Genomic DNA, 54,562 nt, shown 5'->3' with positions numbered 1-54,562 from the left:
GTGTCCGACGGCCTGCTTCATCAACCGTTCGCTTCGCAGTGTCGAGCTGTCGACCGAGCTTTTCCCAAACCTGGCCATATTTCATAAACTCGGCTTTAGCCGCACCCAGAACCTGCCAGACCTCGCTCGATCGCTTCTCAATGGCGAGAGTGCGGAATCCCATCTGGAGGCTGGTCAACAGAGCCGCGAGCGTGGTCGGCCCCTGTACCATGACGCGATGCTTCGTTTGAAGCTCGTTGGCGAGACCAGGCCGACGAATTACCTCAGCAAACAGACCTTCCGTCGGAAGGTACATAATAGCGAAGTCCGTTGAATAAGGCGGATGTACGTATTTCTCGCAGATGGTCTTTGCCTGAAGCCTGATGGCTCGCTCGAGCGCCAATGCCGCCTTCTCCACCTCCTCCGCGACCGCGCCATCTTGAGCCTGCAGTAGCCGATCATAATCCTCGTGCGGGAACTTGGCATCGATCGGCAGCCATAAGGGTTTGTCATCCTCGCCTCGGCCAGGAAGCCTAACAGCATATTCGACCACCTCTCCGGAATCAGGCCGTATCCGAACGTTGGTCGCAAATTGATCCTTGGTGAGCATGTCTTCGAGCAGCATCCCAAGCTGAACCTCGCCCCATCCACCGCGCGACTTAACATTGCTGAGCACGCGCTTGAGATCCCCAACACCGGTTGCGAGGTTCTGCATTTCGCCGAGACCCTTGTGGACTTGCTCGAGGCGGTCGCTGACGAGTTGGAAGGATTCGCCGAGCCGCTTTTCAAGTGTCCCCTGGAGCTTCTCCTCGACAGTCGCCCGCATCTTCTCGAGCTTATCGGCATTGTCGTTACGTAGGGTTTCCAGTCCGCCTGCGACGGTCTCCCGAAGCGCTTCCTGCCTTTTCTCGTTGCTATCGATGAGCTGGCCGACCCTACCGGCTACGGCTTCGAGCGCCAAACGCTGCTCGTCCCGGCCTTCCCGTTGCGACGCCAGCAGCCGATCGGAGAGGCTGCGGACCGCGTCGATCGTTTCTGCGAGCCGCTCCGATTGGGTCTTGGCAAAGCCGTCGGCGTTGCGTTGCACGGCGTCTTCAAGCTTGGACCGGCCGTCCGATGCTTCGGAGCGCATCGCGGTCAGCTGCTCGGTCTGCGCCTTGCCGAATTCACCGAGCCTCGTCTCGAACGCGACGAACCGCGTTTCGAGGGTTTCGGTCTGCGCTCCGACCGCGCCGCGCAGTTCCTCGCGGCCGGCCCGCGCTTCCTCTCGTACGGTGCCGGGAAGCCCGGTTACGAGCTGCTCGAGCACCGCAATCCTTGTCTTCAATTCCTCGGGCAAAGCGGTGGGCCGGCCGACTTTGAGGAGGATGAGGACGCATAGCACGACGGCGATGAGCGCGAGCGCCAGGGTTGCAACGACAATCAGGTCCATCGGAAGCTTTCCTCTTCAGGTACAACGGTTGGGCGATCAGGCGGCGCGCCGCGCCCCTCCGCATTCGGGACAATCGGGCAGCGGCAAGATCGGCGAATAGGCATAGGCCCAGCTTTCCGGCCGAAGCGCTGAGAGGAAGGCGGCCTGCTCGTTCATCGGCCGGGCCACCCCAGCACGGCATCGAAGGAATGCCGCGGCCAATAGCAGGCCCGCCCAGTATGACACGAAGGCGGTGGTCGGGATGTCACCGCTGCGCTCGATGTCGGACGGGTGGACGCAGCGCGCGCAGGCCAGTCCCGGTTCGTGCCACGAGCATTGGACGGACGTGCCCTCGGTCCCGCCGATGCCGAGCCAGGACGGGTTTTCGCGCTGCACCGCCCAGCGGGACGGGATATGGTCGACGCCGACCAAGACGACATCGCCAAGCGCGATGGGCGGCTCGCCTTCGCCCTTATAGCGATGCGGCACCGGCTCGATCGCAAGCCCGTTGGCGTAGGACGCCAGATCCTCAACCTTGGGATCGTTGAGCCTCGAACGGCGCAGCAAGGCGTTGCGGTTGAGGTTGGTGATCGCGCTCGTGTCATGGTCGATCACCCGGCAGATCCCGCAGATGCCTGGAAGTCGCATCAGCACGTGGAGCGCGGCATTACCAATCGCGCCCGCGCTGACGAGGTCGAACGAGCCAAGGTCTGACACCTTGGGCGTGTCCGGCGGGGCAAGCGCAATTCCGGCCTTGCTGACCGGCGCATGAAGATCGTCGAACAGCGGCGGCGAGAGCGCATGCTCACGAAGCTTGCGCATCGCGGTCTTGAACGCCTCGCCGGCAACGATGGCCGCTACGGCAAGGCCGCCCATCGGCCAGTCTCCGCCCTGCCAACCGCCGTCCGGGGACACCCCCACCTCACAGGCCCAGTCGGTGGCATTGGCATGAAGCGTGAGACCGGCTTCGACCGTCACTTGCGGAGCGCCGAACAGGATCGCGATATCCGCCGTTTTGGGGTCGCCTTCCTCAAACGACCAGTCCGGAAGCAGGTCGCGGCCGGTCTCACGCAGAGCCTCGAGCATCGTGGCGCCCTGCAGCGGCGGCTGCTCTCCGAGCAAAGGCACGTCGTCCGCTTGAAGCCAAACCGAGTGCGCCGAACGCGCCATGGTCGTCGCCGCGGCAATGAAGGCCGACTGGCCTGAGTGGGTTGCGAGAACCGTCTGATCAGCTGCCAGGAGCACGCGGGTTGAGCAGAGCGCTTCGAGCAGCTGTTCGTCGGACACGCCCTCGTTCAGGTCGGAGCGCATCAGGAGAAAGGTCCGGTTGAGGGCGTTGATCTTGGTCATACAAGCTCCAGATGGTCGGTGATGGGGACTTCCCGGAACCGGCCCGCGTCATCCACGCGGGCCAGGAAAGCGCCGTCGAAGCCGATCGCGCCGGTCGCGAAGCGCGGGACGACGAAGCTCAGGAAGCCCGGTGTCTTCAGGATCGGCACCGCATCGTCGGTCGCGCTATGGTAGGCCGCGCCCGGATGGGTGTGGCACTGGACCCGGATTCCGAGCTCTTCCTTGGCCAAGCGGGTCCAGAATTCGCTCAGCCAGTCACTGTCCACGTCGAAGCCGACGGGGGACGCACTGTGGAGCGGATGGACGACCTCGGTGATCCGCTGTGGGTCGGACCAGGGCCCGACCCACAGTGTCTGGCACTCGCACCGCCCCCGCCCGCACGTCCTGAACAGGTCGAACGTCTGGGCGAGGATGTCCCGCGGCAGCCGGTAGCGCATCAGCGGCCGCCGCCGACGTTGCGCGGGCGCAGCAGGAGTAGACTGCCGGCGACGATCCCGGCGTCGCCGACGCTCTGGTGCAGCGGCACCTCGTTGGCGCCGTTGAACAAGGCAAGCTCACCGCCCGGCTGGTGGAACAGCTCCATCGCCCGCGCGAAGACGGCTTGGACCTGTTGGTTGCGATTGATCTCGAGCGGCTTGTTGATGCCACCATAGGAAATGGTGACCTCGAACTTATTGTCCTGGCCGCCGCCTTTTTCTGGATGCTCAGTCATGGTTTTTCAAAACTCCGTTAGGTTGTCGTCGAAGCGAAGTTGTCGCTCGCAACCGGTCAATCGCGGCCGCCAGGAGCGACCGGAAACGGAGGTTTCAAAATTTCTTGGAGAGCGCGCCTTCGGGCAGCGCGTCGCAGACGAACAACGCGGAGCAGCCCGGGCAGGTGAAGGCGCTTGGCTTCGCTTCGAATGCGCCGGCACGTATGGACGCCAGCATCGAGCTCATCTTCGCCCGGTCCTTCGCCTCTTGGCCGCTCTTGCAAGGAATGTCGGTCGCGAGGCCGTCGGCGAGATGAAGCACCTGCACTTTCGAGCCGGGAAAGGCCTGCTGAGCGGCGATTACCAGCGCCCGGGCGGTAAACTTCTTTTCGACATGGCTTTTCTTGAAGTGCCCGGTCCTAATGTTGCGGACAACATGGCCGTCGACACCGCGCAGGATGTCGTCCGGCTTCACCAGGACACGATCGCCGCCGAACTCGATCGACAGCGACTGTGGTTCGACCGGTTCGAGATCCCTCCGCGAGTCACCGAAGAACTGCACCATCGCCGTCGCAAAGCGTTTGAAGTCGTCGAAATAGCCGTGTTCCGCGAGAGCCGGGATATCGCACGCTTCGTGGGCAAGCCGCTCGAGCTCGGCATCGTCGGGAACGCCGTCCGCTTCGGCGATGCTTTGGCAGAGCTTGCGTACGGCGTCGTGCACGCGCCGGTAGGGCGTCCGCTCGGTCGCTCCGCGCACGCCGAGGATATGCTCATAGAGCAGCCGCCGCGGGCACCCATCGTAGGTGTCGAAGTGCCAAGCCTCCCACGAGCAGCCCGGTTCGAACGTGATCGGAACCCGCCGCGCGCTCGGCGCTTCGGGAAGCTCGCGCGTCGGGTTCACCTCCAGCCGCACGACGTCGGACCCCAGCCTGGGGATGAAGCTCGATTCCTTGCGCGTGCCCCGCGCCGTGTGACTGCAGGAGTAGAGGCGCAAGCGGTCGCGGGCGCGCGACAGAGCGACGTAGAACAGGCAATCCTGCTCCTCATCGTGGCTCACCAGAAATTCGTCTTCGGCCGAACCGGAAGCGCCGGCTATCATGCCGTCGGGCGGCGGGCACTTCGGCCGGCTCATGTGCGGATATTTGGGCATAGTGTCGGCATTCAATCCGGGCAGGTGCACGACCGGAAACTCGAGGCCTTTCGAGCCGTGAATCGTCATCAGGCGAACCGCGTCAATCCCCGAGGCGGCCGCCGGCAAATGCCTCAGACCCCGTTCGTCGGCGAGCCGCAACAGGCGGCGAATTCTCGCAAGCAGCTTGGGCACCGCAGGCCATGACGGCGGCTGCGCGCGGAGGAAGTTCATGAACTGCCAGATGGCAAGGCCCGACGAGACGTCCCGCGGCTCTTTCGAGTCCGCGATGCGGGCCGCGATCCGCGTCCGGTCGAGCAGCACGACCGAGAGGATGTGCCACGGGCTCGCGGCAGGGTCAAAGCCGTTGAGCGCATCGCGCAAGAGGCGGATCGTTGCCCGTCCGACCTCGCTTAGCGCTCCCTGGTCCTCGCCAAGGTCGCGCCAGGTGCGGCCGTCTGTGCCCGCGTTCGCCGTTGCCGACAACGCTGCGTCGACCTCGGCCAGTGTCATCTTAAATTCCGGCATGCATGCCGTGCCGACAAGGCCGACGCCCCGCGGATCGCTGACGAGCCATAACAGGCTCAGCAGCTCCTTGATCTCGGGCCGCTCGAACAGGCTTCCGAGGTAGAGCACCGGAATCCCGAGCGCCTCGAGGCCGGCCCCGATGTCGGCCAGCCGGTCGTTGCCCGACACGAGCACACAATGATCGCGGTAGCTGCGGCCCAATCCCCGCAGCTCCGCAATCGCATCAGCGATCGCGGGCGGGATGCAGTGCTTGTCGTGAACGACGCGCAGCTCGGGAAGCTCCCCCGAAAGGCCGCGATCGGCAACCAGCTCCTTGAGCTTGCCGCCGGCGCCCGACATCGATTTGGCGAAGCCCGAGTAAAGCTGAACGATCTCCTCGTTGGAGCGATAATTTAGCACGAGGTCGGCGGTGATTGCCCCTGGGAAATCCGCTTCGAACATCGTGATGTTGTGCGACGAGGCGCCGCGGAAGCGGTAGATTGACTGGCGGGCGTCGCCGACCACCCAGAGGCCCTCGCCCGTCGGGCGGAGCGCCTTCAAGAGCCGGACGCTGCTGCGATTGACGTCCTGATATTCGTCGACGAGGACATGGGTGTACTTGTCGCGATAATGTTTCGCGACGTCGTCATGGGCTTCGAGCAGCTTCACCGGCAGCATGACGAGGTCGCCGAAGTCGACGAGGTTACGCCCACGCTTCAGCTCTTCATAGCGGGCATAGACGATGGCGACCTCGCGGGCCTCCTCGGCGCGGATGATCGCAGCGTCGCGCTCGTCACCGCTAAGCGCCTGCGCCTTGCCCAGCATGGCCTCGGCGAGCGCCCTATAGGTCTCGGCATCACAGACTTCGTCCTTGGCCCGCGAAATGGCGGCGAGGATGTCGGAGATGATTGCGGTGGGATCGTAGATGTCGCGGTAATGGGTTAGGCCTAGGCCCGGCAGTTCGTCCTCGAGCATGGCGACCGCGTCGGTTCGGTCGAGGAGGCCTGGATTCTGACTCAGCCCGAGGCGATCGCCGAACGCGCGCAGCAGGTCGAGCCCGAACGCATGAAAGGTCCCGATCCACATCGCCGCGAATGCGTCGCTGTTTGCGCCGGAAATGCGCTCGGACATCTCGGCGGCAGCCTTGTTGGAAAAGGTGAGAACGAGGATGTTCCGGGGATCGACCGCGCTTGCCAGCAAGTCTGCCACCCTCGCAGTCAACGTCTGGGTCTTGCCAGTGCCCGGTCCCGCCTCGAGCAGATAGGCGACGCCGCGGTGCCGCGCCGCATCGCGCTGCTCGTCGTTGAGCGGCTTGGTCTGCTTGGCGCCTTCTTTCGGCGGCGCGATTTCGGGAAGCATCATCGCGTCGAACAACTGCTGCACAACCGCGGAGCGCGGTGCTCCGAGCTTGTTGGTGATATCTTCGGCCGTCATCCTCTCGTCGAGGTGAAGCGCCTTCACCCATCGCCTTGGCAGCAGCAGTTCGCGAGCGAACAGATCCATCTGCATTTCCCGGCGAAGCTTCGGGCCATGCTCGATGATTCGTTCTTCGCCGATCGGTGCCGCTTCCGCGCTTCGTTCAAAATCGATGGCGCAGCTTCCTGCGGCATCGCCGAGCAGTGCATGCCCAAGCTCGTGCGCAATCAAGAATGCCTTGTCGAAGGTGCTCCCGTCATCGCGATAGAGGATCAGCCTGAAATCGGGGAGGAAGCAGGCCAGCGCGCCGTCAAGCTGGCTCGCCTCAGCGTCCGTCGGTTCCGCGACAAGCCCGGCCTGATCGACCTGCCACAGGACATGCTCGAGCGGGTTCCACACATCGACCGCGTAGGCCAATGCCGATTCTTGGAGCGCGGACGCGTGCCGCCGCGCGGCTTCGATGGAATCGATCATTGGTCATCGGCGAGCAGGCGTTCACGCTCGACCTCGGGGACGCGCGCCGCGATGAGGAGCTGCTCGAAACTAACCGGGGCCGAGGTCTCTGGCCGCTGTTCCGACTTGTAACTCCGCGCCGCGGCAAGCTCGCCTCCAAAGCTGGCTCTAAGCTGCTCCAGGCTGCCGTTCAGGCTCGCGGCGAGCCTGCGCATGAAGGCGGCCGGAATGCTCTCCAGTAGGACGCGGCCGTCGCGGATCGCTGCCAGCACCTGCAGTGGAATGCTGAGTTCCTTGGCCACCCGCCCATAGTCGGCCGGCGACAGGCTCACGAAGAGATTGCGCTCGATACCGGGCCAGGCCGCGCTCAGTGTTTCCCAGCCTTTGCGGATCACCGCCTGACATGGATCTCCCATTGGCGGAAGCTCGTCGGGCTCGGTGCTTCCCATCTGATGGGCAAGGTCGATAAGCTCGGCCTTGTATTGGGGATAGTCGCCGAGATAGCGCGCAAGCGCGCCCGTCTCATCGGCATCGAGCATGAACGCCTCGAGCACATCCTCGAGTTCCGGCCGTACGCCCGGGCTCATGCTTCACCTCCTTCCATTGCCTGGCGCAGCGTCTCGAAGGCGCGGCGCTTGTGATTATTGATCGTTCGCGGTTGGAGGCCAAGCAGGGTCGCAATCGACTCCTCACCCGGCGCACCCGTTCCGATGGGTATGCCCTCTGCCATCATCGTCAGAATCCTGTTTTGTTCTCTCGGCAGCGCGTCAATCGCGTCCCACAGCCGGGATCGGAAATCTTCCTCGTTTAGCCGTCCTGGGTCGAACGGGTCGAATGCGCCCTGGGCGCCCTCGACTTCCCGGGCGAGGACGAGATCGTCGCCGATCTCGACGGTCTCTGGCTCATCCTTGGCGGGAAGCAGCTTCCTCAGCGCATCCCGCCGCAAGTTTTTCAGCGCGAGATCAAAGCGAGCTTCCCAGATGTCGAGGCGATCGTCATAAACATTGCTATCCACGCTCAGCATCTCGATGAAGCGGTGAAATCCGGTCTCGCCAATCTCCAGCTCGCGGGCGGCCGGCCGATCCTTGTTCGATGGCCGCGGGAGGGCGGCCAGCACTCGTTCGGCGAGGATTTCATACCAACGCTCGTAAGAACGGCGGTCACGCAGGCGTGCGGCTCGGCGGGTCATGTGGAGGACGCATTCGCCCGGAAGCCAGCCTGGAGACTTGCGGTTGCGGATTCGGGCTCTAGCGAGGGCTTCCTCGACGGGGAGAGCGATGAGCATCTTGAGCATCTGCTCGATCTGGCTCGGCCGGGTATAGAGCTCGCCACTGCCAGCCTTGCGCTTGCGCAGTGGTTCTATCACGTCCGATCCTGGCTTATCGTCGTTCGTCCAAGACTCTTGCACCGTCTGAGTGTCCTCTTGCCAGGAGGCCGCCCGTCGCACGCGCGATGCGCCCGGCAGCGAATCCTATCGCCTCAATCCGAGCCAGCTGTGCTTAGCACGGTCGCCTCAATGGACAATCGCGGGAGTTTGATCGCATCGGAACGCTGCATGATTCCGCGATCGGGACGAAGACAGGGGTCGGGGTTCAATTTGAACCTCCGCGGCCAAAACCGACCATATTGTGCGGGGTCCGGTGCTATTACGTTCTCTCTCGCGAATACCGCTTGCTCTCTTATGCGCCGAGGAGATACGCCTTCGGGAGGCAGGGGCCGGAGGTTCGAATCCTCTCTCCCCGACCATCTTCTTCCCTCCTCCTGCGGTGCGCTGTTTCAGCGCTCCCGCAGGCGGCGGAGAAGCTTCCGGAGCGCGCGGTCGAAGCGCTTCAGCTCGAAATTCTGCGGATCGTCGTGCGCCTGTTCGAGGCCATGATCCATCGTGCCGTGCTGTGCCGGGATCAGCCAGCCACCCGCCCGTGCGCTCGCCGCGACGTAGAGCAGCGCAAGCCGCTCATACTGGCGCTGGCTGAAGCCGGGCCTGGGCGCGATGGCGTCGTTCCAGCCGGCGATGGACGGGTCGCGGCGGCGCGGAGCGACCGTCTCGACATGGAGGAACAGGCCCTTGGCGGGCAGGCCGATCACCCGCGTCTCTAGCTTGGTCGCCCGCCACGGCCGCGACAGCGGCTGGCCGACCTTCACCACCCCCTGCCGGTTGAGGAACAGGTGCGCGACTGGATATTTCTCGGGATCGGCCCCGACAGGAAAATAGGGCGCGAAGTCGTTGACTCGGGCGTCCCCGTCCACGTCAGCCGGGAAGGGCTCGTCGCCATAATAAGGCGTGCTCGTGTCGTGAATGACGAAGTAGCGCGCGAGCGGCGCCGTCGCCTCGCCGTCGTTGGCCCGCGACACGGGTCCATCGAGCCCGCCGATGTCCACGCCCTCACTGGCCAGCACGCGCTCGACAACTTCGCGCGTCGGCAGCGCCGTGCCCCGCTTGAGCACCACCGAAAGACCGCGCGGCAAGCGTGCCAATTCCTTGCCGAGCACCCCGCGCTTGCCAAGTGGCCGCATCAGGCACTGCGCCTGCTCGGCCGGCGAGCCGGCGAAGCTCAGCGCCACAGTGTCGAAGCGGCAGCGACCGACGAGCCCGGCCGGCACGGCAGATGGCATGGCAACGGGCTGGACCAGGGCCGCGAGCAACAGCCCGGCCGCGCTCATCGCCGCGCCCGCTTGTTCATCCGCATCTGCTGCTGCTTGCCGTAGCGCGTCTTGCGCGTGCCGGGCTTGCCCTCGGTCGAGTGGCCGACCCGCGGCGCGGCGCGCTGGTGGTCGGGGATGCCGAGCTCGTCCTCCTCGAGTTTGCGGATCTCGTCGCGCAGGCGACCGGCTTCCTCGAACTCGAGATCGGCGGCGGCCTTGCGCATCCGCGCCTCGAGATCGGAGATGTAGGCGCGAAGATTGTGCCCGACGAGGTGCGGCGTGTCGGGATCGCCGGTGTCGACCACCACCCCGTCGCGGGTCGAGACGTGGGCGATGATGTCGCTGATGTCGCGCTTGATCGTCGCCGGGGTGATCCCGTGAAGGCGGTTATATTCCTCCTGCTTCTCGCGCCGCCGGTTGGTCTCGTTGAGCGCGCGCTCCATCGAGCCGGTTACCCGGTCGGCATAGAGGATGACCCGGCCCTCGACGTTGCGCGCTGCGCGGCCGATGGTCTGGATGAGGCTCGTCTCCGAGCGCAGGAAGCCTTCCTTGTCGGCGTCGAGGATCGCGACCAGGCCGCATTCGGGAATGTCGAGGCCCTCGCGCAGCAGGTTGATCCCGACCAGTACGTCATAGACCCCGAGGCGGAGGTCGCGGATCAGCTCGATGCGCTCCAGCGTCTCGACGTCCGAGTGCATGTAGCGGACCTTCATCCCCGCCTCGTGAAGATATTCGGTAAGGTCCTCGGCCATCCGCTTGGTCAGCGTGGTGACGAGCGTCCGGTAACCCGCCCGGGCGGTCTTCTTGGCCTCGTTGACGAGGTCGTCGACCTGGTCCTCGACCGGCTTGATCTCGACCGGCGGGTCGATGAGGCCGGTGGGCCGGATGACCTGCTCGGAGAAGACGCCGCCGGTCGCCTCCATCTCCCACGGGCCCGGAGTCGCCGAGACGAAGGTCGTCTGCGGGCGCATCGCGTCCCACTCGTTGAAGCGCAGCGGGCGATTGTCGATGCAGCTCGGAAGGCGGAAGCCATATTCCGCGAGCGTGATCTTCCGCCGATGGTCGCCCCGCGCCATTGCGCCGATCTGCGGCACCGTCTGGTGGCTCTCGTCGACGAACAGCAGTGCATTGTCGGGGAGATATTCGAACAGGGTCGGCGGCGGCTCACCGGGCAGTCGGCCGGTCAGGAAGCGCGAGTAATTCTCGATCCCCGCGCACGAGCCTGTCGCGGCGATCATTTCGAGGTCGAAATTGGTGCGCTGCTCGAGCCGCTGATGCTCGATCAGCTTGCCCTCCGCCTCCAGCTCCTTGAGCCGTTCCTCAAGCTCGTGGCGGATCGCGTGGCTCGCCTGCTTGAGCGTCGGTCCGGGAGTCACATAGTGCGAGTTGGCGTAGACCTTCACCGACGGCAGGCTCGCGACCTTCTTGCCGGTCAGCGGATCGAACTCGACGATGTCCTCGATCTCGTCGCCGAAGAAGGAGATACGCCAGGCGCTGTCCTCATAGTGCGACGGGAACACCTCGAGGCTGTCGCCGCGAACCCGGAAGTTGCCCCGCGCGAAGGCCTGGTCGTTGCGCTTGTACTGGAGCGCGACGAGCTTGCGGACGATCTCGCGCTGGTCGACGGTCTCGCCCTTCTTCATTGAAAAGGTCATCGCCGAATAGGTCTCGACCGAGCCGATGCCGTAGAGGCAGCTGACCGAGGCGACGATGATCACGTCGTCGCGCTCTAGCAGCGAGCGCGTCGCCGAGTGGCGCATCCGGTCGATCGCCTCGTTCACCGAGCTTTCCTTCTCGATGTAGGTGTCCGACCGCGGCACGTAGGCCTCGGGCTGGTAGTAGTCGTAGTAGCTGACGAAATATTCGACCGCATTGTCGGGGAAGAAGCTGCGGAATTCGCCGTAAAGCTGCGCCGCGAGGATCTTGTTGGGCGCGAGGATCAGTGCCGGGCGCTGGGTCGCCTGGATGATCTGCGCCATGGTGAAGGTCTTGCCCGAGCCGGTGACCCCGAGCAGCACCTGGTTCTTCTCGCCCTCGTCGCGGATCCCCGCGACCAGTTCCTTGATCGCGGTCGGCTGGTCGCCCGCGGGCGAATAGTCGCTCTTGAGCACGAAGGGGCGCCCGCCCTCGGCCTTTTCGGGCCGGGCCGGGCGGTGCGGCACGAACTCGGTCGAGGTTTCGGGCTCGGCAAGATTCGTGCGGATCTGGATTTCCATCAGCGGAATATGGGCATTGCCGCCGCCCGCGACAATTCTTGCGTTGCAGCGTTGGAGGTTCGGCAAGGAGCAGGCGAATGGCAGACCGACAAGACAGAGGAATCCGGACAACCAACCCGGCGACGGGTGAACCCGGCAAGAGCTATCCGCCCTGCTCGCCCGGCGAGGCTGGAGCCGCGGCCAAGGCAGCCCATGCCGCCTTCCGCGAGTGGCGGAAGACCGACTTCGACCATCGCGCCTCCGTGGTCCGCAAGGCTGCCGAGCTCCTTCGCCGCGATGCCGATCGGTTCGCCGCGCTGATGACCAGCGAAATGGGCAAGACCCTCGACGAAGGTCGCGCCGAGATCGAGAAATGCGCCTTCCATTGTGACTGGTTCGCCGGGAACGCTGCCGATTATCTCGCCGAACAGCCGGTCGACCTTGGTGACGAGAGTGGCGCCGAGGCCTTCGTCACCTTCAATCCGCTCGGCGTGGTGCTGGCGGTGATGCCGTGGAATTTCCCCTTCTGGCAGGTGATCCGCTTCGCCGCGCCGGCGCTGATGGCGGGCAATGGCGCATTGCTCAAGCATGCCAGCAACGTGCCCGGCTGCGCGCTGGCGATCGAGGCGCTGTTCCACGAAGCCGGCGTGCCTCACGACCTCTTCCGAAGCCTGATCCTGTCGAGCAGCCATATCGAGGCGCTGATCAGGGACGAACATATTGCCGCGGTGACCCTGACCGGAAGCGTTCCGGCCGGGCGCAGCGTTGCATCGATCGCGGGATCGGTGCTCAAGAAATGCGTGCTCGAGCTTGGCGGTTCGGACGCCTATCTCGTCCTAGAGGATGCCGATATTCCCGCCGCCGCCAAGGTCGCCGCGACGGCGCGCATGGTGAACGGCGGGCAGAGCTGCATCGCGGGCAAGCGCTTCATCGTGGTCGAGGCCGTCAAGACCGAGTTCGAGACAGCCTTGGTCGAAGCGATGAAGGCCTTCACCATGGGCGATCCGACCAGCGAGGGGACCAAGCTTGGCCCGATGCAGAGTGTCGAGGCGCGCGACGAGATCCACGAGCAGGTCGAGAAGAGCATCGCGGGCGGCGCAAGGTTGCTGCTCGGCGGCGAGAAGCCCGCACGGGCCGGGGCCTGGTATCCTGCGACCGTCCTCACCGACGTGGCCGAGGGCCAGCCGGCGCATGACGAGGAGGTTTTCGGTCCGGTCGCCGCGATCATCGCTGCCCGCGACGAGGCGCATGCCATCGCCATCGCCAATGCCAGCGAGTTCGGGCTCGGATCGGGCGTGCTGACCGGCGACCTCGCTCGCGGCCGGCGGATCGCGGCGGAGGAGCTTGAGGCGGGGATGAGCTTCGTGAACGAGAATGTCCGCTCCGACCCGCGCCTGCCGTTCGGCGGGGTGAAGCATTCGGGCTACGGCCGCGAATGCGCCGCCTTCGGCATCCGCGAGTTCGTCAACATCAAGACCGTGCAGGTGAAGGCGCTGGTCGCGGCGGGTGGCAGCCGGGTCGAGTGACCAGGCGCCTCCTGCCGGACGACGGGGAGGGCGACAGCCAGCCCTGCTGGCTTTGCGCGCGCCCGCTCGGGAGGCGGATCGAACAGCATCATCCGGTGCCCAAGTCGCGCGGAGGGCGCGAGACGAGGCCGGTGCATCCGATCTGCCACCGGACGCTGCACAATCTCTTCACGAACAAGGAGCTGGAGCGAAGCGGAGACGATCCGTCGGCGCTGGCAAAGAATCCCGATCTTTCGCGTTTCCTCGCCTGGATTGCGGGCAAGGAGCCCGACTTTCATGCAGTGACGCGCCGCAAGCGTGCCCGCTAGGCCTCGGCCGAGCCGTAATCCGACGGGATGCGCCGCGCCTCGCTGAGGTGGGCACGGTTGTTGAGCGCCTGACGGACACGATCGAGCAGCTCTGATCGGCGGTAAGGCTTGCCGAGCACGTCCTTGTGCGGCCGGTCAGGACCCGCGATCACCAGCTCCTCATTGTATCCGGTCGTCAGGAGGATGCCGATCTCGGGGTCCTGCTCCCGGACCTTGTCCGCCAGCATCAATCCATTGATCCCGCCGGGCATGACGAGGTCGGTGAAAAGAAGATCGAAGGTGCCAGGCTGCGCCTTCTCGAAGATGCGAAGCGCGATCTCGCCGCTTTCCGCGGTGGTGACTCGATAGCCCGCCGCCTCGAGGATCTCGATCGCCAGCTCCAGCACCTCGGCGCTGTCCTCGACCACCAGCAGGTGTTCGGCGTCGCGGCTTCGGTTTTCGATCACGGCGACCTGCCGCTCGGGCGCTCGCTCGTCGCCGTCCTCGTCCTGGTCGCGTGCAACAGGGAAGAGGAACCGAAGCGTCGCGCCGGCGCCCGGCGCGCTCTCGATCTCGAGCCGCCCGCGCGACTGCTGGACGAAGCCCGAGGCCATGGCGAGGCCGAGGCCGGTGCCCTTGCCCTGGGTCTTGGTGGTGAAGAAGGGCTCGGTCGCGCGCTCGATGACGTCGCTGGTCATGCCCTCGCCCTCGTCGCGCACCTCGAGCGCGACATAGTCGCCCTCGGGCAGCTGCCGTGCCGCCGAATCGCCGTTGAGGTGGACGTGGCTGGTGGCGACGGTGACGAGACCGCCTCCGGGCATCGCGTCGCGGGCGTTCATCAGCACGTTGAGCAGCGCCATCTCCAGCTGCTCGCCGTCGACCATCACCCGCGGCAGTCGCCGGCGCAGGTTGAGCTGGAGCTGGACCTGGCTTCCGAGCGAGCTCTCGATCACGTCGACGAAGTCGGAGACGAGGTGGCTGAGGTCGGTCGGCTTGGGGCTCAGCCTGGTCTTGCGGGCGAAGGCCAGCAGCTGGCGGGTCAGCTTGGCGCCGCGGTCGGCGGCGGTCCGGGCATTGTCGATGTAGCGCTTGGCGCGCTCGCCATCGACGCAGGAGGAGAGCAGTTCGAGATTGCCGTTCACGACCTGCAGCAGGTTGTTGAAGTCGTGGGCGAGGCCCGCGGTGAGCTGGCCGATCGACTCCATCTTCTGCGCCTGGCGGAAGCTCTGTTCGCTGTTGCGGCGACGGGTGACGTCGAGCTGGCTGGCGAACTGGTAGGCGAGCTTGCCCTGCTGGTCGAACACCGGCCCGATGAACACCGCGTTCCAGAAGGGCGTGCCATCGCGTTTGTAGTTGAGGATTTCGAGCGCGATCGAGCCGCCTGCATTGACCGTCTCACGCAGCGCCGCGACCGCCTCGCGGTCGGTGTTGGCGCCCTGCAGGAAGCGGCAGTTGCGCCCGAGGACTTCGCTTTCCTCATAACCGGTAAGATCGAGGAAGGCCTTGTTGGCGAACGCGATCGGATTGTCCGGCTGGTTGGGATCCGTCAGGATCATCGGCATCCGGGTCATCTCGATCGCGGCGAAGAAGACGTTGCCGCGCTCGTCGAGGCCGGGGTGGCTGATGACGCTCTCGCGCCAGTGGTTCAAACCGCGGCTGTCGCCGAAGGTCTCGTCGCCACGCCCGCTATCCAGCAGCCCCTCGGCCGGCCGGCCACGGCTCTGCCCGCCGCCCTCGATGTCGGTGGCGGCATCGGGATCGGCCTCGGTCTGCCTTACGTCTTCACTCACAGTGATCGTGCCTGCCTGCTAAGGGGACAAGGGTTCGGGGGAATAGTCATTTCTCCGTCGCGAACCAGACTCTTGTTCCGCACGTGAGTTCCGGCGGCGGTTGCGTCCGCCCTCCGCAAGGCTAAGCTGCCCCTCTTTGTACGGGGGAGATCATTGCATGCGTTCATTCGTCCTGTTCGGCGCCGTCCTGCTCGCCGGTTGCGGCCAGGAAGCGCCCAAGGAAGCCGCCAAGCCGGTGCCGGCCACGCTTCCCGCCGGCCAGTATGAGGTGACGACCACGCTCACCACCATGGCCTCGACCGACAAGACCCCGCTTCCGACCTTCGCCAAGCAGGGCGACAAGCGGACCTACACCAGCTGCGGTTCCGACGACCTCAAGCCGACCGGCGAGACGGCCGACGTCTGCACCCAGCAGAGCCCCTACATCCGCAACGGCCGGATGAACGTCCAGCTCAGCTGCAACCGCCCGGGCAAGGGCACCGTCACCGCCGACTTCTCCGGAAGCTACACCGCCGACGGCTTCAAGGGCACGATCACCAGCAACAGCAGCTTCAGCGGCCCTGGCGACTACCGGCTGGTCGAGGAAGTGACCGCACGCAAGGTCGCCGACCAGTGCACCGCCCCGGCGGCCGCGCCCAAGGCCTGACCTGAGAAGAGGGTCCGCCTCCCGCGCCTAGATTGGCGGGGAGGCGGACCCTTGCCTACAGCGCCTTGCCGCCGCTCAGCTCGTCGAGGTGGCGCTTGGCGGCATCCGCGCCTTCCTTGGCGGGCCACTCGGGCTCGGCCTCGCCGCGGGTCTTCCACAGCGAGTAAGCGACGCCCGCGCCGATCAGGCCGAAGGTGACGCCGAGGCTGAGCACCGGCGGGAATTTGTCGCCGCCGAGCAGGAAGTCGGCGACGAAGATCTTCGAGCCGATGAACACCAGGACAAGCGCCAGCGCATACTTCAGATAGTGGAAGCGGTGCACCATCGCGGCCAGCGCGAAGTAGAGCGCGCGAAGCCCGAGGATCGCCATGATGTTCGAGGTGTAGACGATGAAGGTGTCGGTCGTGATCGCAAAGATCGCCGGCACGCTATCGACCGCGAACACCAGGTCCGCGAGGTTGATCACCACCAGCGCGAGGAACAGCGGGGTCGCCGCCCACACCAGCTTGCCGCTCGTGCTGTCGGGCACCTTGACGAAGAAGTGCTGGTCATGGAGCTCGCGCGTCACCCGCATCTTGCGCGAAATGAAGCGGATCACCGGATTATGCTCGATGTCCATCGGCTTGTCGCCGGCGAACAGCATCTTGATCCCCGTTCCGACCAGGAAGGCGGCGAAGATGTAGAGCACCCACTCATACTGCTGGACCACGGCGGCGCCGAGCCCGATCATCGCGCCGCGCAGCAGGATCACCGCGATGATGCCCCACAGAAGGGCGCGATACTGGTATTTCGCGGGGATCGCGAAGTAGGTGAAGATGAGGCTGATCACGAAGACGTTGTCGATCGACAGCGCCTTCTCGATGAAGAAGCCGGTGTAATAGGCCATGCCGAGTTCGGGCCCGCGCTCGACCCACACCCAGGCGCCGAACAGCAAGGCGATGCTGATGTAGAAGAGCGAGAGCTTGAGGCTCTCGCCGATGCCCATCTCCTTGTCCTCCTTGTGGAGGATCCCGAGATCGAAGGCGGTCAGGCCGGCGACCAGGCCGATGAAGGCCAGCCAGAACCAGGCCGGGGTGCCGAGCCAGTCGGCGAACAGAAATTCCATAAAGCCATCCTCATGCGAAACCGAAGGATCGAATGGGACGCGTTGCGTACGGATAGCGTGGGAAGCACGCCGGGCCAGTCACATCGGTCACATCCGATGCGGTCCGACATCACGTGGGCTTCGAAAGCGCACGCCAGAGGGGCCCGGTCCGCGACGACACAAATGAACGACGCGGATTAAGGTTTCAAGCGCCTGGTTCCTCACTGGACCAAGAGCGGTGCCTAGCTGGTCGGCGTTGGGGGCGCGCTGGCGACGACGAAGCCCGGCACCGGCCGCCGCTCGACATGGTCGTGGTACATGTCGATCATCACCGACACCGCGTCCTTGCCGGCGCAGCGCACGTCGTAGGCGTCGAGAATATAGCCGTAGACGCCGGTCCCGCTGCTGCCCGATCGCATGAACTCGGGTGCCTGGCCGTCGGCGCAGCGCAGGCTGCGCAGATAGGCCTGTTCGCCCTGCGGCATGTTGGCCCGCACCGGATTGTCCTTGCTGCCGAGCGGAAAGGCTTCCGCCTTGGCGATCGCCTCGGCAAGCTTGCGCCCGGTCAGCCCACCGCTGCCAAGCTGGCGCGACAGCTCTGCGGCCTCGTTGGTGCGGGGCTGCTCCTGCGCCGCCGAGGCCGGTCCGGCCAGCAGCGCCGCCGCGATCAACGCCAATTCGATCCGCATCGCTACTGCTCCCCTGCGCTTCACTTCGCCGACGGAGGCTAGCAGTCACCCCCGGTCGCGCAAGCTCAGTTCCAGCGGCGCTCCGGCTTCAGCCCATAGTCGATCCGGATCCGCACCCACTCGCCGACCTTGACCTGTCCGCCGACGCGAGGCGGGCGCACCTTGAACTGCCACGCCGCAGCGAGCACCGCCCGGGCGAGCTGCGAATGGCTCGGATGTTCGTCCACCGCGACGCAGTCGTCGACCTTGTAGTCGGGCACCGTCCGGCAGGCGATCAGCGCCCACCCGGGCTGGGCGGTCGACAGGTAGCCCTTGAGCTCGCTGTCATAGGGCTCGCGGTACCAGGAGGCGGCGTAGAGCCGTTCGCCATTGGGCCCGCGTCCTTCGACCAGCGGCGTGTCGCTCTCGCCCTTGGGTGCCGGCGGTCCGCTGGGGCCGCGCGCGCTCGGCGGAGAGGGGAGGTTGCGAAGGTCGGACTGGGCCATCTGCTCGGCCGGCAGGCTCATCACGGGCGAGGGCAGCTGGACGACCGGCTCGGGCACCCTGACTTCGCTCGGGATCGGCGGCGCCGGCGGCGCGGTCGTCGGAGTGACCGGCTTGGCGGCGGCGGCCTCCGTCCGGCTCTCTTCCTTCCGTACCTCTCGCGGCGTGACCTTCTCGGGCATCGGCGCGGCAAGATCGAAGGTCGCGAGCGGCCGGTCGTCGCCCTCCGGCAGCCGGCTCTTCCCTTCGCCGAGCGTCAGCATCGCGAGCACCAGCAGCGCCTCGAGCGCAAGCGCGAGAACGAGCCCGGCAACCCGTCGGCGGGCCGGCGCACGCAGCCGCTGGCGGAGCGGGGCTCCCCCGACCGCGAGATCATCCATGCCTGCGGTCGTCACCATGGTCGCTGCCTTTAGCCGGGGGAGGGCCCGGTTGAAACCAAAACGCCGCGCTTCGTTGAGCCATGCATGACCTCTGTTTCGCCGCCCCGGCATATTCCGCCCGTCCGCCGCTTTCCTCTCCTTGCCGCCTTGCTGATGGCGGGGGTCGGGGCCTGCTCACCGCTTGAGACCTTCAACGCGATCGTGCCCAAGGACGCCGGGGTGGCGTCGGTCGGGCGCGACCTCGCCTTCGGCACCGATCCGCGCCAGAAGCTCGACCTCTACCGTCCCGCCGCGAGCGCCACCGGCAAGCCGCTGCCGATCATCATCTTCCTCTATGGCGGCTCGTGGAACTCGGGAGACAAGGGTGGCTATGCCTTCGCAGGACGGGCGCTTGCGTCGCGCGGCTTCCTCGTCGCGGTGCCGGACTACCGGCTGGTCCCGCAGGTCCGCTATCCGACCTTCCTCGAGGACAATGCGGCGGCGGTTCGCTGGGTCGCGGCCGAGGCCGCGCGCTACGGAGGCGATCCGTCGCGGATCGTCCTCGTCGGCCATTCGGCCGGGGCCTACAATGCAGCGATGCTCGCGCTTGATCCGCGCTGGCTCGGCGCCGACCGAACCCGGATCAGGGGCTTCGCCGGGCTTGCGGGTCCCTACGACTTCCTGCCGTTCGAAGGGCCGGTGACCCGCGCCGCCTTCGGCCGCGAGCCCGACCCAGCAAGCACGCAGCCGATCCGCTTCGCCTCGCGCGACGATCCGCCCTCCCTGCTGCTTCACGGGACCGGCGACACGACCGTGCTCCCGCGCAACAGCCAGCGGCTGGCGGAGCGGCTCAACGCCGCCGGCGCGACGGCCGAGTTGCGGCTCTACCCGGGCGTCGGACACGTCGGCATGGTCACCGGGCTCGCCCGTCCGTTCCGTGGCCGCGCGCCGGTCCTGGCCGACGTCGCTACCTTCGCCTCGCGGGTCACTGCGAGTCCCTGAGCCTACGCGTTCGCTGCGGCTTGTCGGCCACGTCATTCACCGCAAATTAGCGTCGATGAGCATTTTCCGGCTTGCGCCAAAACCCGGCTCAAGACACAAGATGTTGTAGCGGCTCGGGGGCACCAACGCACATGATTGTGGTTGGCGCTGGGGATAACTATATCTCCAGCGAGGTGGAGACGCGTCCCTGTGAATAACGGGGATAGCGTCTCCGGCAGACCTTCCGGGCCCTAGCGAATCGCTTGGTGGAAGCGTACACCCCAGGCGAACGAAACGGGAACAAAGGAGCGGCGCGCAATGCACCGCCAGGAGGAATCGACCATGGACTTCTCGAGCAGCAGCGACGTTTCGTCGGGCGACGTGGCCGGCACTGCGGTGGCGGCGAAGAAGGACAGCCACACGGTCGACCAGCGTCGATTCGCCGTCACCACCGATACGTCGCGCGACGCGCTCCTCACCGATTTCGGCAAGGACACGCTGAACGATCGCTACCTTCTCCCGGGTGAGAACTTCCAGGACCTCTTCGCCCGCGTCGCCTCGGCCTATGCCGACGACGAGGCGCATGCCCAGCGCGTCTACGACTATATCTCGAAGCTGTGGTTCATGCCGGCGACTCCGGTCCTGTCGAACGGCGGCACCGGTCGCGGCCTGCCGATCAGCTGCTACCTGAACTCGGTCAGCGACAGCCTCGACGGCATCGTCAACACCTGGAACGAGAATGTCTGGCTGGCCTCCAAGGGCGGCGGCATCGGCACCTACTGGGGCAGCGTCCGCGGGATCGGCGAGCCGGTCGGCCTCAACGGCAAGACCAGCGGCATCATCCCCTTCGTCCGGGTGATGGACTCGCTCACGCTCGCGATCAGCCAGGGTTCGCTGCGCCGCGGCTCGGCCGCCTGCTACCTCGACGTCTCGCACCCCGAGATCGAGGAGTTCCTCGAGATCCGCAAGCCGTCGGGCGACTTCAACCGCAAGGCGCTGAACCTGCACCACGGCGTGCTCATCACCGACGAGTTCATGGAGGCTGTCCGCGAGGGCACGGAGTTCATCCTCCGCAGTCCCAAGGACCAGTCCGAGCGGGGCAAGGTCGACGCCCGCTCGCTGTTCCAGAAGCTGGTCGAGACCCGCCTCGCGACGGGCGAGCCCTACATCATCTTCATCGACCAGGTGAACCGGTCGATGCCGAAGCACCATCGCGACCTCGGGCTCAAGGTCTCGACCTCGAACCTCTGCTCCGAGATCACCCTGCCGACCGGCAAGGACCATCTCGGCGCCGACCGGACCGCGGTCTGCTGCCTGTCCTCGCTCAACCTCGAGACCTGGGACGAGTGGAACGGCGACAAGCAGTTCATCGAGGACGTCATGCGCTTCCTCGACAACGTGCTCTCCGACTATATCGCCCGTGCGCCCGACGAGATGGCGCGGGCCAAGTACAGCGCCGAGCGCGAGCGCTCGGTCGGCTTGGGCGTGATGGGCTTCCACAGCTTCCTCCAGGCCCGCGGCCTGCCCTTCGAGGGTGCCATGGCCAAGAGCTGGAACATGCGCATCTTCAAGCACGTCAAGGCGCAGGTCGACGAGGCCTCGATGATGCTGGCGCACGAGCGCGGGCCGTGCCCCGACGCCGCCGACATGGGCGTGATGGAGCGCTTCTCCTGCAAGATGGCGATCGCGCCGACCGCGTCGATCTCGATCATCTGCGGCGGCACCTCGGCCTGCATCGAGCCGATCCCGGCCAACGTCTACACCCACAAGACGCTGTCGGGCAGCTTCTCGATCCGCAATCCGTATCTGGAGAAGCTCCTCATCGAGAAGAGCAAGAACTCCGACGCGGTGTGGAATTCGATCCTCGAGCAGGGCGGCTCGGTCCAGCACCTCGACTTCCTCTCGGAGGACGAGAAGGCGACCTTCAAGACCAGCTTCGAGATCGACCAGCGCTGGCTGATCGAGCTTGCCGCCGACCGCACGCCCTACATCGACCAGGCCACTTCGCTGAACCTGTTCATCCCGGCCGACGTCGACAAGTGGGACCTGATGATGCTCCATTTCCGCGCCTGGGAGCTCGGCATCAAGTCGCTCTACTATCTCCGCTCCAAGTCGGTGCAGCGCGCCGGCTTCGCGGGCGGGGTCGAGGCCGACAACACCGCCGAAGCCCCCAAATACGAACTCGCCTCGTCGACCGACTATGACGAGTGCCTGGCGTGTCAGTAGAACGCCCCGGGCGGGCGGCGCGGCTCTTGGGAGCGGCGCTGCTCGTCACTCTTCTTGCATCATGTGCACGGCAGGTGCCGGCCGCCGTGGAGACCGGCGCGCCCGGCTTCCTGCACGGACTGTTTCACGGCTGGATCATCCTCTTCTCGTTCATCGGCTCGCTCTTCTCGGACAGCATCACCATCTACGCGGTTCCCAACAACGGCGGCTGGTACAACTTCGGCTTTGCGCTCGGGGTCGGCGCCTTCTCCTGCGGAGTCGCGGCTGGCGGCCGCAAGTCATGACCGGGACCAACATCCTGTTCGTCGCCGTGGGGGCGGTCGCCGGCCTGGCCGGGCTCATCATGCTGATCGCGGCGCTCCGCGGCCGGCCGGGCGAATCGCGCAAGAGCACCGGGCTGCTCATCGCCGGCATGATGGCGCTCGCCTTCGGCCTCGTCCTGTCGGGCTTCGCCATCGCTTACTCGACGACCAAGCCCTATCCCGAGTTCGCCAACGAGGCGGCACAGTGACCGCTCCGGCCCTCCTCGGTCGGTGCCTTACGGCGCCGCTTCCAGTCCCCCGCCGCCGCCACCGGCGGGACGGGGGAGCGGCAGGCTTATTCCTCGACGAAGGTCACGGCATTGGCGCCGGTGGCCGACAGGCGCACCTGGTCGCCCTCGACCTCGGCGACGAGGCCGAGTGGGATGAAATGATGGTGTCCGGCGTGGCTGCCCTCGGCGCCCTCGATCTCGGCGCCGCTGTCCTTCTTGGTGAGCTTGATCCGCTCGCCCTCGATCTTGTCGACGGTGCCGACGTGGGCTCCGTCGGCGCCGATCACTTCCATATGTTCACGGATCTGGCTGCTGTCGGCCATGGTGGTTCTTCTCCTGAGATGGTGATGCCCGCTGAACGCGCCGTCCCGGATTTCGATGCCCGGCGGTTCGCCTCGTCCTTGGCCGGGAGGGGGCACTGATGCGTCGCTGGCACCGCTGGCTGAGCGTCTTCTTCGGCGTCCTCATCCTGTTCATCGCCTCGACCGGCATCCTCAGCCAGGTCGGCGCCCTCGTGAACGACGCCCGCCAGGAGGCCGCGCCGCCGCCGGCCGTCCCTGCCGACTTCGTCTGCCCCGAGACGATGAACTGCCGCCCGAAGCCGCAGCCGGGCGGGTGGAACGTCGGCCTGCTCCATCACCTGCATTCGGGCGAGGAGTTCGGGCCGCTCGGGGTCGTGCTTTCGTTGATGAGTGGGTTTGCCCTTCTTTTCTTCGCATTTTCAGGGCTTTGGATGTATATCCAGATGTTCCGGAAACGCGCCGGCAAGAGCTCGGCCAAGGGGAGGTTCTTCTGGTGAGCTACCGTCAGTCCTCCTCCTACGACCCCTATGCGCCGAGCCCGGCGCTGGCGCCCGCGCGACCCTTCAACTGGGTCCAGTGGAGCGGGGTGGCGCTCGAGGTGGTCGGGTTCGCCGGCTTCCTCCTCTACATCACCGGCAAGGCGGGCTGGACCGCCCCGGTGGTCGCCAACGGCACGCCCTTCATGCTCCTGACCGTCGTCGGCCTGTCGCTGATCAACAGCCGCCGCGCCGGCGACGTCGATCTCGCGCCCGAGCTCGCCCCGGCCCGCCGCCGCTGGACCCTTCTCACCATCGCCTTCTGCGCCGCCATCCTCGGCGCGGCCACCGTCATCACCTTCATGGGAGACCGCTGATGTCCCTTCTCTCCGCCTCCAAGTCCTACAAGCCGTTCGAATACCCCTGGGCGTTCGAGTTCTGGAAGCGCCAGCAGCAGATCCACTGGATGCCCGAGGAAGTGCCGCTGGGCGAGGACTGCCGCGACTGGGCGCAGAAGCTCACCCCGCACGAGCGCAACCTCCTCACCCAGATCTTCCGCTTCTTCACCCAGGCCGACGTCGAGGTGCAGGACTGCTACCACGACAAGTACGGCTCGGTGTTCAAGCCGACCGAGATCAAGATGATGCTGACCGCCTTCTCCAACATGGAGACGGTGCACATCGCCGCCTACAGCCACCTGCTCGACACCATCGGCATGCCCGAGAGCGAGTATAGCGCCTTCCTCCAGTACAAGGAGATGAAGGACAAGCACGACTATCTGAACACCTTCGGCGTCGACACCGATGCCGACATCGCCAAGACGCTCGCCATGTTCGGTGCCTTCACCGAGGGGCTGCAGCTGTTCGCCAGCTTCGCGATGCTGATGAACTTCCCGCGCTTCAACAAGATGAAGGGCATGGGCCAGATCGTCAGCTGGTCGGTCCGCGACGAGAGCCTCCACTGCGAGGGCATCATCAAGCTCTTCCACACCTTCGTGAAGGAGCGCGACTGCCTCACCGCCGACGTCAAGGAAGCGATCATCGACCAGTGCCAGAAGACGGTGCGCCTCGAGGACGCCTTCATCGACCTCGCCTTCGAGCAGGGTCCGGTCGAGGGCATGACCGCCAAGTCGATCAAGAAGTATGTCCGCTACATCGCCGACTGGCGCCTGGGACAGCTCGGCTTCCAGCCGATCTACATGGTCGACGAACATCCGCTCCCCTGGCTCGCACCGCTCCTCAACGGCGTCGAGCACGCCAACTTCTTCGAGCAGCGCGCCACCGAATATTCCAAGGCCGCGACGCGGGGTGACTGGAACACCGTCTGGAGCAACTTCGACAACCGCCAGAAGGCCAAGATCGCCAACGACGCGCCGGAGGCCGAGGCCGAGGGTGGGCTGTTCGACGCAGCTACGGTGGCGGCGGAGTAGGAGCACCACGAAGTGCCGTGACCCCGGGATTTACCCGGGGTCACGCTATCTATACTTCAAATCCGAAGCGCTCACGATGGTGAGACAAATAGCGATGATGTGGTCGGTAAGCCCCAGCCGGAAAGTTGGCCTGACGCCCCGGCAGGAGCATCTTTTCGATTCCGTCACGATCGTTAATCTTGCCGGACAGTAAAATGTGACCATTATCGTTAAGAGAGATGAGGCCGCGGTTAAACATCCAATGAGCTGTCCCACTTAATGCGATGCCGTTCGAAACTGAGTCCGGGCCTCCATCTCCGACACTCATGATGTGCGCTGCTTCGGTTTCTAATCGACCTCCGCCATTAACTAAACGCATCCCCGTTAACGCGCATCGCCCATCGTATACGTGGAGAATTGCGCGTCTAAACTTGGCATCGCGCACCTTTCGGCTGACGAGCATCTTTGCACGATCGATCGGCCCTTCGAACTCTTCCTGATCAGGCTGGCCAAGTAGAAAAGATGGTATCTGCTCAGCCTCGCCAACTCTCGGCAGTTCGGGTTCGGGGTCCAGTAAGCCGACTTCAACAATTCGGTTGAAGTCCGCGTTCCTTAGGGCACGGATCGCAAGTTGCTTGCTGCCCTTGATGCTGCCGTCGGTATTAAGCAGTGCGCGCTCCATGGGGAGCCGATCAATGCTGAAGGGAACGCTTGTCCCAAATTCAAGAAAACTGCCTGGCTCAATTAAAGCTAGAAACATGCCCGGACGTTCGGAATCCCGTTCAATGTTGCTCACCTTTGCGACGGCCCAAAACCCACGTCCGCCAGCGCGCCTGGGCTCCAAATAAACGATCCACTGACCTACCATTCGACGCGCCGCAGTAAGATAAGTCGGCGGAAAGCGGTAAAATCTTTCTGGCTGATCGTCGTAGATTGAATGTGGGCCGGTAACGAAAACGCCCTTTGTCGGACCTGCTGAATCCTCTGTCACCGGCTGTCCAGCGTACCTATAAACGCCTTCACCTACGAATTCGATCGTGCCGCCATCGCGCAATTCCTGAAGCACGCGGCTTAGGGTCTGCCACGGGGTCGCCCCAATCGAAGCGGTCGCCGCGACGATGGCTTCCATCTCCGCGTCAAGAAGTCCTTGGCGGCTAAATATTGTCGAGCCGGTCTTGCGCACATGCCGCCGAACCGCTGCCAACACTGCTTCGGACCAACTCGCCAACACTTACTCCATGTTAGATCAGCATTTGCGAGAGAGTAGCGTCACAGATCAACGCCGCAAACGCGATTAAGCGACAGACATGATCTTTATCCTAGAAGTTCTTACCCTGCGGTTGAACAGCTTGATCGGGGAGCGCGGATGGCAACCTAGTCACGGCGGCGGACGAAGGATTTGTTGGTTCCCGAAACGATCAGGTCGCGTTCGATCCCCGTGCAGCACCTGCCTGCAGGTATAACTCAAAGCACAGGGGAACTGAGTATTGCTGCATGCAAATTTCGACTACTAAACCCGAGCCGTGCCTGGCCTTGGCAGCGACCCACGCCCTTCACCGCCAGTAATCCTTCCGCTCCGACCCATCGAAAGCGGCCGCTGGTCAGGCAGCAGCGCTTGAAACCGCAGGTTCGAGCCGCACGGGCAGGGGTCGTTGCGGCCGAGCTTCTCGATCAGCTCCTTTGTCCCGCCGCGCACGAAGCGCAGCCCGCGCTTGACCCGCGTCTCGCTCGGGAAGCCCTTACGCCGCTTGGCTATCCGCTCGAAAGCAGGGCAGCTCGTCATGGTTCGTCGTCATCGTTCGTCTCCTCGGGGGTTGGCTCCCGCCCCGGCACCGGGCCGGGACGGGAGCGGGTCAGTGGTAGAGGGTCGGCGTCGCCTCGATCGGCTTCGCCACGATCTGATAGGCATCGCGGTAGAGGATCGTGCCCGGGCGGTGGGTCGCGGCCTTGCGGACCGGCACCCCCACTTCCTCGAGCAGCGCCGCAAGCACGAAGGCGTGCGCGATCATCTCGCGCGCCTCGGCATGGAACCAGCAGATCCCGTCCGAGCGCCAGCGCCGGCACGACTTGACCCGGAACGCCTGCCGGCCCGGGACCGGCAGATGCCGCTCGAACCAGTCGATCTCCTCGCCGATCGCGACCCGCAGCACTTCGGGCACGTCGCGGTCACGCCATGCCTCGTAAGCCGGACCGAACGGCCCGCAGTCCACCTGGCGGCGCACGCGCCACCACGGCGTGATGAAACGCACGTAGTTCATTGAAAGACCCCGGCGGGGATCCTCGCCCCGCGTCTGTGTCGCTGCTCTGGGAAGCCGCCGCGATGGGCGGCCGCGCAATGCGTAGGCCTAGAAGCCTAGTGGCGCTTCACGAGGCGCAAGGCGAAATTTCAGCATTCTCGCGACCTCCACTGGGTTGAACGGAGGCGCGCTCCTAGTTTCGGTCCCAGACCTTGTCAAACGCGGGACCACCACTGTCGCCGATTTGGCGCCGCGCGATTAGGGAAATTGCACCATCCGTGCTACATCCTCCCCATCGCACGGATCGGCCCTGTAAGCCCGTGCGGCTGAGAGATTTTACGCGCTCTTGCTTACCGGCAATGGAGCTGCACCTCATGGACATGAACTACCTTTACTGGCGCCGCGGAGTGTCGCTGACGCGGGCGCGCGCCGCCACCTGCCAGGCCTCGGCCCAGGCGCATCTCGACCTGTTCGAGGCTTATGGCCAGCGCATCGTGGCGCGCCGCCGGGCGGCCAACGCATGAGCCGGGTTCTCTTCCTCAAGCTGCCCGAGAAGGACGTCATCGCCAAGTGCGACGCGGCCGACGTCGGGATCTCCGCGCTCGAGCGCCTGCCCGACGGCGGCACCCGGCTGGTCTGCCAGAGCAGCGCCGGCGCCGCGCTGATGAACCGCAAGTTCAAGGGCAGCCTCATCCCCGACAGCGCCCGCCGCGAACCCTTCCGCCCCGCCTTCTCGCGCGGCTGAGCGGGAAGGGGCAGGATGCCGCGCTGGTGACCCGGCGCGGCCACTTCCTCGTTCGCCAGCAGATCGACGCCTACGCGCACAACGGCGGGAAGCGTTTCGGTCGCCCGAGCCGGCGAAGAGGCCGACCCATCCCGCTTGCCTTGTAGGCTTTCAAGCAGTAAACAACCTATATGGTTCGTCCTGCGCTTCCCTTTGTCATGCCCTGCGCGGATGATCGGGTCCGGAGGGAAAACGGCGCGAGACCCCCGCACCCTGTGAACTTCGAGAACTTCGTGAACTTCGCGGAAGGCCGGGCTAGGACCTGGCCATGACCCTCACCGACCTCCTCGTCCCCACTCTCTCGAACCAGTTGATCGCGCTCGGCGGCTGGCTGGACAAGGGCGAGGCGCATGCGCGAGCCCACGGCAACGATCCCGAAGACCTGCTCGCCGTCCGGCTCGCGGTCGACATGTTCCCGCTCCACAGCCAGGTCCGGATCGCGGCCTTCCTCGCCCAGGAGGCGGTGCACCGGCTGCGCGGCGAGGAGACACCCGAGGCGACCACCGCGCTGCGCACCCATGCGGCCATGGCGCAGGACGAGCCGGGCTCGCTTGCCGACCTCCGCGCGATCCTCGGGCAGGCGATCGCCTTCCTCCGCGGCGTCGGTCCGGACGAGCTCGATTCCGCCGCCGACCGCCCGCTCGCCCATGCGCTTCCGATGGGCATGGTGTTCGACATGACCGGCGCCACCTACGTCCGCGACTGGGTGCTTCCGCAGTCGGCCTTCCACGCCGACATGGCCTACGCCCTGCTGCGCAGCGCCGGCGTTCCGCTGGGCAAGCAGGACTTCGTCCCGCACATGTTCGCCTACCTCCGCCCCGGGACGATGCCTGGCGCCTGAACGAGGGGGGAGGGGCGGTCCCTTAAACCTTCCTTCACCGACCGATCCTAGGCTCGGGCCATGCTCAAGCTTCTCCTTGCCGCCTCGGCCCTGCTCCCGCTGGTGCCGCTGGTCGCCGCGCCGCAGGATGCGCGTCCCTACGACTATCCGCCCCGCAGCGAGACCCGCCCGCTGACCAAGCGCGAGGCGAGCGTCACCTACCGCGGCTGCAACGAGATCCGCCGCCTCGGCCTCGCCCCGATCCGCGCCGGCGAGCCCGGCTACCGCCCCTGGATGGACGGCGACATGGACGGCCTCGCCTGCGAACCGATCCGCGGTCGCCCCTAGGAAGCGCGCGGGGCCTCGCGAGCCCCGCCATGCGCGAGCGTCATCAGCAGGCAGGCGCGGTTCGCTTGGAGCGAACTCTTTGCGCCGAGCCGCAAGGCCCGGCGATAGCCGCGGCAGGATGACGGACGTTGCAGCCGCCGCCGCGCACGACCAAAGGGGCGCATGGCTCGGCTGATCCTGTTCAACAAGCCCTATGGCGTGCTGTCGCAATTCACCGATCGGGGCTCGCCCGAGGCCAGGGCGACGCTCTCCGATCATCTCGACATTCCCGGCGTCTATCCTGCCGGCCGGCTTGATCGCGACAGCGAGGGCCTGCTGCTGCTGACCGACGATGGCCGGCTCCAGGCGAGGATCGCGGACCCGCGGTTCAAGATGGCCAAGACCTACCTGGTGCAGGTCGAGGGCGAAGCCGACGAGGCGCAGCTTCTCCGCCTCCGTCGTGGTATCGAGCTCAAGGACGGCCTGACCCGTCCGGCCGGGGCCAATCACATTGCCGATCCCGACCTCTGGCCGCGCGACCCGCCGGTTCGCTTCCGGAAGAGCGTGCCCGACTGCTGGCTGAAGCTGACCATCAGCGAAGGCCGCAACCGCCAGGTCCGGCGGATGACTGCGGCGGTGGGTCTGCCTACGCTCCGGCTGGTCCGCTGGCGCATCGGGGAGTGGAGCCTCGACGGGCTCGCGCCCGGCGCGTGGCGCGAGACCACGACACCCTGAAATTCGCGCGTTAGTGGGCCGAGCGCGGCATCGATCACATGCCGCTTCTTGCGCGTGGTCGCCCTCCGGAGGACAGTGCGGCCATGGTTGCCGGCGTCTCCTCCCTAACCGATCGCGAGAAAGCCGCGCTTCGGCTGCTCCTCGCGGGTCACGACGCCAAGTCGATCGCGACCTACCTTGGACTGTCGGTACACACCGTCAACGAGCGGCTTCGCGGCGCTCGGCGCAAGCTTGGCGTTGGGAGCAGCCGCGAAGCGGCCCGCGTGCTGGCGGCGGCCGAGAACCCCACCGGAAATTCTGTGTCCAAGCAAATCGGGGTGGCACCGTAGCCGCCGAGCGCGGAAGGCGAGAAGCGCCGCGGTGAGGGCCGCTACTCGCGGCGGCAGCTTGGGTTTGCGGTCGGAGGAGCGTGCATCATGTCGCTTGTGGTGGCTGCAACCCTGTTCATGTCGATGACGCCCGACGGCGCGGCGAATTCGCCGCTCGGGCATTGGAAGCAGGCCCGCGCGGTTCCGAGCGGACCCGGGCCCGTCAACCGCCTGCACGTGGCGCCCGGCGGATGGCAGTGGAATGGCCGGACCGTGGCTGAGCCTATGGTCGCCCACTTCCTCCGCGTGGTGAACGGGATGACGCCGCCGCCGCTGATTGTCCTGACCCATGCCGACGATGTCGCGTCCGCCTCGATCCAGCGCGCACGCCAACTGGTCGACCGCGAACTGGCCTGCCGGCCCGAACGCTGCGTCGAGGTGACCGTCGCCCAGCGTTAGCAGCGTGCGCGACCCAACGGCGAGCGAAGCGGTTAACCTTCTTCATTAGGAGCGAGATTAAGAAGACGCGTCCAAGTCGGTGCGATGCTTCACCAGTCGCTTACGGTCCCGGCGGTCAGCCGGGCAGAAGTCATCGCCGCCTTCAGCTATGCGCTTGACCTCACCGAGGGGCAGCCCGCCGGCCATTCGATCCGCAGCTGCTGGATCGGCATGGAGATCGGGCGGATCATCGGCCTGTCTTCGGCAGAGATGGGCGATCTCTACTATACGCTGCTGCTCAAGGACCTCGGCTGCAGCAGCAATGCCGCGCGGATCTGCGAGCTGTACGAAGCCGACGACCGCGCCTTCAAACAGGGCTACAAGACCGTCGGAACGAGCCTCGCCGCGACCCTCCACTTCGTCTTCAGCAAGACTGCGCGGGGGCGACCGCTGCGACAGCGTGCGGCGGCGATCGGCAATATCCTTCGCAATGGTGGTGCGATCGCGCAGGAGATGATCGTTTCGCGCTGCACGAGGGGCGCCGACATCGCCCGGACCCTGCGCTTCTCCGATGCGGTGTGCGACGGCATCTACCATCTCGACGAGCATTGGGATGGCTCGGGCCGCCCGGAGCGGCGACAGTCGGAGGCGATCCCGCTCTTCTCGCGCATCGCGCTGCTGGCGCAGGTGGTGGACGTCTTTCACGTCCATGCCGGGCCCAGCGCCGCGCTGGACGAGGCGCGGCGGCGGAGCGGCGTGTGGCTCGATCCGGCGCTGGTCCGAGCGCTCGAGCAGGCGAGTGCGGCGCCGCTGTTCTGGACCGCCCTGTCCTCGCCGACAATCGAGAGCCGGGTCGTCCGGCTTGCGCCGCACGAGACCGAGCGGCATCTCGACGAGGAGTATCTCGACTGCATCGCCGACGCCTTCGGCAGCGTGATCGATGCCAAGAGCCCGTTCACGGCGGGCCATTCTACACGGGTCGGGAAGCTGAGCGAGCGGATGGCGGCAGGGTTCGGGATGGACCGCGGGCGGACCCGCTGGCTGCGGCGCGCGGCTGTGCTCCACGACATTGGCAAGCTCGGTGTGTCGAGCACGATCCTCGAGAAACCGGGCAGCCTCGACGAGCAGGAATGGAGCGAGATGCGCGCGCACGCGGTGCACACCCGCGCCATCCTCGGGCGGATCGGCGCGCTTGCAGGTCTCGCCGACGTCGCTGCGGCGCACCACGAGCGGCTCGACGGGGCCGGCTATCCGCTTGCACTCGGTGCCTCCGCGATCAGCCGCGAGACACGGATCATCACCGCCTGCGATCATTATGATGCGCTGGTCTCCGACCGCCCCTACCGCGCCGCATTGTCGCAGAGCGAGGCGCTGAGGATCATGACCGACGCCGTCGGCACGGCAATCGACGGCGATTGTCTCGAACTGCTGAAGCGCAGCGTCGACGCGTAACGGGACCAATCTTCGCCACTCCCGCTTTTCGTCCCAGGGCACTAAGCGGGGGCATGCATATGCTCGATCCGCAGGACATCTCGCTCACCGCCCTTCGCTCGCTCTGGGGAGGCGCCCCGGCGCGTTTGGGGGAGGGGGCACTGGCCAGGGTGCGTGCGTCGGCCGAGGCGGTCGCGCGGATCGTGGCCAGCGGCGAGACGGTCTACGGGATCAACACCGGCTTTGGGCTTCTGGCGCAGGAGCGCATTCCGCAGGACCGGCTGACCGAGCTTCAGCGCAATCTCATCCTGTCGCACAGCTGCGGACTGGGGGAGCCGAGCCCGCGGAGGGTCGTGCGGCTGATGATCCTTCTCAAGCTGCTTGGCCTCGGGCGTGGCCATTCCGGAGTGCGGATCGAGGTCGTCGACGCCCTCCAGGCGCTGGTCGACGCCGACGCAATGCCGGTGATCCCGAGCCAGGGCAGCGTGGGGGCGAGCGGCGACCTCGCACCGCTCGCCCACATGACCGCGGCGCTGATGGGCTTCGGCTGGATCGAACTCGGCGAGGAGCGTCTGCCGGCCGCGGCGGCACTACAGCGAATGGGTCGTACGCCGCTCGAGCTCGGGCCCAAGGAGGGGCTGGCGCTGATCAACGGGACCCAATTCTCGACGGCGCTGGCGCTCGACGCGCTGTTCCAAGCCGAGCGCGTGTTCGGCGCGGCGCTCGGCGCCGGGGCGCTGTCGGTCGATGCGCTGAAGGGGAGCGTCAAGCCGTTCGACCCGCGCATCTCGGCGCTTCGCGGGCAGCCGGGGCAGGAGCAAGTGGCGGCAGAGATCGCGCGGCTGCTCGATGGTAGCGATATCGTCGCCTCGCATCATCGCTGCGGACGGGTGCAGGATCCCTACAGCTTCCGCTGCCAGCCGCAGGTGATGGGCGCGAGCCTTGACCTGCTCAACAATGCCGCGCGCACGCTGACCATCGAGGCGGCGGCGGTCACGGACAATCCGATCGTGTTCGAGGACGAGGACAGCGCGATCTCGGGTGGCAACTTCCATGCCCAGCCGGTCGCCTTCGCGGCGGACACGATCACCATGGCGCTGTGCGAAGTGGCGAGCCTGTCGGAGCGGCGGATCTCGGTGCTGGTCGATCCCAAGATGAGCGGCCTCCCGGCATTCCTTACCGACGACGGCGGGGTCAACAGCGGGCTGATGATCCCGCAGGTGACCGCGGCCGCGCTGGTCGCGGAGAACCGCAGCCTCGCCTTTCCCGCCTCGGTCGATTCGATCCCGACCTCGGCCGGGCAGGAGGACCATGTGTCGATGGCGCCGATCGCGGCGCGCAAGGCGGCGAGCGTCGCGCGCAACGCGGCCGGCGTGGTGGCGGTCGAGCTGATCACGGCGGCGCAGGGGGTCGACTATCATGCGCCGCTGACGACCTCACCGGCGCTTGCGGGTCTTCACGGGCGTGTCCGGGGGATCAGCCCACACCTCGAAGCCGATCGCTACTGGGCCGACGAGATGGCGGCCTTGCAGTCGGCGGTGCTCGACGGAAAGATGCACGACGCCTTTCTTCTGGAAGCGTGACCGCTTAAGGGCGCTCCCCATGTCCATCACCGTCAGCAGCGCCTTTGACAGCGGCAACATTCGCCTCATCAAGCAGGAGGGCACGACCCTCGACCTCGAGATCGTCGACGATGCCGGCGGCGAGTTCCGCCAGTGGTTCCACTTCCGGGTTTCCGGCGCGGCAGGCGAGGCACTGACCCTCAGGATCACCAACTGCGCCGATTCGGCTTATCCGATGGGTTGGCCCGGCTACAGCGCGCGCGTGTCGAGCGACCGCGAGACCTGGACGTTGGCCGACACCAGCTATGCCGACGGCGTGTTGACCATCCGCGTAACCCCGGAAAGTGGCGTCCTCTGGGTCGCCTATTTCGCGCCTTACTCGATGGAGCGGCACCACGACCTCGTGGCGCTGATCGCCAGCCTCCCCGATGTCACCCACCGGACGCTCGGCCACAGCCTCGACGGGCAGCCGATCGACTGCCTGACGCTGGGCGAGGGCGCGACCACCGTGTGGCTCTATGCCCGCCAGCACCCGGGCGAGAGCATGGCCGAATGGTGGATGGAAGGCGCGCTCGAGAAACTGGCCGATCCCGACGATCCCGTCGCCCGCGCACTGCTCAGCCGCTGCACCTTCCATGTGGTGCCGAACATGAATCCCGACGGCAGCCGCCGCGGCTACCTCAGGACCAACGCTGCGGGCGTGAACCTCAACCGCGAGTGGCATGCGCCGACCGCCGAGCGCAGCCCCGAAGTGCTGTGCGTCCGCGAGGCAATGGACAAGGATCCGCCGGTGTTCGCGATGGACATCCACGGCGACGAGGCGATCGCCGCCAACTTCCTCGCGGGCTTCGAGGGCATTCCCTCGCTGACCGAGCGGCAGAGCCAACTCTACGACCTGTTCGGGACCACGCTCGAGCGGATCTGCCCCGACTTCCAGACCGAGCAGGGCTATGAACTGGCTCGGCCGGGCCAGGCCAACCTGTCGATGTCGACGACCCAGCTGGCCGAGCGATTCGGCTGCGTCTCGATGACGCTGGAGATGCCGTTCAAGGACCACCAGCCGCTGGCCGATCCCGACCATGGCTGGAGCCCCGAGCGGAGCAAGGCGCTGGCCCACAGCTGCCTCGACGCGCTCTACCAGATCGTGCCCGAGCTGGAGCGGCGCTGACACCCATGCCGACGCTGATCCTGCTTCGCCACGGCCAGAGCCAGTGGAACCTCGAGAACCGTTTCACCGGCTGGTGGGATGTGGACCTGACCGAGCAGGGGGTCGCGGAGGCCAAGGCGGCGGGAACGCTGCTGACCGACAAGGGAATGGACCTCGATCTCGTCTTCACCTCGGTCCAGAAGCGCGCGATCCGCACCGCCAACCTGGCGCTGGAAGCGATGGACCGGCTGTGGCTTCCGCTGGTGAAGGACTGGCGGCTGAACGAGCGGCACTATGGCGGGCTGACCGGGCTCAACAAGGCCGAGACTGTGGCCAAGGTCGGCGAGGAGCAGGTCAAGATCTGGCGCCGAAGCTTCGACGTGCCGCCGCCGCCGCTCGAGGCCGACAGTGCCTATGCGAGCCTTCAGCAGGACCGTCGCTACGCCGGGATCGCGGTACCGGCGACGGAAAGCCTGAAGGACACGATCGCGCGGGTGCTGCCCTATTACGAGGCGGAGATCGTTCCCGCGCTCAAGGCGGGCAAGAGGGTGCTGGTGGCGGCGCACGGCAACAGCCTGCGCGCGCTCGAGAAGCATTTGTCGGGCATCTCGGACGCCGACATTACCGGGCTTGAGATCCCGACCGGGCAGCCGATCGTCTACGAGCTCGACGAGGCGCTGAACCGTGTGGACCGCTACTATCTGAGCGAGCGCTAGCCCGGGACCAAAGGGCAGGGCGGCATCACGGCACCCAAAGCCGCGAGCTTCGTTCCATGGCGGTGACGATCCTTCGTCCGCCACGGAGACCCTTGCCCCATGACCAACCCCGCGCTGACCGCCGTCGCCATCAACTGCACGCTCAAGAAGTCTGACGGGGAGCCGTCCTCGACCGACAAGATGATCGAGCTGGTCGCGGGCGAACTCGGCAAGCACGGGGTGACGCTCACCGAGACGCTTCGGCTGGCGGACTATCGCATCCTGCCGGGTGTCGAGAGCGACATGGGCGACGGCGACCAGTGGCCCGAGCTTCGTGCCAAGATCCTCGCCGCCGACGTCCTGATCTTCGGTACGCCGATCTGGCTCGGCCAGCTGTCGAGCATCGGCAAGAGCGTGCTCGAGCGGATGGACGCGTTCCTGAGCGAGGCCGACGACAAGGGTCGTTATCCAAGCTTCGGCAAATTGGTCGTGGCGGCGATCGTCGGCAACGAGGACGGCGCGCACCGCGTGACGGCCGACCTCTTCCAGGGACTGAACGACGTGGGCTGGACGGTGCCGCCGGCCGCGGCCTGCTACTGGGTTGGCGAAGCGATGCACAAGACGGACTTCAAGGATCTTCCCAAGGTGCCCGACGAAGTGCAATCCACCGCAAAGTTGCTAGCGTCGAGCACGGCGCATCTCGCCAGACTGTTGAAGTCGGACGCCTTTCCGGGAGTGGATGGTTGAAGGCTGAGCAACGGCAGGGGATCGAAGAGCATCGAAGCCTCGGCGAGCGACTGCAGGCGACGCGGGCGCTGACGTTGGCGCTGGCCGAGCCGCTGAGCGACGCCGATGCGACCATCCAGCCCAACATCGACGCATCGCCCGCCAAGTGGCACCTGGCGCATACCACCTGGTTCCTCGAGACCTTCGTCTTGCGCGACCATGTCCCGGGCTATGGCCCGGTCGACGAGCGCTGGGCCTTCCTGTTCAATAGCTATTACGAAGGCGAAGGCGCCCGACTGGAGCGCGGACGGCGCGGAATGATCACGCGGCCAAGTCTCGACGAGGTACGCGGCTGGCGCGCCCGGGTCGACGAGGCAGTGCAGGAGTCGCTGCCGACGCTTGGGGCCGAGGCGCTGACCCTGATCGAGCTCGGGATCCATCACGAGCAGCAGCATCAGGAACTCTTCCTGACCGACATCCTCTCGACCTTCGCCGCCAATCCGCTGGAGCCCGCCTACGCGGCGCTTCCGCTGAGGGAGCGTGTCGCGGCCGCGCCGATGGCCTGGCTGCCGGGTCGTGACGGAGTGGTCGAGATCGGCACGGACGGTCGTGGCTTCGCCTTCGACTGCGAGGGACCGCGGCATCGCGCCCTCCTCCATCCGCATGCGCTTGCCAGCCGCTGCGTCAGCAACGGCGAGTGGCAGGAGTTCATCGCCGACGGAGGCTACGACAAGGCCGGCCTGTGGCTCAGCGAAGGCTGGGACTGGGTGTCCCGCGAGGGCATCCGGGGGCCGCTCTACTGGAATAAGGACGGAAGCCACTTCACGCTTGCCGGTCGGCGTGAGCGGGACCCGGCAGCCCCGGTCGCGCACGTCTCCTATTACGAAGCCGACGCCTTTGCCCGCTGGGCAGGCGCGCGGCTGCCGACCGAAGCCGAGTGGGAAGACCGGGCGCGCCTGGCCGACGCGGCGGGCGGCCACCAGCTGGACCGTGCCGGGGCCGTGCTTCCGGCCGCGGGCGGCGACTGGTTCGGCGACGTCTGGAACTGGACCGGGTCGGCCTATCTTTCCTACCCCGGCTTCCGTCCCGCTGAGGGCACGGTCGGCGAATATAACGGCAAGTTCATGTCCGGGCAGATGGTGCTCAAGGGCGCAAGCTGCGCGACCCCACGTGGTCACAGCCGCGCCAGCTATCGCAATTTCTTTCCGCCGGCGGCGCGCTGGCAGTTCACGGGAGTCCGCCTTGCTCGCGACGTCTAGTTCGGTCGATCCTCAATTCCGGGAGGACGTTCTGCGCGGGCTGTCGAGCTTGCCAAGGGCGATCCCCGCGCGCTGGCTCTACGACAGCCGCGGGTCCGAGCTGTTCGACGACATCACGCGGCTTGCGAGCTATTATCCGACCGCGACCGAGACCCGGCTGCTCGAGCGGATCATGCCCGAGGTGGCCAAGGCGGTCGGCGCCGGCCGGACAGTGGTGGAGTTCGGTGCGGGCTCGCTGACCAAGACTCCGATCCTGCTCCGGGCAGTTGACGCCCTCCGCTATGTGCCGGTCGACATCTCTGGCGACTATCTGCGCGAGGCGGCCGAGGGACTTGCCGGAGAATTTCCTGATCTCGACATCCATCCGGTCGAAGCGAACTTCGGGGAGGCGATGGACCTGCCCGACAGCGCTCACGGCGAAAAGGTGCTGGGCTTCTTCCCGGGTTCGACGATCGGCAACTTCGTGCCGTGGAGCGCGACCAATCTCCTGCGCCACTTCCGGACGACGCTCGGCACCGGCGCGCTGCTGCTGATCGGGATGGACCGGGTGAAGCCGGTCGAGCGACTGGTCGCCGCCTATGACGAGCCCGAGGGCGTCACTGCCGCCTTCAACCTCAATCTGCTCGACCGCATAAATCGCGAACTGGACGGCACCATTCCGGTTGGAAGCTTCGTTCACGAGGCGCGCTGGAACGACATTATGAGCCGCATCGAGATGCACCTCGTCGCGACGGCCGACGTCACCTTCGAAGTCGCTGGCCGCTCGTTCGCGATGGCAGCAGGCGAAAGCATCCACTCGGAGAACAGCCACAAGTACGGCCCGCGCGGGGGACGCTTGCTGCTGCTTGCCGGGGGGTGGACGCCAATCCGCGAATGGACCGACGCTGCCGGCGATTTCAGCCTGATTCTGGCGGAGGCTCAGCCAGAACGCTTCGCGCCCTGATTGTCACCGCACGGACGCAAAGACCGAATGGATGCATCCGGGTTGGCCGCGTCTCCGATTGATACATTCCATTGACCAGCGTTGCGGGAACGGGGCAGCTACCTATGCGCAAGGCTTCCTAGCGAGTTCAGCATGTCCCTTGACCCCCAAACCCTCCTTCAGGCCGCGACCCTCGTCGACCAGGCCATCGCCTTGCTCGATCAGAGCTCGGCTCCGCCCGACCTTGCCGCGCGTCTCGAGGATGTCGTGCGCCGGATTCGTGAGGTTGCGGGCTTTCCTGGAGCCTAGCTTGGCGGCTTAGCCGCGTGCGGTGGATGATCCCCGACCGAACAGGCGGGGTTCGGCAGGCTCGGAGTCGAGATCGTCCTTCTCGCCGAGGAAGTAAGCCTCGATCTGCGCGATCGCCCGCGTCGTCGGCCGGATGTTGATCACCCTGCGGTCGGCGCCGAAGCGCTCGCGAATGAGGAGGCCGGAGGCTTCCAGATACTCGACCCAGCGGATCGTGGTGGTTAGCGGGTGATCGATCAGCTCGGCCGCTTTCGACAAGGCGAGCGAGCGGCCCTCGCCCTCGCTGATGAAGATTGCCAGCAGCAGCTCCCAAGCCGGCTCGCCAAACAGGGCGCGAGCGAAGTGGCGTTGCCGCTCCTGCCGCTTGTCACGCTCATCGCGGGCAAGCTCCAGGACCAGCTTCCGGCGCTCGGCGACCGTCATCGACGAGGCGAGAAGGGCCTGCTCGGCCTGTTCGCGGCTGCGTGCGGTGATCGCCTCGAGCAGGTCGATGACCTGCGCAAACAGCTCGCCCGGCACCTCCCTGGACTCGAGCGCTTCGGCAGCGTCGTCGACGGCACGGAGGAGTTGTCGGTTCACGTTGTTGGATCCTGAGAAGCATCGCCGATCCCGTTGCCGAGGAAGGCGGAGCGCACGTCGGCACGAATGCCGAAGAACATGACGAGCGACATGGGCACAGCCCAGAAGTTGCTGAGTGCCCGGTAGATGCGCGGTGCGAAGTCGGGTGCGAGGAGGGTGCTCATGTGGCTGATCACCGCGACGAGATGAAGCCCGGCGAGCCAGATGACGAAATAGCGCTGGCTTCGAAGTGCAAGGGCGTAGAGCCCTGCGAGAAGCGCGATGTCGATCACGAACACGGCCTGCTCGGTTCGTGCCCAATGCGCCCCGATGAGGGTCGCCGGAACGCTGAGGAGGGAGGCGCCAAGGATCAGTCCGGCGGCAAGTCGCCCGTCCCTTCCGCCCCGCGTCCACGCATAGGCGCAGGTCGAGAGCGTCAGGAGCCAGAATGCCAGCCCGATTACCATTGATGCCACCCCCCGTTGGTCAGTGCGGTCAGGCGAGCGTCTTCGCCGGAGCCTTGCGTTCGACCGGCTCGGCCGACGCCTTGAGATCTTCCCAGCCGACCGGGCAGCCGTAGCCGACCGGGGCGAGGTTGCTGTTCTTCTTGATCTCGAGCATCTCGCCGAGCGCCGAGCAGATCTTCGCACGGCCTTCGACGGTCGAACTCATCCCGTCGGTCATCGAGCGGAGCAGCCGCTGTGACTGGCCCGCAGGGATGTTGGCATTCTGCGTGGCCTCAAGCACCGACACGATCATCCGGGCCTGGCTGAGGAGGGCGTCGTCGACCGAGGCGAAGGCGCTGCGGACGTCTGCCACGACCACCATTCCTGCTCCGGGCTTCAGTTCGATCATGATTCACCTATGCGTCGAGACGTTCGACGGGAACGCGCCGGCGGCCGCTCAGCGGAAGGTCATCAGCACGCCGGTGATCAGCAGCAGGAGCGCAAACACGACGACCGCCGCGGTTAGGGCGACGCGAAGGATGGCCCTGGTGCGCTGCACACCAGTGAGTTGAATGGGTCTTCCACCGATTGGCGGAGGAGCGAGCAACGCTGCCACTCTCCGCTCGGCTGCCCCCCGTTGGTCGACAAAAGCCGACCTGCTGACAACCGCTGGCGGTGGTGATCCCATTTGTTGGGATATCTCCACGTCGGCGAGAATACGCGCCGCATCGCGCCGATTGCTCGCCGAAAGGCGTGCCATCGCACCCTTTATGTAGGTGTCGACCGTCTGGGGGGTCAGACCGGTCTCGAGCGCGATCTCCTTCGAGGTCATGCCCCGACCGACGAGGCGCAGGCACAGCTTCTGGCGCTCGGACAGCGCCGCTGCCGGCAGGTCGCGATCAGCCAGATCGTCAGTCACGAAAACTCGCCCGGGTCTCGTACAATCGGGAGGGAACAGGTCATTGTTCGGATCCGCTTGCCGGCAATACTGGCCGGCAGAAGAACACGCCGGTACGCGGCGCCCTAGTTGTCGTCGCCCATCCTTAAGGCCGCGATAAAGGCCTCCTGCGGAATGCTGACGTTGCCGTACTCGCGCATCCGCGCCTTGCCCTTCTTCTGCTTCTCGAGAAGCTTGCGCTTGCGGGTCGCATCGCCGCCGTAGCATTTGGCGGTGACGTCCTTGCGCAATGCGGAGAGGGTTTCGCGGGCGATGACCTTGCCTCCGATTGCGGCCTGGATCGGAATCTTGAACATGTGCCTGGGGATGAGCTCCTTGAGGCGCTCGACCATCCCGCGGCCGCGCGCTTCGGCGGTTCCGCGGTGGACGATCATGCTCAAGGCGTCGACCGGCTCCTCGTTGACGAGGATGCTCATCTTGACGAGGTCGCCCTCGCGCGTGCCGATCTGATGGTAGTCGAAGCTGGCATAGCCCTTCGACATGCTCTTCAGCCGGTCGTAGAAGTCGAACACCACCTCATTCAGCGGAAGCTCGTAGGTGAGCTGGGCGCGGCCGCCGACATAGGTCAGGTTTTTCTGGATGCCGCGGCGATCCTGGCAGAGCTTGAGGATCGGCCCGAGATATTCGTCGGGGACGTAGATGACCGCCTCGATCCAGGGCTCCTCAATGGTCTCGATCCGATTGGGATCGGGCATGTCGGCCGGATTGTGGAGCTCGATCGTCTTCGCATCCTCGTTCTTCGAATGCGACAGGTGGAGAGTGTAGACGACGCTCGGCGCGGTGGTGATGAGGTCGAGGTCATATTCGCGGGTCAGCCGCTCCTGGATGATCTCGAGGTGGAGAAGGCCGAGAAAGCCGCAGCGGAAGCCGAAGCCCAATGCGGCGCTGCTCTCGGTCTCGAAGGAGAAGCTGGCGTCGTTGAGCCTGAGCTTGCTGATGCTCTCGCGGAGCTTCTCGAAGTCGGCGGCATCGACCGGGAACAGGCCGCAGAAGACGACCGGCTGGACTTCCTTGAAGCCGGGAAGCGGCTCGGCGGTCGGCTTGCGGGCGTCGGTGATGGTGTCGCCGACGCGGGTCTGCGCGACTTCCTTGATCTGCGCCGTGATGATCCCGATTTCGCCTGGCCCGAGCTCGGGCAGCAACTGCAGCTTCGGGTTCATGCAGCCGACGCGGTCGATCAGGTGGCGGGTGCCGGCCGCCATGAAGACGATCTCCTGCCCCTTGCGGATCGCGCCGTCGATCACCCGGACGAGGATGACGACGCCGAGATAGGGGTCGTACCAGCTGTCGACGAGCATCGCCTTCAAGGGCGCATCGCGATTGCCCTTGGGCGGCGGGATGCGGGTGACGATCGCCTCGAGCACCTCCTCGATGCCGATCCCGCTCTTGGCGCTGGTGAGGACCGCGTTGCTGGCGTCGAGCCCGATCACTTCCTCGATCTCGGCCTTGACCTTGTCGGGCTCTGCGGCGGGAAGGTCGATCTTGTTGATGACGGGCACGATCTCGTGGTCGTGCTCGATCGACTGGTAGACGTTGGCGAGGGTCTGCGCCTCGACGCCCTGCGCGGCGTCGACCACCAGCAGCGCGCCCTCGCAGGCGGCAAGGCTGCGGCTGACCTCGTATGCGAAGTCGACGTGGCCGGGCGTGTCCATCAGGTTGAGCGTGTAGGCGTTGCCGTCGGCCGCCTGATAGGCGAGGCGGACGGTCTGGGCCTTGATGGTGATCCCTCGCTCCTGCTCGATCTCCATGTTGTCGAGCACCTGACCGTGGGTCATCTCGCGCTCGGTCAGCCCGCCGCACTTGAGAATGAGGCGGTCGGCAAGCGTCGACTTGCCGTGGTCGATGTGCGCGATGATCGAGAAATTGCGGATGCGGCTGAGGTCGGTCATGTCGTGCGCCCGCTAGCAGGGTCGTGCGCGGCTGTCAGCATGGCCATCCGGTGGAGTGAGAAAGTGCCGCCGCAGCAACAGGTTGCAGTCGCTCGTCGAAAGCTCTCGACGGTTTGTCGATAGCGGTTGCGCAGGCGGGCGGGGCGGCTACCACTTCGCCGTTCATTTCTTCGTGGAGCCAATACCCCATGCGACATCTTTCCCAGCTCGGCCTGCTGCTCGCGGGAGCGTCGGTCGGAGCGCTCGCGGTTCCGGCTTCTGCCGCGCAGACCGCCGCCACCGTCCAGGCTCCTGCCCCGCTGACGTCGCTGGTGCGCGAAGTCCGCATCCCCAACACCGTGTTCAAGCTGCAGAACGGCCTGACGGTGGTGGTTCACGAGGATCGCAAGGCCCCGATCGTCGCGGTCAGCACCTGGTACAATGTCGGCGCTAAGGACGAGCCCGCGGGCAAGACCGGCTTCGCCCACCTCTTCGAGCATCTGATGTTCAACGGGTCGGAGAACATGCCGGGCGACACCTTCAAGTGGCTCCAGGAAATGGGCGCCACCGACGAGAACGGCACCACCAGCGCCGACCGGACCAACTACTTCCAGACGGTGCCCAAGGCGGCGCTCGACCGCGCGCTGTTCCTCGAGAGCGATCGCATGGGCTATCTGCTCGGCGCGCTGACGCAGGACAAGCTCGATAATCAGCGCGGCGTCGTCCAGAACGAGAAGCGCCAGCGCTACGACAACCAGCCGGGCGGGATGGTCTATCCCGAGGTCTACAAGAACCTCTTCCCCGCCGGGCACCCCTATCATCACATCCCGATCGGCTCGATGGCCGACCTCGACGCCGCGAGCCTTGCTGACGCGCAGAAGTGGTTCCGCGACAATTACGGCCCGAACAACGCCGTGCTGGTGCTTGCGGGCGACCTCAGCGCCGCCGAGGCGCGGCCGCTGGTCGAGAAGTATTTCGGCGCGATCAAGCGCGGTCCGGTGAATACCCCAGCCCAGGCGAGCGTGCCGGCGGCCACGGGCCGCTCGCTCGTCCTCAAGGACAAGGTCGCGACCACCCTCGTGTCGCGCTGGTGGGCGGTGCCGGGGATGCTCGACAAGAGCACGGCGGCGCTCGACCTCGCCGGTTCGGTCCTCGGCGGACTGGCCTCGTCGCGGCTGAGCAACACGCTGGTGCGTGACGAGAAGCTTGCGGTGCAGGCTTCGGCCGGCGCCAGCGCGATGCATCGCGTCGGCACCTTCTCGGTGCAGGCGGTGGTTCGGCCGGGAGTCGATCCGTCGGTGGTCGAAAGGCGGCTCGACGAGATCGTCGCCGACTTCATTGCCAAGGGCCCGACCCAGGCCGAACTGAAGCGCGCCTCGACCAGCCTCGTCGCCAGCCAGATCCGCGGGCTCGAGCAGGTCGGCGGCTTCGGCGGCAAGGCGACTGCGCTGGCCGAGGGCCAGCTCTATGCCGGCAACGCCAACTGGTATCGCACCGAGCTCGACCGCTACGCGGCGGTGACCCCGGCGCAGGTCAATGCGGTCACCCGCCAGTGGCTGACCCGGCCGGCGCTCAAGGTCCGGCTCGAGCCGGGCGAGCGTCCCGCGACCGACGAAGCCAAGGGCGGCACGCCCAGCGCTGCCGGTGCCCCGCCGCCTTCGACCAAGCGCGAAGTGCCGGGGCTCGGCACCTTCGCCGACCTCGACTTCCCGACGGTCGAGCGCGCGACGCTCAGCAACGGCATCAAGGTGACCTACGCCCGCCGCAACGCGGTGCCGCTGACGCAGATGGCGCTGTCGTTCAATGCCGGCAATTCGGCCGATGCGCCGACTGCGCGCGGCCTTGGGTCGCTGACCACCAACCTGCTCGACGAGGGTGCGGGCGGAATGACCGCGCAGCAGATCGCCGAACGCCGCGAGGAGCTCGGCATGGACTATAGCGTGGCCAGCAGCCTCGACCGCACGGTCGTGCTGGGGTCGGCGCTGTCGGCCAATCTGGCGCCATCGCTCGACCTGCTCGAGACGATCGTCGAGCAGCCCTCCTTCGCGCAGGCCGATTTCGACCGGCTGAAGAGCCAGACGCTGGCCGGGATCGCCAACGCGCAGAAGGATCCGGCGTCGATCGCGGCGCGGACCCTGCCGACGCTCGTCTATGGGGCGAACCACCCCTATGCGACGGTCGGAGCGGGCGATCCGGCGGCGGTGACGCGCTTCACCCGCGCCGATGCGGTGGCCTTCCAGCAGAAGTGGCTACGGCCCGACAATCTCGAGATCTTCGTGGTCTCGAACCTGCCGCTGGCCGACGTCCGCGCGCAGCTCGAAAGCCGCTTCGGCAACTGGGCCGCACCTGCCGGCGTGGCCAAGGGGGTGAAGGCGTTCAACGTCGCGCCGCCGGCGGTCTCGGGCGCCAAGATCTACCTCGTCGACCGGCCGGGCTCGCCCCAGTCGATCATTCGGGCGATCCAGCTGACCGACCTCAAGTCGAACGCCGACATCCTGACGGCGCAGGCGGGTTCCGAAGTGCTCGGCGGTAACTTCCTGTCGCGCTTCAACGCCGACCTGCGCGAGACCAAGGGCTGGAGCTACGGCGTCGGCGGCAACTTCTCGCTCAACGAGAACAACGTTGCCTATGGCATCAATGCGCCGGTGCAGTCCGACCGCACGGGTGAGTCGATCGCTGCGCTCAACAGCCAGATCGCGGACCTCTACGGATCGAAGCCGATCACCGAAGAGGAACTGGGGCGGCTAGTCAGCAGCAACGTCAAGTCGCTTCCCGGCCAGTTCGAGACCGGCTCGGCGGTGCTGGGCGCGATGATGCAGAACGCCATGCTCGGCCGGCCGGACACCTACCAGGAGCAGCTCGGTCGCCGCTACCAGGCACTTGCCGTCGGGCAGCTGGTTCCGGCGCTGAAGGCCGCGGTCGACTCGCAGCGCTTCACCTGGCTGGTCGTCGGCGACGCCGCCAAGGTCAAGCCGCAGCTCGACAAGCTCGGCATCCCGGTCGAGGTCATCCAGGGCCGCTAGGCCGCGACCTCGCGGAGGACAGACAGAAGGCCCGGGGCAGCGATGCTCCGGGCCTTTCTTCTTGGTCGGTGAAGGCGGAGAGCCTCGGCTCAGCCGAGGCGGGTGACGTGGCCCATCTTGCGGCCGGGGCGGGCCTCGCCCTTGCCGTAGAGGTGCAGGGCGGCGCCGGGCTCGGCGACGAGCTCGGGCCAGCGGTCGACGTCGTTGCCGATGAGATTGTCCATCGTCACCTTGGGCGAGCGCAGCGCGGTCGAGCCGAGCGGAAGGCCGCAGATGGCGCGGATGTGCTGTTCGAACTGCGAGGTGGCGGCGCCCTCGATCGTCCAGTGTCCGCTGTTATGGACCCGGGGGGCGATCTCGTTGACGAAGGGGCCACCCTCGGCGGCGAAGAACTCGACGGTGAGCACGCCGACATGGCCGAGCCGCTCGGCGATGCGGGCCGCCTGCAAGCGCGCGGCCGCCTGCTGTGCTTCCACCACGGGACCGGCGGGAAGCTCGGAGCGGCGGAGGATGCCATCCTCGTGGTGGTTGCGTGGGGAGTCGAAGAAGGCAACCGCGCCATCGAGGCCGCGGGCAAGGACGACCGAGAATTCGGCCTCGAAAGCGACCACTTTCTCGGCGATCAGCGGTCGCCCGCCGAGACGGGTCCAAGCGCCCCTTACGTCTTCTTCGGTGCGGAGCCAGGCCTGGCCCTTGCCGTCATAGCCGTCACGGCGGGTCTTGAGGATCAATGGTCCGCCAAGGTCGGTCCAAGCCTGCTCGACGTCGTCCTGGCTATCGATCGTCCGCCACTCGGCCGGCTGCCCTCCGGAGTCGCGGACAAAGCTCTTCTCGGCATCGCGGTCTTGGGCGATCGACAGGCTGGCAGTGCCGGGGCGGAGCTTGCCGGCGATGGTCGCAAGCGGTCCGACGGGCAAGTTCTCGAACTCGTAGGTGACGACGTCGCAGGCCGCCGCGAAGCGCTCGAGGGCGGAGACGTCGTCGAAGGCGGCGCGGGTGAAGCCGGCGGACACGTCGGCGGCGCAGGGCCGCTCATGCGGGTCGAAGACGTGGACCCGGTAGCCCAGCGGAGCCGCGGCCAGCGCCAGCATCCGGCCAAGCTGGCCGCCACCGACAATGCCGATGGTGCCGCCCGGCGCGATCATTCGGGGCTTTCTCCGACGGCCTCGGTCTGCGCCGCGCGCCAGGCATCGAGCCGTCCGGCAAGAGCGGGATCACCGAGCGCGAGGATGGAGGCGGCAAGGAGCGCGGCGTTGATCGCGCCGGGCTTGCCGATGGCGAGCGTCGCGACGGGCACGCCCCCGGGCATCTGGACGATCGACAGCAGGCTATCGAGACCGCTCAGCGCCTTGCTCTCGACCGGAACACCGAGAACCGGGAGGCTGGTCATGCTTGCGGCCATGCCCGGAAGATGCGCCGCGCCGCCCGCTCCGGCGATGATCAGCTTGAGCCCGCGCGCCTTCGCGCCTGTCGCATAATCGTACAGCCGCGCGGGAGTGCGATGCGCGGACACGACCTTTGCTTCATGGGTTATGCCAAGTTCCTCGAGCATCGATGCGGCATGCCGCATCGTCTCCCAGTCGGACCGGCTGCCCATGATGATCCCGACGTCCATTCCGCTCCTGCCCCCGTGCGATCAGGGCCCTGCTCTAGTGCCGCAGGCCGACGCTGTCACCCGGCTCCCCAAGCCGGTTGATCTGGGTTATGCAGCCGCCGTCCGATGACTGACGTGAGTCACTTCCCCAACGACGATCCGCTGGCGCTGCGGGAAGAGATCGCGCGCCTGCGTGGCGAGGTAGCCCGGCTCGAGCGACAGTGCGGCGAGCTCGACCGGCTGGCGCACCAGGATCCGCTGGTACCGCTGCCCAACCGGCGCGGGTTCGAGCGGCAGCTTGCCAGCCTGATCGACCGGGTGGCGCGCTACGGTGACCAGGGGGCGGTCCTGTTCGTCGACGTCGACGGTCTGAAGATGCTCAACGACAGCTTCGGGCATGATGCCGGCGACGCGGCGCTGATCCACATCGCCGAGCTTCTGATGAGCGGGGTGCGGCAGAGCGACTGCGTGGCGCGATTCGGTGGGGACGAGTTCGCGGTGCTGCTCGAGCGGGTTGACCTCGATCTCGCGTCGGAGACGGCGGCGCGCCTGACCGATGCCCTCGCCGGGACTCAATTCACCTTCGAGGGGCGGGCCATCCCGCTTTCGGCGGCGATCGGCATCGCCGAGGTAGAGGCGGAGGATACGCCCGAGGCGGTGATCGCCCGCGCCGACCGCGCGATGTACGAGGTCAAGGCCGCCGCCTAGCGGCTCGCGGTGGCGGAGCGACGGCGGAAGATCGGCGGCTTCTTTCCGGGCCCGCTCAGAACCGAGCGGCGGAACCAGGCGGCAGCCCCCTTGAGGATGAGCGCGATCCACAAGGCCTGCCAAGCGACGGCGATCAGGTGCGGCCACAGCGCCGGATCGAGCGCGCCGCGGGCAATCATCGCGAATGGCGATGAGAGCGGAAACACTGCCGCGGCGATGCCCGACGGGCCGTTCATGTCGGCGATGGCGAAGCTGGCGAGGGCGAACAGCCCGACTTGCGACATGGTGATCGGCATCGAGAGCGTCTGCACCTCGCGAACCGTCGAAGCCTGTGCGCCGATCGCGAGGAAGGCCCCGCCGATCAGCAGATAGCTCATCGTGAAATAGGCGGCGCCGAGGAGCAGATAGGCGGGCCAGCCGACCGCCGGAGCGGGCAGGGCCGTGAGAATCCCCGCCGGCGCGAGCAGCAGGAGTACGGACAGCGCCACGCCGCCCCAAACCAGTATCCCGGTCAGGCTGACGCAGAGCATCGCGAACAGCTTGCCGATAAAGATCGATTCGACCGGCACGGCCGCGGCGAGCACCTCGATGACCTTGTTCGACTTCTCTTCGATCAGCTGGCTGAGAAGCATGGTCGAGAGCAGCAGGGTCAGGAGGAAAAGCAGGGCCTGCGCCCCGCGGGCGGTGACCGAGCGCGCCTGGTGGGTGGTTCCGCCGGTCGCCCGGATGGTCGTCATGCCGAGCTCGGCGACCGCCGGCTTGCCGCGCTCGACCCAGCTGACGAGCAATTTCATCTGGCCGTAGGTCGGATGCTTCCAGCTCATGCCTCCCGTCAGGTGCGGTCGCCCGGCCGGGAAGGTCAGGACCGCGCTGTAGCGCGAGTTCGGAGCCTGCAGCAGCCGCTCGGGATCGGTGGCGGGATCAACCCGCTCAAGCAGTGGCAGGCCGGGCTGGCCCGGAAGGCTGTCGAGTTCCTCGGCGGCAGCGGCATAGGCGGCGAACAGCGACGAAGGAGCAGCGATCGCGACCCTCGGCTGCTCAACGTCGTCAGCGGCGCGCGCGCCGATCGTGCCAAAGAGCAGTACGAGCAGGATCGGGAACAGCGGCCCGAGAAGGAACAGGAGGAAGGTCTTGGAGAAGACGGTCGCGCCATAATCGCGGCGACCGATGACGAAGGCCGCGGCGAGGCGGCCGAGCGGGGGCAGGGTCATTGGGTGTCTCCTCCGCGGCCCATCGCCTCGGCCGCGGCCTCGCCCGCGATGGCGACGAAGGCGTCGTGAAGGCCGGGGCGCTCGATCGACAGCGTCTCGATCCCCGCCTCGCCGGCGAGAAGCGCGCGGAGCAGTGGCTCGGGACCTTCAGGCGGAAGCTCAAAGCGCCATTCGCGACCGGTCCAGCGTGCCTCGGGCGGGAGAGCCGAGCGCCACGGCCCGTCCTCGGCCCGGGTGCGCAACCGGACGATCGGCCGGAGCCGGTCGCGAGCGGCGTCGACCGCTCCGGCAAAGGCAACCTTGCCCTGCGCGATGATCGCGATCCGCTCGCACAGCCGCTCGGCATGGGCGATGACGTGGGTCGAGAAGATCACCGTCGCGCCGCCGGCCGCTTCGGCGCGGATCAGGCTCTCGAGCTTCTCCTGGTTGATCGCGTCGAGCCCTGAAAAGGGTTCATCGAGGACGATCAGTCGCGGGCGGTGGATGAGGGTGCCGAGCAGCTGGACGGTTTGCGCCATTCCCTTGGACAGGGTGCGGATCGGCTTGGTCGACCAGTCGGACAGGTCGCGCTCGGCGAGCAGGACATCGGCGCGCCGACGGCTTTCGGCAAGCGGCAGCCCACGGAGCGCGCCCATGAAGGCGATCGCTTCGCGCACAGGCATGGCGGGATAGAGGCCGCGTTCCTCAGGCAGGTAGCCGACCTCACGCGCGGCCTCGAGCGGCCGCTCGCGCCCAAGCAGCCGGCGGGTGCCGCTGTCCGGATCGATGATCCCGAGCAGCATGCGGAGCGAGGTCGTCTTGCCAGCTCCATTGGGGCCGAGCAGGCCGAAGATGGTGCCGGTCGGGACCGCCAGGCTGACGCCGTCGACCGCGCGCTTGTCGCCGAAGGTCTTGACGAGATCATGGGCCTCGACCGCCGTGTCGCCGCCACTGGCCTGCTGCAGCACTCGTCTGGTCCTCCGCCCGTCGCGCTTGTAGTGGAAGCATGTGCTTGGCCCTGCAAGCCTTAAGGAACAGATACGAGCGGAGGCGGAGCGGCTGGGCTTCGTCGCCTGTGGCTTCGCGCGTGCCGACGCGGTCCCGGAAGCGGGGGAGCGACTTCGCGAATGGCTGGCCGAGGGGCGACACGCCACAATGGGGTGGATGGAGGAGCGAAGCGGCCAGCGCGCGCATCCGCAGGCGCTGTGGCCCGAGGCAAAGAGCATCATCGCGCTCGGCATGAGCTACGCACCGGCGGAGGATCCCCGGCGTCTCGAGGCCGAGCCATCGTGCGCCAGGATCAGCGTCTATGCGCAGGGCGCGGACTATCACAAGACGGTCAAGAAGGCGCTGAAGGCGCTCGCCCGCTTCATCGTCGACACCATCCCCAGCGACCTCAAGGTGTTCGTCGACACCGCGCCCGTCATGGAGAAGCCGCTGTCGGGGGCGGCCGGGATCGGCTGGCAGGGCAAGCACACCAACCTCCTGAGCCGCGAGCATGGCAACTGGATGTTTCTCGGGATCATCTTCACCGAACTGGAGATCGAGCCCGACGAAGTCGCCAGCGATCATTGCGGAAGCTGCTCGCGCTGCATGGTTGCCTGCCCGACAGGTGCGATTGACGCACCCCGCCGGATCGATGCGCGACGGTGCATTTCCTACCTGACGATCGAGCATCACGGGCCGATCCCGCTCGAGTTCCGGGCTGCGATGGGCAATCGCATCTATGGTTGCGACGACTGCCTCGCGGCTTGCCCATGGAACCGGTTCGCTGAGGCGGGGCGGGCGAACAAGGCCTTCCTGCCGCGCGCCGAGCTGGCGGCGCCTGCGCTGGGCGACCTCCTGCTGCTCGACGATGCAGGCTTCCGAGCGCTGTTCGCGGGATCGCCGATCAAGCGGATCGGGGTTGCACGCTTCCTGCGAAATTGCCTGATCGCGGCGGGCAACAGCGGCGATGCCGCGCTGCTGCCGCAGGTACATAGGCATGCGGCGAGCGATGACCCGGTGGTTGCCGAGGCAGCCGTCTGGGCCGGGCAGTGCCTAACCGGAGAAGCTCGCTAGGCAGGCGTCCTGTGGAAGATCGTCGCCGCTGAGCGGTCGCCGGCTGTCGACATGGGTGGCAGTGGCGACCCCAGTGCCGCTCGCCGGCGGGTAGAGATAGGCATCGATCACGCAGCGGTCGTTCTGCCACTGGAGCTTGAGGCCGATGCCTTCGCGCACCTGAAAGGTCGGATTGCCCAGCCGAGCGACGAGTTCGGCCTGGCTTCGGCCGATCAGGGCACCGCGCTCTGTCGGCTGGGCCGGAAGCGAAGCGGGCTGAGGCGTCGGCGCCGGCGGCGGGGTGCCGGCACAGGCGGCGACGGACAGGGCGGCGAAGGGAAGCAGGCGACGCATGGGCATGGCTCTGCCGCCCACTTGCTGGACTGGCAAGGCCGCTGCCGCTACCCGCCCGCGCTTGCGCTTTCCATCCAAGGATTTCCAATGACCGAGCCAACCCTCGACGTCCTCGCCATCGGCAATGCCATCGTCGACGTCATCGCCGATGCCGACGATGCGTTCCTGTCGGAGCAGCAACTGGCCAAGGGCTCGATGCGGCTGATCGACGAGGCCGAGGCCGAGCGGCTGTACGGGCTGATGGGGCCCGGGCGCGAGGCGAGCGGCGGCTCGGCGGGCAACACCGCCGCCGGGCTCGCCGCGCTTGGTATTCGGGCTGGTTTCATCGGGCAGGTCGCCGAAGACCAGCTTGGCGCCATCTACCGTCACGACATCCGCAGCCTCGGAGTCACCTTCGACACGCCGGCGCGGAGCGACGTCGGAGCCACCGCGCGCTGCCTGATCCTCGTCACCGGCGATGCGCAGCGGACGATGAACACCTTCCTCGGCGCGGCGCAGCAGCTGGCTCCGGAGGCGATCGATCTCGAGGCGGTGCGCTCGGCCGGCATCCTCTACCTCGAGGGCTATCTGTGGGATCCGGAAGTTCCGCGTGCGGCGATGGAGGCGGCGATCGGCGCGGCGCGCGAGGCCGGCCGCAAGGTCGCCTTCACGCTGAGCGACACCTTCTGCGTCGATCGGCACCGCGACGGCTTTCACCGGCTGCTCGACGAGAAGAAGGTCGACATCCTCTTCGCCAACGAAGCCGAGCTTGCCGCCATGACCGGCGAGGCGGACTTCGACACCGGCCTCGCCAGCCTGTCGGCCAAGGTGCCGCTGCTGGTGGTGACCCGAAGCGAGCAGGGTGCCGTCGCGGTTGCAGGCGGGGAGCGCGCGTCGGTTCCGGCCGAGCCGATCGACCAGCTGGTCGACACCACCGGGGCTGGCGACCTGTTCGCCGCTGGCTTCCTTGCGGGGCAGGCCCGCAACCTTGGCCTCGAAGCCAGCCTCAAGCTGGGCGCGATCGCCGCCGCCGAGGTCATCCAGCATTATGGCGCGCGGCCCGAGAAGGACCTCAAGGCGCTGGCGGGCGACCTCCTCTAGGACCGCCGCCGCAAGGCAAAGAGAAGGGGCCGGTGGATCGCTGCACCGGCCCCTTTCTTTTTGCGTGTCCGCTCAGTCGCGGGTGACGGTGCCACCGTCCGGATTGTCCTCCGGATAGTAAGGCATCTCGCCGTCGGCGGTCACCGCGTGGCCCTTGGCGAGCTCGCTGTTGTGCATGCCGTAGACGAAGTAGAGCGCGGTCATCCCGAGCATGTACCAGATGAAGAAGACCAGCACGTTCCAGGGAACGGTGGTGATCAGGTACAGGCAGGACAGGATCCCGAGCACCGGCAGGACCGGATAGAGCGGCACCTTGAACCCGCGCGGCAGCTCGGGCGCCGAGCGGCGGAGGTAGATGACCGACAGGCAGACGATGGCGAAGGCCGCCAGCGTTCCGACCGAGGTCATGTCGCCGAGCACGTTGATGTCGAAGAAGCCCGCCGCGACGGCGGTGATGATGCCGACGAGGATGGTGTTGATGTAGGGCGTCTTGAAGCGCGGATGGACCGTCGCGAACACCTTCGGCAGCAGGCCGTCGCGGGCCATGGTGTAGAAGATGCGGGTCTGGGCATACATCAGCACCAGCACAACCGAGGTCAGGCCGATGATCGCGCCGACCTTGATGATCTTGGCGAGCCAGCTCCAGGTCGGGCCGAAGTTGTCGACGACGACCGCGACGGGGTCCGGCACGTTGAGCTGGGCGTAAGGCACGAGCAGGGTCATGATCGCCGCCACCAGCATGTAGATGACGGTGCAGACGATCAGGCTGCCGATGATGCCGAAGGGCATGTCGCGCTTCGGATCCTTGGCTTCCTGACCCGCGGTCGAAACGGCCTCGAAGCCGATGTAGGCGAAGAAGACGATCGAGGCGGCGCGCATGATGCCGTCGACGCCGAACTGGCCGTCGCCGGTGTTCTCCGGAATGAACGGGGTCCAGTTCTTGGCCACCAGATCGCCGAAGTTCGAGAGGACGATGAGGCCGCCGACGACGATGAAGGCGACCAGCACGCTGACCTTGATCGCGACGATGGCGTTGTTGACCTTGGCCGATTCCGACACGCCGACCACCAGCAGCACCGAGAGGGCGAGGCAGATGAGGAAGGCGGGCAGGTTGAACAGGGTGGTGACAGTGGCGCCGTTGATCAGCACCGGCGCGCCGTCACGCATCAGCGTGTAGCCGGCCGGACCAGTGAACTGCGGCGGGATGACGAGGCCGAAGTCGGCCAAGAGGCTGACCACATATCCGCCCCAGCCAACCGCAACGACCGATGCCGCGAGACCATATTCGAGAAGCAGCAGCGCACCCATGATCCAGGCCACGAACTCGCCCAGCGTGGTGTAGCCGTAGGTGTAGGCCGAACCGGAGACCGGGAGCGTCGAGGAGAGCTCGGCGTAGCAAAGGCCGGCGAAGGCGCAGACGATGCCGGCGACGACGAAGGACAGCAGCACGGCCGGTCCGGCATGAAGCGCCGCGGCGCTTCCGGTGCGGACGAAGATGCCCGCGCCGATGATGCAGCCGACGCCGAGCAGCAGCAGGTTCCACTTGCCCAGGGTCCGCTTGAGTTCGCTCGACGCGGACTCCTGCTGGACCTGTGCAATCGACTTGCGGGCGAACATTCGCCCGATCAAACTCTTCTTTGGCGCGACACTGGCCATGAAGGCTCCCCCGAGAACTTGGATACTGAGATTGCGCGGGAGCCTAGCGGCTAGTTCTCCCGGTGCAATCCCTCTGTCACAAGAGGCTCAGCGTGCCAGCATCGGTCCGAGCGGCTGGCCGCCGAACAGGTGGACGTGGAGGTGCGGAACCTCCTGGCCGGCGCGCTTGCCGGTGTTGGCGAGCATTCGATAGCCTTGCGGCTCGGCCCCGACCTTCCGCGCGGTCTCGCCGATCGCCCGGACGAAGTCGGCGATCTCGGCCTCGGACGCGTTGGCGGCGAAGTCGTCCCAGCTGACATAGGCTCCCTTGGGGATCACCAGCACATGCACGGGTGCCAGCGGGTTGATGTCGTGAAGGGCGAGGCTGTGCTCGGTCTCCAGCACCTTTGTCGCAGGCAGTTCCCCGCGGAGAATACGGGCAAAGATGTTGCTGTCGTCGTACGGCTGGTGATGATCGATCGGCATGGTTGACGAGATTCCCCGGGTTGACCCTCTTAGCGACCCCGCTACCACGGGCGAGCCATGTCCGACGAGAGCAATGAGAGCCTGATTCCTTACGACGAGATCGTTCAGGAGGCGCTGCGCGACGTCGTCGGGCGCGTGCTGACGACGGTCGAGAAGACCGGCGGTCTGCCCGGCGGACATCATTTCTACATCACCTTCCGGACCCGGATGGCCGGCGTCGAGATCCCCAAGCATCTCGCCCAGCGCTTTCCCGACGAGATGACCATCGTCATCCAGCACCGCTTCTGGGACCTTCACGTCGCGCCCGACTATTTCACGGTCGGCCTCAGCTTCGGCGGAGTACCCTCGACGCTTCGGGT

At 66.5% G+C, this 54,562-nt stretch carries 59 protein-coding genes (2 of these 59 only partly in view); 30 read left to right on the top strand and 29 right to left on the bottom strand.

Going from position 1 to position 54,562, the window contains the following annotated elements:
• From ABD727_RS13870 to uvrB, 9 genes are all read right to left on the bottom strand, one after another.
• Window positions 1–1,411 carry the 5' portion of a DNA recombination protein RmuC gene (locus ABD727_RS13870; RefSeq protein ID WP_344707977.1) on the bottom strand. Its footprint begins 134 nt before the window's first position, so the window shows 1,411 of its 1,545 coding nt (coding positions 1–1,411); the start codon lies at window positions 1,409–1,411; its stop codon lies off the left edge, out of view.
• Window positions 1,412–1,447: 36 nt separating this feature from the next.
• A complete protein-coding gene (locus ABD727_RS13865) occupies window positions 1,448–2,740 on the bottom strand; it encodes a ThiF family adenylyltransferase (RefSeq protein WP_344707976.1) in 1,293 nt (430 codons plus the stop codon).
• Entirely contained in the window at window positions 2,737–3,177 is a 441-nt protein-coding gene (locus tag ABD727_RS13860; RefSeq protein ID WP_344707975.1) for a hypothetical protein, read from the bottom strand. Before ABD727_RS13860 ends, ABD727_RS13865 begins: the two co-directional genes overlap by 4 nt.
• Window positions 3,177–3,452, bottom strand: a complete 276-nt coding sequence (locus ABD727_RS13855) for a hypothetical protein (RefSeq protein ID WP_344707974.1) — start codon at window positions 3,450–3,452, stop codon at window positions 3,177–3,179. The genes ABD727_RS13860 and ABD727_RS13855 overlap by 1 nt, the downstream gene beginning before the upstream one ends.
• 94 nt (window positions 3,453–3,546) lie before the next feature.
• Window positions 3,547–6,957, bottom strand: coding sequence for a UvrD-helicase domain-containing protein (locus tag ABD727_RS13850; protein ID WP_344707973.1), 3,411 nt, complete (start codon window positions 6,955–6,957; stop codon window positions 3,547–3,549).
• Window positions 6,954–7,523 carry a hypothetical protein gene (locus ABD727_RS13845; RefSeq protein WP_344707972.1) on the bottom strand — a complete coding sequence of 190 codons (570 nt, stop codon included), beginning with the start codon at window positions 7,521–7,523 and terminating at the stop codon, window positions 6,954–6,956. Before ABD727_RS13845 ends, ABD727_RS13850 begins: the two co-directional genes overlap by 4 nt.
• Window positions 7,520–8,302 (bottom strand): RNA polymerase sigma factor, encoded by a 783-nt coding sequence (locus ABD727_RS13840; protein ID WP_344707971.1) that lies wholly within the window; start codon window positions 8,300–8,302, stop codon window positions 7,520–7,522. Before ABD727_RS13840 ends, ABD727_RS13845 begins: the two co-directional genes overlap by 4 nt.
• Window positions 8,303–8,712: 410 nt before the next feature.
• Window positions 8,713–9,597: a hypothetical protein gene (locus tag ABD727_RS13835; protein WP_344707970.1), complete on the bottom strand. Its 885-nt coding sequence runs from the start codon at window positions 9,595–9,597 to the stop codon at window positions 8,713–8,715.
• Window positions 9,594–11,795: an excinuclease ABC subunit UvrB gene (gene uvrB, locus ABD727_RS13830; RefSeq protein WP_344707969.1), complete on the bottom strand. Its 2,202-nt coding sequence runs from the start codon at window positions 11,793–11,795 to the stop codon at window positions 9,594–9,596. The genes ABD727_RS13835 and uvrB overlap by 4 nt, the downstream gene beginning before the upstream one ends.
• A gap of 77 nt (window positions 11,796–11,872) precedes the next feature.
• Between uvrB and ABD727_RS13825 the strand changes: the two genes are divergently transcribed.
• Window positions 11,873–13,300: an NAD-dependent succinate-semialdehyde dehydrogenase gene (locus ABD727_RS13825; protein ID WP_344707968.1), complete on the top strand. Its 1,428-nt coding sequence runs from the start codon at window positions 11,873–11,875 to the stop codon at window positions 13,298–13,300.
• Window positions 13,297–13,608, top strand: coding sequence for an HNH endonuclease (locus ABD727_RS13820; RefSeq protein ID WP_344707967.1), 312 nt, complete (start codon window positions 13,297–13,299; stop codon window positions 13,606–13,608). The genes ABD727_RS13825 and ABD727_RS13820 overlap by 4 nt, the downstream gene beginning before the upstream one ends.
• Here ABD727_RS13820 and ABD727_RS13815 read toward each other — a convergent pair.
• Window positions 13,605–15,377: a histidine kinase famiy protein gene (locus ABD727_RS13815; protein WP_344707966.1), complete on the bottom strand. Its 1,773-nt coding sequence runs from the start codon at window positions 15,375–15,377 to the stop codon at window positions 13,605–13,607. The two genes, ABD727_RS13820 and ABD727_RS13815, sit on opposite strands and share 4 nt — an antisense overlap.
• A gap of 157 nt (window positions 15,378–15,534) precedes the next feature.
• Between ABD727_RS13815 and ABD727_RS13810 the strand changes: the two genes are divergently transcribed.
• The gene (locus tag ABD727_RS13810; RefSeq protein WP_344707965.1) at window positions 15,535–16,023 is read left to right on the top strand and encodes a DUF3617 domain-containing protein; all 489 of its coding nucleotides are present in this window, start codon (window positions 15,535–15,537) and stop codon (window positions 16,021–16,023) included.
• A 55-nt stretch (window positions 16,024–16,078) separates the two neighbouring features.
• Here the strand turns inward: ABD727_RS13810 and ABD727_RS13805 are convergent, their stop codons facing one another.
• The 3 genes from ABD727_RS13805 to ABD727_RS13795 form a co-directional block, all read right to left on the bottom strand.
• Window positions 16,079–17,128: a TerC family protein gene (locus ABD727_RS13805; RefSeq protein WP_344707964.1), complete on the bottom strand. Its 1,050-nt coding sequence runs from the start codon at window positions 17,126–17,128 to the stop codon at window positions 16,079–16,081.
• Between the two features lie 221 nt (window positions 17,129–17,349).
• On the bottom strand, window positions 17,350–17,796 hold the full coding sequence (locus tag ABD727_RS13800) for a hypothetical protein (protein WP_344707963.1): 447 nt from the start codon (window positions 17,794–17,796) through the stop codon (window positions 17,350–17,352).
• A gap of 65 nt (window positions 17,797–17,861) precedes the next feature.
• The gene (locus ABD727_RS13795) at window positions 17,862–18,677 is read right to left on the bottom strand and encodes a hypothetical protein (protein WP_344707962.1); all 816 of its coding nucleotides are present in this window, start codon (window positions 18,675–18,677) and stop codon (window positions 17,862–17,864) included.
• Window positions 18,678–18,743: 66 nt separating this feature from the next.
• Between ABD727_RS13795 and ABD727_RS13790 the strand changes: the two genes are divergently transcribed.
• From ABD727_RS13790 to ABD727_RS13775, 4 genes are all read left to right on the top strand, one after another.
• Complete coding sequence (locus tag ABD727_RS13790) at window positions 18,744–19,640, top strand: alpha/beta hydrolase (RefSeq protein ID WP_344707961.1); 897 nt, start codon at window positions 18,744–18,746, stop codon at window positions 19,638–19,640.
• A gap of 321 nt (window positions 19,641–19,961) precedes the next feature.
• Window positions 19,962–21,845, top strand: coding sequence for a ribonucleoside-diphosphate reductase subunit alpha (locus ABD727_RS13785; RefSeq protein WP_344708093.1), 1,884 nt, complete (start codon window positions 19,962–19,964; stop codon window positions 21,843–21,845).
• Window positions 21,846–21,919: 74 nt separating this feature from the next.
• The gene (locus ABD727_RS13780; protein WP_344707960.1) at window positions 21,920–22,129 is read left to right on the top strand and encodes a hypothetical protein; all 210 of its coding nucleotides are present in this window, start codon (window positions 21,920–21,922) and stop codon (window positions 22,127–22,129) included.
• The gene (locus ABD727_RS13775) at window positions 22,126–22,356 is read left to right on the top strand and encodes a hypothetical protein (protein WP_344707959.1); all 231 of its coding nucleotides are present in this window, start codon (window positions 22,126–22,128) and stop codon (window positions 22,354–22,356) included. Before ABD727_RS13780 ends, ABD727_RS13775 begins: the two co-directional genes overlap by 4 nt.
• Before the next feature lie 86 nt (window positions 22,357–22,442).
• On the opposite strand, the gene ABD727_RS13770 is transcribed toward ABD727_RS13775, so the two are convergent.
• Window positions 22,443–22,700, bottom strand: a complete 258-nt coding sequence (locus ABD727_RS13770) for a DUF2171 domain-containing protein (RefSeq protein ID WP_344707958.1) — start codon at window positions 22,698–22,700, stop codon at window positions 22,443–22,445.
• 98 nt (window positions 22,701–22,798) lie between these two features.
• Between ABD727_RS13770 and ABD727_RS13765 the strand changes: the two genes are divergently transcribed.
• The 3 genes from ABD727_RS13765 to ABD727_RS13755 are packed head-to-tail and all read left to right on the top strand — an operon-like array spanning window position 22,799 to window position 24,584.
• Window positions 22,799–23,176 carry a PepSY domain-containing protein gene (locus ABD727_RS13765; protein WP_344707957.1) on the top strand — a complete coding sequence of 126 codons (378 nt, stop codon included), beginning with the start codon at window positions 22,799–22,801 and terminating at the stop codon, window positions 23,174–23,176.
• Window positions 23,173–23,532, top strand: coding sequence for a hypothetical protein (locus ABD727_RS13760; RefSeq protein ID WP_344707956.1), 360 nt, complete (start codon window positions 23,173–23,175; stop codon window positions 23,530–23,532). The genes ABD727_RS13765 and ABD727_RS13760 overlap by 4 nt, the downstream gene beginning before the upstream one ends.
• Window positions 23,532–24,584 carry a ribonucleotide-diphosphate reductase subunit beta gene (locus ABD727_RS13755; RefSeq protein WP_344707955.1) on the top strand — a complete coding sequence of 351 codons (1,053 nt, stop codon included), beginning with the start codon at window positions 23,532–23,534 and terminating at the stop codon, window positions 24,582–24,584. Before ABD727_RS13760 ends, ABD727_RS13755 begins: the two co-directional genes overlap by 1 nt.
• A gap of 49 nt (window positions 24,585–24,633) precedes the next feature.
• Here ABD727_RS13755 and ABD727_RS13750 read toward each other — a convergent pair whose 3' ends face one another.
• The 3 genes from ABD727_RS13750 to ABD727_RS13745 form a co-directional block, all read right to left on the bottom strand.
• A complete protein-coding gene (locus ABD727_RS13750) occupies window positions 24,634–25,791 on the bottom strand; it encodes an HNH endonuclease (RefSeq protein ID WP_344707954.1) in 1,158 nt (385 codons plus the stop codon).
• A gap of 282 nt (window positions 25,792–26,073) precedes the next feature.
• Complete coding sequence (locus tag ABD727_RS13980; protein WP_425566795.1) at window positions 26,074–26,346, bottom strand: SEC-C metal-binding domain-containing protein; 273 nt, start codon at window positions 26,344–26,346, stop codon at window positions 26,074–26,076.
• A gap of 70 nt (window positions 26,347–26,416) precedes the next feature.
• Window positions 26,417–26,821: a hypothetical protein gene (locus ABD727_RS13745; RefSeq protein WP_344707953.1), complete on the bottom strand. Its 405-nt coding sequence runs from the start codon at window positions 26,819–26,821 to the stop codon at window positions 26,417–26,419.
• 359 nt (window positions 26,822–27,180) lie between these two features.
• Here ABD727_RS13745 and ABD727_RS13740 point away from each other — a divergent pair, with 359 nt between their 5' ends.
• From ABD727_RS13740 to ABD727_RS13670, 15 genes are all read left to right on the top strand, one after another.
• Window positions 27,181–27,324, top strand: coding sequence for a hypothetical protein (locus ABD727_RS13740; RefSeq protein WP_344707952.1), 144 nt, complete (start codon window positions 27,181–27,183; stop codon window positions 27,322–27,324).
• On the top strand, window positions 27,321–27,545 hold the full coding sequence (locus ABD727_RS13735; RefSeq protein WP_344707951.1) for a hypothetical protein: 225 nt from the start codon (window positions 27,321–27,323) through the stop codon (window positions 27,543–27,545). The genes ABD727_RS13740 and ABD727_RS13735 overlap by 4 nt, the downstream gene beginning before the upstream one ends.
• A 307-nt stretch (window positions 27,546–27,852) precedes the next feature.
• Window positions 27,853–28,425 carry a DUF1993 domain-containing protein gene (locus ABD727_RS13730; RefSeq protein ID WP_344707950.1) on the top strand — a complete coding sequence of 191 codons (573 nt, stop codon included), beginning with the start codon at window positions 27,853–27,855 and terminating at the stop codon, window positions 28,423–28,425.
• Window positions 28,426–28,485: 60 nt separating this feature from the next.
• The gene (locus tag ABD727_RS13725; RefSeq protein ID WP_344707949.1) at window positions 28,486–28,752 is read left to right on the top strand and encodes an excalibur calcium-binding domain-containing protein; all 267 of its coding nucleotides are present in this window, start codon (window positions 28,486–28,488) and stop codon (window positions 28,750–28,752) included.
• Window positions 28,753–28,914: 162 nt separating this feature from the next.
• On the top strand, window positions 28,915–29,466 hold the full coding sequence (locus tag ABD727_RS13720; protein WP_344707948.1) for a pseudouridine synthase: 552 nt from the start codon (window positions 28,915–28,917) through the stop codon (window positions 29,464–29,466).
• Window positions 29,467–29,549: 83 nt separating this feature from the next.
• The gene (locus tag ABD727_RS13715; protein WP_344707947.1) at window positions 29,550–29,795 is read left to right on the top strand and encodes a helix-turn-helix domain-containing protein; all 246 of its coding nucleotides are present in this window, start codon (window positions 29,550–29,552) and stop codon (window positions 29,793–29,795) included.
• A gap of 87 nt (window positions 29,796–29,882) precedes the next feature.
• Entirely contained in the window at window positions 29,883–30,233 is a 351-nt protein-coding gene (locus tag ABD727_RS13710) for a hypothetical protein (protein WP_344707946.1), read from the top strand.
• Between the two features lie 84 nt (window positions 30,234–30,317).
• A complete protein-coding gene (locus ABD727_RS13705) occupies window positions 30,318–31,664 on the top strand; it encodes an HD-GYP domain-containing protein (RefSeq protein WP_344707945.1) in 1,347 nt (448 codons plus the stop codon).
• Window positions 31,665–31,723: 59 nt separating this feature from the next.
• Window positions 31,724–33,226, top strand: coding sequence for a histidine ammonia-lyase (gene hutH, locus ABD727_RS13700; RefSeq protein WP_344707944.1), 1,503 nt, complete (start codon window positions 31,724–31,726; stop codon window positions 33,224–33,226).
• Window positions 33,227–33,245: 19 nt separating this feature from the next.
• Window positions 33,246–34,373, top strand: coding sequence for a M14 family metallopeptidase (locus ABD727_RS13695; RefSeq protein WP_344707943.1), 1,128 nt, complete (start codon window positions 33,246–33,248; stop codon window positions 34,371–34,373).
• A gap of 5 nt (window positions 34,374–34,378) precedes the next feature.
• A complete protein-coding gene (gpmA, locus tag ABD727_RS13690; protein ID WP_344707942.1) occupies window positions 34,379–35,068 on the top strand; it encodes a 2,3-diphosphoglycerate-dependent phosphoglycerate mutase in 690 nt (229 codons plus the stop codon).
• A 99-nt stretch (window positions 35,069–35,167) separates the two neighbouring features.
• Window positions 35,168–35,794, top strand: a complete 627-nt coding sequence (locus ABD727_RS13685) for a flavodoxin family protein (RefSeq protein WP_344707941.1) — start codon at window positions 35,168–35,170, stop codon at window positions 35,792–35,794.
• Window positions 35,791–37,032, top strand: a complete 1,242-nt coding sequence (egtB, locus tag ABD727_RS13680; RefSeq protein WP_425566794.1) for an ergothioneine biosynthesis protein EgtB — start codon at window positions 35,791–35,793, stop codon at window positions 37,030–37,032. Before ABD727_RS13685 ends, egtB begins: the two co-directional genes overlap by 4 nt.
• The gene (gene egtD, locus ABD727_RS13675; RefSeq protein ID WP_344707940.1) at window positions 37,016–37,975 is read left to right on the top strand and encodes an L-histidine N(alpha)-methyltransferase; all 960 of its coding nucleotides are present in this window, start codon (window positions 37,016–37,018) and stop codon (window positions 37,973–37,975) included. Before egtB ends, egtD begins: the two co-directional genes overlap by 17 nt.
• A gap of 132 nt (window positions 37,976–38,107) precedes the next feature.
• The gene (locus ABD727_RS13670) at window positions 38,108–38,263 is read left to right on the top strand and encodes a hypothetical protein (RefSeq protein WP_344707939.1); all 156 of its coding nucleotides are present in this window, start codon (window positions 38,108–38,110) and stop codon (window positions 38,261–38,263) included.
• 9 nt (window positions 38,264–38,272) lie between these two features.
• On the opposite strand, the gene ABD727_RS13665 is transcribed toward ABD727_RS13670, so the two are convergent.
• The 5 genes from ABD727_RS13665 to lepA all read right to left on the bottom strand — a co-directional run bounded on the left by ABD727_RS13665 (window position 38,273) and on the right by lepA (window position 42,114).
• Complete coding sequence (locus ABD727_RS13665) at window positions 38,273–38,842, bottom strand: hypothetical protein (RefSeq protein WP_344707938.1); 570 nt, start codon at window positions 38,840–38,842, stop codon at window positions 38,273–38,275.
• Window positions 38,839–39,288 carry a hypothetical protein gene (locus tag ABD727_RS13660; RefSeq protein ID WP_344707937.1) on the bottom strand — a complete coding sequence of 150 codons (450 nt, stop codon included), beginning with the start codon at window positions 39,286–39,288 and terminating at the stop codon, window positions 38,839–38,841. Before ABD727_RS13660 ends, ABD727_RS13665 begins: the two co-directional genes overlap by 4 nt.
• Window positions 39,289–39,316: 28 nt before the next feature.
• Window positions 39,317–39,676, bottom strand: coding sequence for a hypothetical protein (locus ABD727_RS13655; RefSeq protein ID WP_344707936.1), 360 nt, complete (start codon window positions 39,674–39,676; stop codon window positions 39,317–39,319).
• Between the two features lie 48 nt (window positions 39,677–39,724).
• The gene (locus ABD727_RS13650; protein WP_344707935.1) at window positions 39,725–40,186 is read right to left on the bottom strand and encodes a helix-turn-helix domain-containing protein; all 462 of its coding nucleotides are present in this window, start codon (window positions 40,184–40,186) and stop codon (window positions 39,725–39,727) included.
• A gap of 104 nt (window positions 40,187–40,290) precedes the next feature.
• On the bottom strand, window positions 40,291–42,114 hold the full coding sequence (gene lepA / locus ABD727_RS13645; protein WP_344707934.1) for a translation elongation factor 4: 1,824 nt from the start codon (window positions 42,112–42,114) through the stop codon (window positions 40,291–40,293).
• Window positions 42,115–42,302: 188 nt separating this feature from the next.
• On the opposite strand from lepA, the gene ABD727_RS13640 reads away from it, so the two are divergent.
• On the top strand, window positions 42,303–45,116 hold the full coding sequence (locus tag ABD727_RS13640) for a M16 family metallopeptidase (RefSeq protein ID WP_344707933.1): 2,814 nt from the start codon (window positions 42,303–42,305) through the stop codon (window positions 45,114–45,116).
• 89 nt (window positions 45,117–45,205) lie between these two features.
• Here the strand turns inward: ABD727_RS13640 and ABD727_RS13635 are convergent, their stop codons facing one another.
• Together ABD727_RS13635 and purE are read right to left on the bottom strand one after the other, a co-directional pair.
• A complete protein-coding gene (locus tag ABD727_RS13635; RefSeq protein WP_344707932.1) occupies window positions 45,206–46,261 on the bottom strand; it encodes a 5-(carboxyamino)imidazole ribonucleotide synthase in 1,056 nt (351 codons plus the stop codon).
• A complete protein-coding gene (gene purE, locus ABD727_RS13630; RefSeq protein WP_344707931.1) occupies window positions 46,258–46,731 on the bottom strand; it encodes a 5-(carboxyamino)imidazole ribonucleotide mutase in 474 nt (157 codons plus the stop codon). Before purE ends, ABD727_RS13635 begins: the two co-directional genes overlap by 4 nt.
• A 105-nt stretch (window positions 46,732–46,836) precedes the next feature.
• Between purE and ABD727_RS13625 the strand changes: the two genes are divergently transcribed.
• Window positions 46,837–47,418: a GGDEF domain-containing protein gene (locus ABD727_RS13625; RefSeq protein ID WP_344707930.1), complete on the top strand. Its 582-nt coding sequence runs from the start codon at window positions 46,837–46,839 to the stop codon at window positions 47,416–47,418.
• Here the strand turns inward: ABD727_RS13625 and ABD727_RS13620 are convergent.
• Window positions 47,415–48,629, bottom strand: coding sequence for an ABC transporter permease (locus ABD727_RS13620; protein WP_344707929.1), 1,215 nt, complete (start codon window positions 48,627–48,629; stop codon window positions 47,415–47,417). The two genes, ABD727_RS13625 and ABD727_RS13620, sit on opposite strands and share 4 nt — an antisense overlap.
• Complete coding sequence (locus tag ABD727_RS13615; protein WP_425566793.1) at window positions 48,626–49,576, bottom strand: ABC transporter ATP-binding protein; 951 nt, start codon at window positions 49,574–49,576, stop codon at window positions 48,626–48,628. Before ABD727_RS13615 ends, ABD727_RS13620 begins: the two co-directional genes overlap by 4 nt.
• Window positions 49,577–49,616: 40 nt before the next feature.
• Here ABD727_RS13615 and queG point away from each other — a divergent pair, with 40 nt between their 5' ends.
• The gene (gene queG / locus ABD727_RS13610) at window positions 49,617–50,669 is read left to right on the top strand and encodes a tRNA epoxyqueuosine(34) reductase QueG (protein WP_344707928.1); all 1,053 of its coding nucleotides are present in this window, start codon (window positions 49,617–49,619) and stop codon (window positions 50,667–50,669) included.
• Here queG and ABD727_RS13605 read toward each other — a convergent pair.
• Window positions 50,649–51,002 carry a hypothetical protein gene (locus ABD727_RS13605; protein WP_344707927.1) on the bottom strand — a complete coding sequence of 118 codons (354 nt, stop codon included), beginning with the start codon at window positions 51,000–51,002 and terminating at the stop codon, window positions 50,649–50,651. The genes queG and ABD727_RS13605 overlap by 21 nt on opposite strands.
• Window positions 51,003–51,089: 87 nt before the next feature.
• Here ABD727_RS13605 and ABD727_RS13600 point away from each other — a divergent pair, with 87 nt between their 5' ends.
• Entirely contained in the window at window positions 51,090–52,082 is a 993-nt protein-coding gene (locus ABD727_RS13600; protein WP_344707926.1) for an adenosine kinase, read from the top strand.
• Window positions 52,083–52,154: 72 nt separating this feature from the next.
• On the opposite strand, the gene ABD727_RS13595 is transcribed toward ABD727_RS13600, so the two are convergent.
• Together ABD727_RS13595 and ABD727_RS13590 are read right to left on the bottom strand one after the other, a co-directional pair.
• Window positions 52,155–53,738 (bottom strand): amino acid permease, encoded by a 1,584-nt coding sequence (locus tag ABD727_RS13595; protein ID WP_344707925.1) that lies wholly within the window; start codon window positions 53,736–53,738, stop codon window positions 52,155–52,157.
• Between the two features lie 87 nt (window positions 53,739–53,825).
• Complete coding sequence (locus ABD727_RS13590) at window positions 53,826–54,203, bottom strand: HIT domain-containing protein (protein WP_344707924.1); 378 nt, start codon at window positions 54,201–54,203, stop codon at window positions 53,826–53,828.
• Window positions 54,204–54,260: 57 nt separating this feature from the next.
• Here ABD727_RS13590 and ABD727_RS13585 point away from each other — a divergent pair, with 57 nt between their 5' ends.
• A protein-coding gene (locus ABD727_RS13585; RefSeq protein ID WP_344707923.1) for an SspB family protein crosses the window boundary here: on the top strand, window positions 54,261–54,562 show its 5' portion. 184 nt of this gene lie beyond the right edge of the window; 302 of the gene's 486 nt are visible here — the first part of the coding sequence; it begins with the start codon at window positions 54,261–54,263; its stop codon lies beyond the right edge, outside the window.

It is taken from the genome of Sphingomonas swuensis, from assembly GCF_039538045.1.
Lineage (GTDB): Bacteria > Pseudomonadota > Alphaproteobacteria > Sphingomonadales > Sphingomonadaceae > Sphingomicrobium > Sphingomicrobium swuense.
Note: the sequence above shows the minus strand (reverse complement) of the source record. Positions and strands in the feature narration are given on the sequence as shown.

Coding starts and splice junctions, on each gene's coding strand:
- ABD727_RS13785 (WP_344708093.1), top strand. CDS start 19,962: ATGGACTTCTCGAGCAGCAGCGACGTTTCGTCGGGCGACGTGGCCGGC.
- ABD727_RS13745 (WP_344707953.1), bottom strand. CDS start 26,821: ATGAACTACGTGCGTTTCATCACGCCGTGGTGGCGCGTGCGCCGCCAG.
- ABD727_RS13660 (WP_344707937.1), bottom strand. CDS start 39,288: ATGGTAATCGGGCTGGCATTCTGGCTCCTGACGCTCTCGACCTGCGCC.
- lepA (WP_344707934.1), bottom strand. CDS start 42,114: ATGACCGACCTCAGCCGCATCCGCAATTTCTCGATCATCGCGCACATC.
- ABD727_RS13670 (WP_344707939.1), top strand. CDS start 38,108: ATGTCCCTTGACCCCCAAACCCTCCTTCAGGCCGCGACCCTCGTCGAC.
- ABD727_RS13685 (WP_344707941.1), top strand. CDS start 35,168: ATGACCAACCCCGCGCTGACCGCCGTCGCCATCAACTGCACGCTCAAG.
- ABD727_RS13640 (WP_344707933.1), top strand. CDS start 42,303: ATGCGACATCTTTCCCAGCTCGGCCTGCTGCTCGCGGGAGCGTCGGTC.
- ABD727_RS13835 (WP_344707970.1), bottom strand. CDS start 9,597: ATGAGCGCGGCCGGGCTGTTGCTCGCGGCCCTGGTCCAGCCCGTTGCC.
- ABD727_RS13860 (WP_344707975.1), bottom strand. CDS start 3,177: ATGCGCTACCGGCTGCCGCGGGACATCCTCGCCCAGACGTTCGACCTG.
- ABD727_RS13590 (WP_344707924.1), bottom strand. CDS start 54,203: ATGCCGATCGATCATCACCAGCCGTACGACGACAGCAACATCTTTGCC.
- ABD727_RS13720 (WP_344707948.1), top strand. CDS start 28,915: ATGGCTCGGCTGATCCTGTTCAACAAGCCCTATGGCGTGCTGTCGCAA.
- ABD727_RS13725 (WP_344707949.1), top strand. CDS start 28,486: ATGCTCAAGCTTCTCCTTGCCGCCTCGGCCCTGCTCCCGCTGGTGCCG.
- ABD727_RS13710 (WP_344707946.1), top strand. CDS start 29,883: ATGTCGCTTGTGGTGGCTGCAACCCTGTTCATGTCGATGACGCCCGAC.
- ABD727_RS13805 (WP_344707964.1), bottom strand. CDS start 17,128: ATGGAATTTCTGTTCGCCGACTGGCTCGGCACCCCGGCCTGGTTCTGG.
- ABD727_RS13775 (WP_344707959.1), top strand. CDS start 22,126: ATGACCGGGACCAACATCCTGTTCGTCGCCGTGGGGGCGGTCGCCGGC.
- ABD727_RS13810 (WP_344707965.1), top strand. CDS start 15,535: ATGCGTTCATTCGTCCTGTTCGGCGCCGTCCTGCTCGCCGGTTGCGGC.
- ABD727_RS13595 (WP_344707925.1), bottom strand. CDS start 53,738: ATGGCCAGTGTCGCGCCAAAGAAGAGTTTGATCGGGCGAATGTTCGCC.
- ABD727_RS13605 (WP_344707927.1), bottom strand. CDS start 51,002: ATGCGTCGCCTGCTTCCCTTCGCCGCCCTGTCCGTCGCCGCCTGTGCC.
- ABD727_RS13625 (WP_344707930.1), top strand. CDS start 46,837: ATGACTGACGTGAGTCACTTCCCCAACGACGATCCGCTGGCGCTGCGG.
- purE (WP_344707931.1), bottom strand. CDS start 46,731: ATGGACGTCGGGATCATCATGGGCAGCCGGTCCGACTGGGAGACGATG.
- gpmA (WP_344707942.1), top strand. CDS start 34,379: ATGCCGACGCTGATCCTGCTTCGCCACGGCCAGAGCCAGTGGAACCTC.
- ABD727_RS13795 (WP_344707962.1), bottom strand. CDS start 18,677: ATGGTGACGACCGCAGGCATGGATGATCTCGCGGTCGGGGGAGCCCCG.
- ABD727_RS13980 (WP_425566795.1), bottom strand. CDS start 26,346: ATGACGAGCTGCCCTGCTTTCGAGCGGATAGCCAAGCGGCGTAAGGGC.
- ABD727_RS13770 (WP_344707958.1), bottom strand. CDS start 22,700: ATGGCCGACAGCAGCCAGATCCGTGAACATATGGAAGTGATCGGCGCC.
- ABD727_RS13845 (WP_344707972.1), bottom strand. CDS start 7,523: ATGAGCCCGGGCGTACGGCCGGAACTCGAGGATGTGCTCGAGGCGTTC.
- ABD727_RS13755 (WP_344707955.1), top strand. CDS start 23,532: ATGTCCCTTCTCTCCGCCTCCAAGTCCTACAAGCCGTTCGAATACCCC.
- hutH (WP_344707944.1), top strand. CDS start 31,724: ATGCTCGATCCGCAGGACATCTCGCTCACCGCCCTTCGCTCGCTCTGG.
- ABD727_RS13735 (WP_344707951.1), top strand. CDS start 27,321: ATGAGCCGGGTTCTCTTCCTCAAGCTGCCCGAGAAGGACGTCATCGCC.
- uvrB (WP_344707969.1), bottom strand. CDS start 11,795: ATGGAAATCCAGATCCGCACGAATCTTGCCGAGCCCGAAACCTCGACC.
- ABD727_RS13765 (WP_344707957.1), top strand. CDS start 22,799: ATGCGTCGCTGGCACCGCTGGCTGAGCGTCTTCTTCGGCGTCCTCATC.
- ABD727_RS13855 (WP_344707974.1), bottom strand. CDS start 3,452: ATGACTGAGCATCCAGAAAAAGGCGGCGGCCAGGACAATAAGTTCGAG.
- ABD727_RS13715 (WP_344707947.1), top strand. CDS start 29,550: ATGGTTGCCGGCGTCTCCTCCCTAACCGATCGCGAGAAAGCCGCGCTT.
- ABD727_RS13655 (WP_344707936.1), bottom strand. CDS start 39,676: ATGATCGAACTGAAGCCCGGAGCAGGAATGGTGGTCGTGGCAGACGTC.
- ABD727_RS13850 (WP_344707973.1), bottom strand. CDS start 6,957: ATGATCGATTCCATCGAAGCCGCGCGGCGGCACGCGTCCGCGCTCCAA.
- ABD727_RS13825 (WP_344707968.1), top strand. CDS start 11,873: ATGGCAGACCGACAAGACAGAGGAATCCGGACAACCAACCCGGCGACG.
- ABD727_RS13730 (WP_344707950.1), top strand. CDS start 27,853: ATGACCCTCACCGACCTCCTCGTCCCCACTCTCTCGAACCAGTTGATC.
- ABD727_RS13695 (WP_344707943.1), top strand. CDS start 33,246: ATGTCCATCACCGTCAGCAGCGCCTTTGACAGCGGCAACATTCGCCTC.
- ABD727_RS13600 (WP_344707926.1), top strand. CDS start 51,090: ATGACCGAGCCAACCCTCGACGTCCTCGCCATCGGCAATGCCATCGTC.
- ABD727_RS13800 (WP_344707963.1), bottom strand. CDS start 17,796: ATGCGGATCGAATTGGCGTTGATCGCGGCGGCGCTGCTGGCCGGACCG.
- ABD727_RS13620 (WP_344707929.1), bottom strand. CDS start 48,629: ATGACCCTGCCCCCGCTCGGCCGCCTCGCCGCGGCCTTCGTCATCGGT.
- ABD727_RS13740 (WP_344707952.1), top strand. CDS start 27,181: ATGAACTACCTTTACTGGCGCCGCGGAGTGTCGCTGACGCGGGCGCGC.
- ABD727_RS13790 (WP_344707961.1), top strand. CDS start 18,744: ATGACCTCTGTTTCGCCGCCCCGGCATATTCCGCCCGTCCGCCGCTTT.
- ABD727_RS13635 (WP_344707932.1), bottom strand. CDS start 46,261: ATGATCGCGCCGGGCGGCACCATCGGCATTGTCGGTGGCGGCCAGCTT.
- ABD727_RS13865 (WP_344707976.1), bottom strand. CDS start 2,740: ATGACCAAGATCAACGCCCTCAACCGGACCTTTCTCCTGATGCGCTCC.
- ABD727_RS13705 (WP_344707945.1), top strand. CDS start 30,318: ATGCTTCACCAGTCGCTTACGGTCCCGGCGGTCAGCCGGGCAGAAGTC.